The 56,746-nt window shown below is 60.3% G+C and carries 51 protein-coding genes and 1 pseudogene (2 of these 52 only partly in view); 30 read left to right on the top strand and 22 right to left on the bottom strand.

The features are described 5' to 3' along the window. Both ACCD02_RS05305 and ACCD02_RS05300 read left to right on the top strand, forming a co-directional pair. On the top strand, window positions 1–1,028 hold the 3' portion of the coding sequence (locus ACCD02_RS05305; protein WP_413299130.1) for an MFS transporter. Its footprint begins 283 nt before the window's first position; 1,028 of the gene's 1,311 nt are visible here — the last part of the coding sequence; the start codon falls outside the window, past its left edge; it ends in the stop codon at window positions 1,026–1,028. Window positions 1,029–1,106: 78 nt separating this feature from the next. After that, window positions 1,107–2,093, top strand: coding sequence for a M14 family metallopeptidase (locus ACCD02_RS05300; RefSeq protein WP_413299128.1), 987 nt, complete (start codon window positions 1,107–1,109; stop codon window positions 2,091–2,093). A 113-nt stretch (window positions 2,094–2,206) separates the two neighbouring features. On the opposite strand, the gene ACCD02_RS05295 is transcribed toward ACCD02_RS05300, so the two are convergent. Beyond that, entirely contained in the window at window positions 2,207–3,079 is an 873-nt protein-coding gene (locus ACCD02_RS05295) for a LysR substrate-binding domain-containing protein (RefSeq protein WP_413299126.1), read from the bottom strand. 244 nt (window positions 3,080–3,323) lie between these two features. On the opposite strand from ACCD02_RS05295, the gene ACCD02_RS05290 reads away from it, so the two are divergent. The 14 genes and pseudogenes from ACCD02_RS05290 (at window position 3,324) to ACCD02_RS05225 (ending at window position 17,286) form a co-directional block, all read left to right on the top strand. Beyond that, the gene (locus ACCD02_RS05290; RefSeq protein WP_413299124.1) at window positions 3,324–4,166 is read left to right on the top strand and encodes a transporter substrate-binding domain-containing protein; all 843 of its coding nucleotides are present in this window, start codon (window positions 3,324–3,326) and stop codon (window positions 4,164–4,166) included. A gap of 34 nt (window positions 4,167–4,200) precedes the next feature. Further along, window positions 4,201–5,040: a transporter substrate-binding domain-containing protein gene (locus ACCD02_RS05285; protein ID WP_413299122.1), complete on the top strand. Its 840-nt coding sequence runs from the start codon at window positions 4,201–4,203 to the stop codon at window positions 5,038–5,040. Continuing rightward, a pseudogene (locus ACCD02_RS05280) lies at window positions 5,037–6,443 on the top strand (FAD-binding oxidoreductase); the annotation flags it as partial. The gene ACCD02_RS05285 and the pseudogene ACCD02_RS05280, both read left to right, overlap by 4 nt. Window positions 6,444–6,577: 134 nt before the next feature. Beyond that, complete coding sequence (locus tag ACCD02_RS05275) at window positions 6,578–7,795, top strand: aminotransferase class I/II-fold pyridoxal phosphate-dependent enzyme (RefSeq protein ID WP_413299120.1); 1,218 nt, start codon at window positions 6,578–6,580, stop codon at window positions 7,793–7,795. Continuing rightward, a complete protein-coding gene (locus tag ACCD02_RS05270; protein ID WP_413299118.1) occupies window positions 7,792–8,526 on the top strand; it encodes an amino acid ABC transporter permease in 735 nt (244 codons plus the stop codon). The genes ACCD02_RS05275 and ACCD02_RS05270 overlap by 4 nt, the downstream gene beginning before the upstream one ends. Further along, window positions 8,516–9,304: an amino acid ABC transporter permease gene (locus ACCD02_RS05265; RefSeq protein WP_413299116.1), complete on the top strand. Its 789-nt coding sequence runs from the start codon at window positions 8,516–8,518 to the stop codon at window positions 9,302–9,304. The genes ACCD02_RS05270 and ACCD02_RS05265 overlap by 11 nt, the downstream gene beginning before the upstream one ends. Then, entirely contained in the window at window positions 9,291–10,127 is an 837-nt protein-coding gene (locus ACCD02_RS05260) for an amino acid ABC transporter ATP-binding protein (RefSeq protein ID WP_413299114.1), read from the top strand. Before ACCD02_RS05265 ends, ACCD02_RS05260 begins: the two co-directional genes overlap by 14 nt. Before the next feature lie 131 nt (window positions 10,128–10,258). Then, on the top strand, window positions 10,259–10,852 hold the full coding sequence (locus tag ACCD02_RS05255; protein ID WP_413299112.1) for a cysteine dioxygenase: 594 nt from the start codon (window positions 10,259–10,261) through the stop codon (window positions 10,850–10,852). Continuing rightward, a complete protein-coding gene (locus ACCD02_RS05250) occupies window positions 10,849–11,505 on the top strand; it encodes a glutathione binding-like protein (RefSeq protein ID WP_413299110.1) in 657 nt (218 codons plus the stop codon). The genes ACCD02_RS05255 and ACCD02_RS05250 overlap by 4 nt, the downstream gene beginning before the upstream one ends. A gap of 135 nt (window positions 11,506–11,640) precedes the next feature. Then, window positions 11,641–14,385, top strand: a complete 2,745-nt coding sequence (metC, locus tag ACCD02_RS05245; RefSeq protein WP_413299108.1) for a cystathionine beta-lyase — start codon at window positions 11,641–11,643, stop codon at window positions 14,383–14,385. A 220-nt stretch (window positions 14,386–14,605) separates the two neighbouring features. Next, window positions 14,606–14,737, top strand: coding sequence for a hypothetical protein (locus ACCD02_RS05240; protein WP_413299106.1), 132 nt, complete (start codon window positions 14,606–14,608; stop codon window positions 14,735–14,737). Further along, window positions 14,734–15,498 (top strand): zinc ABC transporter ATP-binding protein AztA, encoded by a 765-nt coding sequence (gene aztA / locus ACCD02_RS05235; RefSeq protein ID WP_413299104.1) that lies wholly within the window; start codon window positions 14,734–14,736, stop codon window positions 15,496–15,498. The genes ACCD02_RS05240 and aztA overlap by 4 nt, the downstream gene beginning before the upstream one ends. Next, window positions 15,495–16,364 (top strand): metal ABC transporter permease, encoded by an 870-nt coding sequence (locus tag ACCD02_RS05230; protein WP_413299102.1) that lies wholly within the window; start codon window positions 15,495–15,497, stop codon window positions 16,362–16,364. The genes aztA and ACCD02_RS05230 overlap by 4 nt, the downstream gene beginning before the upstream one ends. 28 nt (window positions 16,365–16,392) lie before the next feature. After that, window positions 16,393–17,286, top strand: a complete 894-nt coding sequence (locus ACCD02_RS05225) for a metal ABC transporter substrate-binding protein (RefSeq protein WP_413299100.1) — start codon at window positions 16,393–16,395, stop codon at window positions 17,284–17,286. 129 nt (window positions 17,287–17,415) lie between these two features. Here the strand turns inward: ACCD02_RS05225 and ACCD02_RS05220 are convergent, their stop codons facing one another. After that, window positions 17,416–18,564, bottom strand: a complete 1,149-nt coding sequence (locus tag ACCD02_RS05220; protein WP_413299098.1) for an aldose epimerase family protein — start codon at window positions 18,562–18,564, stop codon at window positions 17,416–17,418. Window positions 18,565–18,857: 293 nt separating this feature from the next. Between ACCD02_RS05220 and ACCD02_RS05215 the strand changes: the two genes are divergently transcribed. From ACCD02_RS05215 to araH, 4 genes are all read left to right on the top strand, one after another. Beyond that, window positions 18,858–19,598, top strand: a complete 741-nt coding sequence (locus tag ACCD02_RS05215) for a FadR/GntR family transcriptional regulator (protein WP_413299096.1) — start codon at window positions 18,858–18,860, stop codon at window positions 19,596–19,598. 122 nt (window positions 19,599–19,720) lie between these two features. Further along, on the top strand, window positions 19,721–20,725 hold the full coding sequence (locus ACCD02_RS05210; RefSeq protein ID WP_413299094.1) for a substrate-binding domain-containing protein: 1,005 nt from the start codon (window positions 19,721–19,723) through the stop codon (window positions 20,723–20,725). A gap of 112 nt (window positions 20,726–20,837) precedes the next feature. Further along, window positions 20,838–22,367: an L-arabinose ABC transporter ATP-binding protein AraG gene (araG, locus tag ACCD02_RS05205; protein WP_413299092.1), complete on the top strand. Its 1,530-nt coding sequence runs from the start codon at window positions 20,838–20,840 to the stop codon at window positions 22,365–22,367. A 56-nt stretch (window positions 22,368–22,423) separates the two neighbouring features. Further along, on the top strand, window positions 22,424–23,389 hold the full coding sequence (gene araH / locus ACCD02_RS05200; protein WP_413299090.1) for an L-arabinose ABC transporter permease AraH: 966 nt from the start codon (window positions 22,424–22,426) through the stop codon (window positions 23,387–23,389). Between the two features lie 43 nt (window positions 23,390–23,432). Here the strand turns inward: araH and ACCD02_RS05195 are convergent, their stop codons facing one another. The 5 genes from ACCD02_RS05195 to ACCD02_RS05175 form a co-directional block, all read right to left on the bottom strand. After that, entirely contained in the window at window positions 23,433–23,918 is a 486-nt protein-coding gene (locus ACCD02_RS05195) for a helix-turn-helix domain-containing protein (protein WP_413299088.1), read from the bottom strand. A 437-nt stretch (window positions 23,919–24,355) separates the two neighbouring features. Beyond that, a complete protein-coding gene (locus tag ACCD02_RS05190) occupies window positions 24,356–24,964 on the bottom strand; it encodes a membrane integrity-associated transporter subunit PqiC (RefSeq protein ID WP_413299086.1) in 609 nt (202 codons plus the stop codon). Further along, window positions 24,961–26,634, bottom strand: coding sequence for an intermembrane transport protein PqiB (locus ACCD02_RS05185; protein ID WP_413299084.1), 1,674 nt, complete (start codon window positions 26,632–26,634; stop codon window positions 24,961–24,963). The genes ACCD02_RS05190 and ACCD02_RS05185 overlap by 4 nt, the downstream gene beginning before the upstream one ends. Further along, window positions 26,627–27,241 carry a paraquat-inducible protein A gene (locus tag ACCD02_RS05180; protein ID WP_413299082.1) on the bottom strand — a complete coding sequence of 205 codons (615 nt, stop codon included), beginning with the start codon at window positions 27,239–27,241 and terminating at the stop codon, window positions 26,627–26,629. The genes ACCD02_RS05185 and ACCD02_RS05180 overlap by 8 nt, the downstream gene beginning before the upstream one ends. Continuing rightward, window positions 27,238–27,849: a paraquat-inducible protein A gene (locus ACCD02_RS05175; protein ID WP_413299080.1), complete on the bottom strand. Its 612-nt coding sequence runs from the start codon at window positions 27,847–27,849 to the stop codon at window positions 27,238–27,240. Before ACCD02_RS05175 ends, ACCD02_RS05180 begins: the two co-directional genes overlap by 4 nt. Before the next feature lie 275 nt (window positions 27,850–28,124). Between ACCD02_RS05175 and ACCD02_RS05170 the strand changes: the two genes are divergently transcribed. Further along, window positions 28,125–28,448, top strand: coding sequence for an SPOR domain-containing protein (locus tag ACCD02_RS05170; protein ID WP_413299605.1), 324 nt, complete (start codon window positions 28,125–28,127; stop codon window positions 28,446–28,448). A 106-nt stretch (window positions 28,449–28,554) separates the two neighbouring features. Continuing rightward, window positions 28,555–30,666, top strand: coding sequence for a DUF4214 domain-containing protein (locus ACCD02_RS05165; protein WP_413299078.1), 2,112 nt, complete (start codon window positions 28,555–28,557; stop codon window positions 30,664–30,666). A gap of 94 nt (window positions 30,667–30,760) precedes the next feature. On the opposite strand, the gene ACCD02_RS05160 is transcribed toward ACCD02_RS05165, so the two are convergent. Continuing rightward, window positions 30,761–31,078: a DUF883 family protein gene (locus tag ACCD02_RS05160; RefSeq protein ID WP_413299076.1), complete on the bottom strand. Its 318-nt coding sequence runs from the start codon at window positions 31,076–31,078 to the stop codon at window positions 30,761–30,763. A gap of 165 nt (window positions 31,079–31,243) precedes the next feature. Between ACCD02_RS05160 and ACCD02_RS05155 the strand changes: the two genes are divergently transcribed. Together ACCD02_RS05155 and ACCD02_RS05150 are read left to right on the top strand one after the other, a co-directional pair. Beyond that, complete coding sequence (locus ACCD02_RS05155) at window positions 31,244–31,498, top strand: hypothetical protein (protein WP_413299074.1); 255 nt, start codon at window positions 31,244–31,246, stop codon at window positions 31,496–31,498. A gap of 112 nt (window positions 31,499–31,610) precedes the next feature. Then, on the top strand, window positions 31,611–32,537 hold the full coding sequence (locus tag ACCD02_RS05150; RefSeq protein WP_413299072.1) for a carbon-nitrogen hydrolase family protein: 927 nt from the start codon (window positions 31,611–31,613) through the stop codon (window positions 32,535–32,537). 3 nt (window positions 32,538–32,540) lie between these two features. On the opposite strand, the gene ACCD02_RS05145 is transcribed toward ACCD02_RS05150, so the two are convergent. Then, complete coding sequence (locus ACCD02_RS05145) at window positions 32,541–33,020, bottom strand: LEA type 2 family protein (protein ID WP_413299070.1); 480 nt, start codon at window positions 33,018–33,020, stop codon at window positions 32,541–32,543. A 168-nt stretch (window positions 33,021–33,188) separates the two neighbouring features. On the opposite strand from ACCD02_RS05145, the gene ACCD02_RS05140 reads away from it, so the two are divergent. The 3 genes from ACCD02_RS05140 to ACCD02_RS05130 all read left to right on the top strand — a co-directional run bounded on the left by ACCD02_RS05140 (window position 33,189) and on the right by ACCD02_RS05130 (window position 36,170). Further along, window positions 33,189–33,956: a 3-hydroxyacyl-CoA dehydrogenase gene (locus ACCD02_RS05140; RefSeq protein ID WP_413299068.1), complete on the top strand. Its 768-nt coding sequence runs from the start codon at window positions 33,189–33,191 to the stop codon at window positions 33,954–33,956. A gap of 15 nt (window positions 33,957–33,971) precedes the next feature. Next, window positions 33,972–35,171 (top strand): acetyl-CoA C-acyltransferase, encoded by a 1,200-nt coding sequence (locus ACCD02_RS05135; RefSeq protein ID WP_413299066.1) that lies wholly within the window; start codon window positions 33,972–33,974, stop codon window positions 35,169–35,171. Between the two features lie 225 nt (window positions 35,172–35,396). Next, on the top strand, window positions 35,397–36,170 hold the full coding sequence (locus tag ACCD02_RS05130) for an enoyl-CoA hydratase (RefSeq protein WP_413299064.1): 774 nt from the start codon (window positions 35,397–35,399) through the stop codon (window positions 36,168–36,170). On the opposite strand, the gene ACCD02_RS05125 is transcribed toward ACCD02_RS05130, so the two are convergent. Beyond that, entirely contained in the window at window positions 36,157–38,049 is a 1,893-nt protein-coding gene (locus ACCD02_RS05125) for a type VI secretion system Vgr family protein (protein WP_413299062.1), read from the bottom strand. The genes ACCD02_RS05130 and ACCD02_RS05125 overlap by 14 nt on opposite strands. 283 nt (window positions 38,050–38,332) lie before the next feature. Between ACCD02_RS05125 and ACCD02_RS05120 the strand changes: the two genes are divergently transcribed. Continuing rightward, window positions 38,333–39,037 (top strand): YebC/PmpR family DNA-binding transcriptional regulator, encoded by a 705-nt coding sequence (locus tag ACCD02_RS05120; RefSeq protein ID WP_413299060.1) that lies wholly within the window; start codon window positions 38,333–38,335, stop codon window positions 39,035–39,037. A gap of 100 nt (window positions 39,038–39,137) precedes the next feature. Here ACCD02_RS05120 and ACCD02_RS05115 read toward each other — a convergent pair whose 3' ends face one another. Both ACCD02_RS05115 and ACCD02_RS05110 read right to left on the bottom strand, forming a co-directional pair. Next, window positions 39,138–40,439 (bottom strand): leucine-rich repeat-containing protein kinase family protein, encoded by a 1,302-nt coding sequence (locus ACCD02_RS05115; protein WP_413299058.1) that lies wholly within the window; start codon window positions 40,437–40,439, stop codon window positions 39,138–39,140. A 48-nt stretch (window positions 40,440–40,487) separates the two neighbouring features. Further along, a complete protein-coding gene (locus ACCD02_RS05110) occupies window positions 40,488–41,042 on the bottom strand; it encodes a TetR/AcrR family transcriptional regulator (RefSeq protein ID WP_413299056.1) in 555 nt (184 codons plus the stop codon). 105 nt (window positions 41,043–41,147) lie between these two features. Here ACCD02_RS05110 and ACCD02_RS05105 point away from each other — a divergent pair, with 105 nt between their 5' ends. Then, the gene (locus ACCD02_RS05105; protein ID WP_413299054.1) at window positions 41,148–42,356 is read left to right on the top strand and encodes an MFS transporter; all 1,209 of its coding nucleotides are present in this window, start codon (window positions 41,148–41,150) and stop codon (window positions 42,354–42,356) included. Window positions 42,357–42,528: 172 nt separating this feature from the next. On the opposite strand, the gene ACCD02_RS05100 is transcribed toward ACCD02_RS05105, so the two are convergent. The 5 genes from ACCD02_RS05100 to ACCD02_RS05080 form a co-directional block, all read right to left on the bottom strand. Continuing rightward, window positions 42,529–43,287, bottom strand: a complete 759-nt coding sequence (locus tag ACCD02_RS05100) for an anti-sigma factor family protein (RefSeq protein ID WP_413299052.1) — start codon at window positions 43,285–43,287, stop codon at window positions 42,529–42,531. Beyond that, a complete protein-coding gene (locus ACCD02_RS05095; protein WP_413299050.1) occupies window positions 43,284–43,796 on the bottom strand; it encodes a sigma-70 family RNA polymerase sigma factor in 513 nt (170 codons plus the stop codon). The genes ACCD02_RS05100 and ACCD02_RS05095 overlap by 4 nt, the downstream gene beginning before the upstream one ends. A 103-nt stretch (window positions 43,797–43,899) precedes the next feature. After that, entirely contained in the window at window positions 43,900–45,036 is a 1,137-nt protein-coding gene (locus ACCD02_RS05090; protein ID WP_413299048.1) for a M14-type cytosolic carboxypeptidase, read from the bottom strand. Between the two features lie 41 nt (window positions 45,037–45,077). Further along, entirely contained in the window at window positions 45,078–45,599 is a 522-nt protein-coding gene (locus tag ACCD02_RS05085; RefSeq protein ID WP_413299046.1) for a DUF4880 domain-containing protein, read from the bottom strand. Between the two features lie 477 nt (window positions 45,600–46,076). Further along, the gene (locus tag ACCD02_RS05080) at window positions 46,077–46,544 is read right to left on the bottom strand and encodes an Lrp/AsnC family transcriptional regulator (protein ID WP_413299044.1); all 468 of its coding nucleotides are present in this window, start codon (window positions 46,542–46,544) and stop codon (window positions 46,077–46,079) included. 171 nt (window positions 46,545–46,715) lie between these two features. Between ACCD02_RS05080 and ACCD02_RS05075 the strand changes: the two genes are divergently transcribed. Next, complete coding sequence (locus ACCD02_RS05075) at window positions 46,716–50,201, top strand: indolepyruvate ferredoxin oxidoreductase family protein (protein ID WP_413299042.1); 3,486 nt, start codon at window positions 46,716–46,718, stop codon at window positions 50,199–50,201. A 107-nt stretch (window positions 50,202–50,308) separates the two neighbouring features. On the opposite strand, the gene ACCD02_RS05070 is transcribed toward ACCD02_RS05075, so the two are convergent. The 5 genes from ACCD02_RS05070 to ACCD02_RS05050 form a co-directional block, all read right to left on the bottom strand. After that, window positions 50,309–52,261 (bottom strand): acetyl/propionyl/methylcrotonyl-CoA carboxylase subunit alpha, encoded by a 1,953-nt coding sequence (locus ACCD02_RS05070; RefSeq protein ID WP_413299040.1) that lies wholly within the window; start codon window positions 52,259–52,261, stop codon window positions 50,309–50,311. Further along, window positions 52,258–53,070: a gamma-carboxygeranoyl-CoA hydratase gene (locus tag ACCD02_RS05065; RefSeq protein WP_413299038.1), complete on the bottom strand. Its 813-nt coding sequence runs from the start codon at window positions 53,068–53,070 to the stop codon at window positions 52,258–52,260. Before ACCD02_RS05065 ends, ACCD02_RS05070 begins: the two co-directional genes overlap by 4 nt. A gap of 3 nt (window positions 53,071–53,073) precedes the next feature. Continuing rightward, complete coding sequence (locus ACCD02_RS05060) at window positions 53,074–54,681, bottom strand: carboxyl transferase domain-containing protein (protein WP_413299036.1); 1,608 nt, start codon at window positions 54,679–54,681, stop codon at window positions 53,074–53,076. A gap of 26 nt (window positions 54,682–54,707) precedes the next feature. After that, entirely contained in the window at window positions 54,708–55,871 is a 1,164-nt protein-coding gene (locus ACCD02_RS05055; protein ID WP_413299034.1) for an isovaleryl-CoA dehydrogenase, read from the bottom strand. Between the two features lie 682 nt (window positions 55,872–56,553). After that, window positions 56,554–56,746: the 3' end of a hydroxymethylglutaryl-CoA lyase gene (locus ACCD02_RS05050; RefSeq protein ID WP_413299032.1), read on the bottom strand. It continues 707 nt past the right edge of the window; the window shows 193 of its 900 coding nt (coding positions 708–900); the start codon falls outside the window, past its right edge; it ends in the stop codon at window positions 56,554–56,556.

Here is a 56,746-nt window from a genome sequence, read left to right as displayed (position 1 = left end):
TGACGATGTCGATCATGATCATGATGCTGGGCACGGCGATGATCACTTTCACGCCGTCCTACCAACAGATCGGCCTGGCAGCACCGTTGCTGATCATCGTGGCGCGGATGCTTCAGGGTTTCTCCACCGGTGGTGAGTTTGGCGCGGCTACCGCCTTTATGGTCGAGCACGCCGATGCGAAAAAACGCGGTTTCTTCGCCAGCTGGCAGTTGTCGACTCAGGGCCTGGCGACTGTGCTGGCCGCCGGGGTCAGCGCCTTGCTCAGCTATGTACTCAGTGATGTGCAGCTCAACGATTGGGGCTGGCGCGTGGCCTTCGGTGTCGGTCTGCTGATCGGCCCGGTGGGTTTCTATATCCGCAGCCAGATCGACGAGACCCCGGATTTCCAGAAGATCCAGGCCGACGCACCGAAGAAAACCCCGCTGCGTGATGTACTGATCAAGGGCCATGTCAGCCTGCTGCTGGCCATTGGCGTGGTCGCCGGTGCCACCGCGTTCAACTACGTGCACAAGCTGTACATGCCGACCTACGCTCTCAAGCAGCTGAATATCGCCGCCACTTCGTCCTATCTGGGCGCTTTGGTTACGGGCCTGACGTTGATGGTCATGGCCCCTGTATTCGGCACGCTGTCCGACCGCTACGGGCGTTTCCGGGTACTGACCATTGCACTGCTGATCACCGGCTTGTCGTCGTATCCGATGTTCGTGCTGCTCAATATTTACCCGTCGGTGACCACCTTGCTGCTGGTCCAGGCCATCGTCGGCGTTCTGATCGCCGCCTGTCTGGGGCCGATCCCGGCGATGCTCGCCGATATCTTCCCGACCAGCATTCGCGGCACCGGCCTGGCCCTGAGTTACAACTTCTCGGTGACCCTGTTCGGCGGTTTTGCCCCGCTGATCGTGACCTGGATGATCGAAGCCACCGGCAGCAAGCTGGCGCCGAGTTTCTACGTGATGGTGACCGCGCTGATCAGCGTGATCGCGGTGATCTGCCTGGGGCGGCGCATGCGCCACGCTCCGCAGCACTGATTTCCCTTTTCAAGTTTTGCATCTGCCGCGCCATTGGTGTGCTGGCGGCTGCCTGTTACTGCCCGTTGGAGAAGACTTATGAAAACCCTGGAACAAGTCCGCGCCACCCTCAAGCCCTATCCGGTCGAGGTGGAATTCCCCGATATCCGCCAATGGCAGGAGGGCAATGACGGCATCGAGTATGCGTACAGCTTCGATAGCGGCGTGGCCGGGCCACACGTGATGATCATGGCCCTGACCCATGGCAACGAAGTCAGCGGCGCCATCACCGTGGACGCCATGTTGCGTGCCGGCCTGCGCCCACGTCGCGGTCGCCTCAGTCTGGGTTTTGGCAACGTCGAGGCCTATCACAGCTTCGATCCGCAGAATATCGACGCCACCCGTTACCTGGACGAAGACATGAACCGGGTCTGGCTGCCGGAGAAACTGGACGGCGAGCAGACTTCGGTTGAACTGCGCCGGGCCCGGCAACTGCGTCCGTTGATCGACAGTGTCGACCTGCTGCTGGATATCCACTCGATGCACGAGGAAGCACCGCCGGTGATGATGTGCGGCGCGCGCAGCAAGGGCCGGGCCTTCGCCGCAGCCCTGGGTGTACCGGAAACCGTGATCGTCGACGCCGGCCATGCCAATGGCCGCCGTATGCGCGATTACGGCGGTTTCAACGACGCCGCCAGCGGTCGCAACGCCTTGCTGATCGAGACCGGCCAGCACTTCTCGAAAGTCAGCGTGAAAGTGGCATTGGATACAGCGGCGCGCTTTCTGGTCATGACCAAGGTGGTCGAAGAGGCTGATGTGGCGGACTTCATCAGCGGTACTCCACCCACGCGCCAACGCTTCCTGGAAGTGACCGAACCGGTGGTTGCCCGCACCATGGATTTCACCTTCGTCGATGACTATCGCGGCCTGGAATTGATCGAGCGTGCCGGAACAGTGATTGCCTATGACGGCGGCGAGCCGATCGTGACGCCCTATGACAACTGCGTGCTGGTGCAGCCGTCATTGCGGCATCTGGGGCCGGGAGTGACGGTGGTGCGGTTAGCGAAGGTGTTGAATTCCCAGTAGCTGTGACTTGCGTGGGAGCGAGGCTTGCCCGCGAAGAACGATAAAGCGGTGCGACTGATCAACCGCAGCGACTGGTTCGCGGGCAAGCCTCGCTCCTACAGGGGCGGGCGCTGTTAAAAACCATGACTGCCACGAATCAGCTCATAGGCCCGCCGGGCCAAGGGGTTGACCGTATTGGGCCGGATCCACAGGTGATAGGTCACATCCGGCAGCCGCGGCAAACCGTCGTTTTCCCCGAGTACGCGCATGTCCGGGCCGAGCATTTCCATGCTTCGTGGCGTAACGCCGAGCCCGGCGCGGGTAGCGGCCTTGATGCCGATCAGGTTCGACGCCAGATAGGCCTGGCGCCAGGGAATATTGGCCCGTTCCAGGGCTTCCAGGGCATAGCGGCGATAGATACTCGGCTCATCCACCAGAATCAGCGGCAGGGGTTCTCCCGGGACATGGATGTACTGCGCCGCGCAAATCCACCAGACCGGCGACGTGCGCAGGGCGAAGCCTTCGAGCAGCGGGTCTTCGCGGGTGGAAATCACCATATCGACCTTGCCGCGGTGTAAATCCTCCATCAGGAACGGGCTGCGGCCGACATCGATTTCCAGACGCAGGCGCGGCGCCGACAGGGCTATGCGGCTGAGGATTGGCGGCAGGATGGTGTCGGCGATGTCATGGGGCGAGCCGATGCGCAACACGCCGCTGAGGCTGCTCTCGCGCAGTGAATTGAGCGCATCGTCATTCAGCGACAGCATCTGCCGGGCGTGGCGCAGTAACTGGCGGCCCGGTTCGGTGAGCTGTTTCTGCCGGCCTTGCTTGTGAAACAGGCCGACGCCCACCTGTTGCTCCAGGCGCTGCATATGCTGGGTCACCGATGACTGGGTGCGAGCCAGATGAAGGCCCGCTTCGGCAAAACTGGGGTGGTCGGCCACTGCGACAAAGGTGCGTAGTAGCTCCAGATCCAGCGTCGAGGTGACATTCAGAGAGTCGGTCATGACAGGGCCGTCATATCAGGGCGGTAGCGCAATACATTACGATTTTTTATGTAAATGAAAAGTCTTTGTTTTCTGAGACGTAAGAATTACCCGTAAACACTGGGCTTTAGCTTTTCGAGAGAAATTACTGATCAGAAAGTTATAACCATATTTGATATTTGAATTTCCGTTCTCCCTACGCCAACCCCTAGGATGCCCAGCCATCAGGTCGGGGTACGCCGATCGCTGTTTTGGGGAATGATGAATGCCAACTGCTCACTCGCTCGCTTCACGCTGGTTGCCCGCTGTGCTGGGTAGCCTGATCTCTCTGACCGTCAGTGGGGTGGCGCAGGCCGATGCTACCCTGGACAAGATCCAGGACCGCCATCGCCTGGTCGTCGGGGTGCTGTTGTCCGGCGGGCCGTTCGGCTCCATCGATCCTGCAACGCAAAAAGCTACCGGGATGAATGTCGATATGGCCGAAGACCTCGGTCGTCGCCTGCAGGCGCAAGTCGAGCTGGTGCCGGTATTGCCCGCCAATCGTGTGCAGTTCCTGCAACAGGGCAAGGTGGATCTGCTGATCGCCAATATGGAGTGGACCCCGGAGCGTGGGCAGATTCTCGGTTCGGTGCCGACGCCGTTCTATCGCGTGGGTGGCACGGCCGCAGTGCTCAAGGACAGCTCGATTCATACCTGGCAGGACCTCAAGGGCCAGCCGGTGTGCACCTCCCAGGGCAGCAGCTATGTCAAGCCGTTGAGCGAGTTCGGTGCTGAACTCAAAGCCTTCAAAAGTTCGTCGGAATCGTTGCTGGCCTTGCGTGGCAATAACTGCGTCGCCGCCGTGCACGATGCCACGCTGATCAATCCGCTGATTGCCGCCGCCGGCGAGTGGAAGGATTACCGCGCCATTACCCCGGAGCTGAATCCGGCTCCGTCGGTAATCTGGACCCGCCTTGGCGAGAGCGACACCCAGGCGCGCCTGGACACCATCGTCAAAGACTGGCATCGCAGCGGCTGGCTGATCGAAGCGGAAAAGCGCCATCACATCACCCCGGCATCCCCGGCCCTGATCGAGTTGCAGAAGCAATTCCAGGCCACTGGCGCCTGATCCCTCGTTCGTGGTTTTTGATAAGGCAATGCGTATGAACCTTTTGTTTTCCGGCAAGACCCTGGCGGCCCTCGGCCTGCTGTTGTGCGCCAGCCTGGCCCAGGCGGATGCGACCCTGGACAAGGTCCAGCAGCGGCACAAAGTCAGTATCGGTGTAATCCTCAGTGGCCCGCCGTTCGGCACCATCGACCCGGCCACCGGCGAGCATCTGGGCTACAACGTAGAACTGGCCAAGGGCATCGCCAAACAACTGGGCGTCGAGGTCGAAACGGTGTCCGTACTGGCGCCTAATCGCGTGCAGTTCCTGCAACAGGGCAAGGTCGATCTGCTGATCGCCAATATGCAGTACACCGACGAGCGCGCCGAGATTCTCGATTACGTGCCGACGCCTTATGAAGAAGTTGGCGGCGCTGCGCTGATCCGCAAGGGGGCCGGTATCGCCAAGTGGGAAGACCTCAAGGGCAAGCCAGTCTGCGTGTCCCAGGGCAGTAATTTCATCAAGCCGCTGCAGGAAGTCTACGGCGCGCAGATCAAGGCGTTCCGCAGCCAGTCTGAATCCTTGCTGTCGCTCAAGGGTAATGGTTGCGTGGCAGCGGTTCATGTCAGCCCGACCATGCATGCGTTGCTGGATGACCCGGACTGGTCCGGCTTCGAGATTCCCCTGGCAGACGATTTGATCCCGTCGAAATCGGTGATCTGGGTGCGCAAGGGCGAGCATGATTTCCAGGCCCGTCTGGATGCGATCATTCGTGACTGGCACCGCAGCGGCTGGCTGATTCAGGTGGGTGAACGCACCGGCATGGCGCCATCGGCCGCCCTGCGTCAGTTGCATGAACAATTCAAGAATGCCGCACCCCTGGCGGTGACGCCTTGAGCCAGCCGCTATTTACTGCGTTGCAGGCATTGCTGGGTGATGTCTATGTGCAGTCCGGTTCCGATGCGCGCCAGTACCTGACCGACAAGCAGGGCAGCTATACCGGCGAGGTCGCTGCCGTGGCACGCCCGGCGGATACCGAACAGGTTGCTGCGGTTGTGCGATTATGTCGCGAGCATGCGGCGCCGATCGTGGTGCAGGGCGGCAATACCGGCCTGATGGGCGCGGCGACGCCGGATGCCAGCGGGCGCAGCGTGCTGTTGCGCCTGGATCGGTTGAACCGGGTGAGGGAAGTCGATACCGACAACGACACCCTGACGGTGGAAGCCGGCTGCATTTTGCAAAACATTCAGGACGTCGCCCGTCAGGCCGGACGCCTGTTTCCCCTGAGCCTTGGCGCCGAAGGCAGCTGCACCATTGGCGGCAACCTGGGCACCAATGCCGGTGGCACGGCAGTGCTGCGCTATGGCAATACCCGGGAGCTGACGCTGGGCCTGGAAGTGGTCACCGCCGAAGGGCAGATCTGGCATGGCCTGCGCGGTCTGCGCAAGGACAACACCGGCTACGACTTGCGCGACCTGTACATCGGCAGTGAAGGCACCCTGGGCATTATCACTGCCGCGACTCTCAAGCTGTTTCCGCTGCCCAAGGCTCAGGCCACAGCGCTGCTGGCGTTCGCTTCCCTGGCCCAGGCGGTGATTTTCCTGTCCCACGCCCGTAGTGGCTTCGGTGCCAGCCTGACTGCGTTCGAACTGCTCGGCGCCGATTGCCTGGCGTTGTTGCGTGAACAGTTTCCTGAAGGTCCGCAGCCATTTTCCAAGGCTGATCTGCCTTGGTTTGCGCTGCTGGAACTGTCCGATAACCACAGCGAAGAACATACCCGCCAGGCGTTCGAAGAGGTTTTGGGCGAGGCCTTCGAGGCCGGTCTGCTGGCCGACGCGCTGATCGCCGAAAGTCTGGCCCAGAGCGAAGCCTTGTGGCTGTTGCGCGAGAATATGAGCGATGCGCAACGCCGTGCCGGGCGCAATATGAAGCACGATATCTCGGTGCCGATCTCACGCATCGTCGAGTTCGTCGCCCATACCGACGCGCTGTTGCAGGAACACTTCCCCGGCGTGCGCAACTACACCTTCGGCCACCTGGGCGACGGCAACCTGCATTACAACGTTGCCCATCCCGTCGACTCAACCGTGGACGCGCATATGGCCAATTACGCCGCTCTGAGCGCCCTGGTCCACGACAGCGCCCATGCCCATGGCGGCTCGATCAGCGCCGAACACGGTATCGGTCAACGCAAGCTGGCCATGCTGCCGCGCTACAAGAGTGAGGTGGAGCTGGACCTGATGCGCCGGATCAAGCAGGCGCTGGATCCGCTGAATTTGCTGAACCCGGGGAAGGTGCTGGCGAGTGATCCCGTGGGAGCGAGGCTTACCCGCGAAGGCATTATTTCAGATCAGAAATTTGTATCGGATGTAACGGCCTCTTCGGGGGCAGGCCTCGCTCCAACACCATTTATTTCGACAGAAGGGACAGGTGCATGAGCGTTCAGCTTTCAAAACGCGTCCAGCGCGTCTCGCTATCAGCCAACGCAGCAGCCAAATCCCAGGCCACGGCCCTGCGTGATGCCGGGATCGATATTCTCGACCTGACCACCGGCGAGCCGGATTTCGATACCCCGGAACACATCAAGCAGGCGGCCTATGCAGCCATCGCCGCAGGCGCGACCAAGTACACGCCGACGCCGGGTGTAAAAGCTCTGCGCGAGGCCGTGCAACGCAAGCTCAAACAGGAAAACCGCCTGGACTACGAACTGCCCTCGATCGTCATCGCCAATGGCGCCAAGCAGATCATTTTCAATGCCTTTGCCGCGACCCTGGATGACGATGATGAAGTACTGGTGCCGGTGCCGTACTGGCCGTCGTTTCCCGACAGCGTACGTTTCAATGGCGGCGAGCCGGTGTTTATCCGCTGCGAGCTGGAGCAGGGCTGCAAGCTGACCGCCGAGCAATTGGATGCAGCCATTGGCGAGCGCACCCGCTGGCTGATTCTCAACGGCCCCGGCAACCCCAGCGGCGCGGTGTACAGCGAGGCCGAGCTGCAGGCCATCGCCGACGTCTTGCGTCGCCATCCCCAGGTACTGGTGCTGCTTGATGAGCTGTACGAGCACATTCGTTTCGACGGTCGACCGGCCTTGAACCTGCTTAATGTCGCCCCGGATCTGCAAGAACGTTGCCTGTTGGTCGGTGGCGTGTCCAAGACCTATGCCATGACTGGCTGGCGCATCGGTTTCGGTGCCGGACCAAAGGAACTGACCACCGCCATGACCGTGGTGCAGTCGCAATCCACTTCTGGCGCCTCCTCGGTGGGGCAGGCGGCGGCCCTGGCGGCATTTGCAGGCGGGCTGGATTTTCTTCCGGAGCAGGTCGCGGCCTATCACCAGCGGCGTGATCTGTTGGTGCAAACCCTGAGCGGCGTCGATGGCCTTGAGGTATTGAAACCCGAGGGCGGCTTCTTTGTATTTGTCCGTTGCGCCGGGCTGTTGGGTCGCTATCGCCCGGATGGCAAGCCCCTGCACAGTGATGCCGATGTCGTGGACTACCTGTTGCAGTCTGGTGTGGCCGGGGTCGCCGGGAGTGCCTATGGCCTGTCGCCGTGGTTCCGCCTGTCCATTGCCACGGCCACCAGCAGTGTGATCGAAGCGGGACAGCGGATTGCCAGGGCTTGCGCCGTTTTGCGCGCCGAGGAGGGGCAATGACTCAAGGGCTACAGGCGTTCGTCCACTGGGCTGCCGGGTTTGGCCTGAACTACAACTTCCTGCTGGATGCCTTCCAGCGCGGCTCGCTGATCGAGGGTGCCGAAACCACTTTGTGGCTGTGTCTGGCGACCATTATTGGCAGCCTGCTGGCCGGCTTTGCCCTGGCGGCGCTGCTGACGTCGGGCAAACCCTGGTTGGCGAAACCGGCGCGGCTGTTTATCGAAGTCACGCGCAATACCCCGACGCTGGTGCAGCTGTACTGCGCCTTTCTGGTCCTGAATATGTTGCTGACCCAGGCGGTAGGCGCGGCCAACCCGCTGACGCCGTTTGCCTGGGTGGTGATCGTGATCTCTTTGCACAAAGGCGCCTTTCACGCCGAGGCCCTGCGTGCTGGCATCGAGGCGGTTCCAGCGGTAACGCTTGAGGCTGCCAGTTCCCTGGCCTTCAGCAGCCGTCAGTTGCTGCTCAATGTGCAACTGCCCCTGGCCGTGCGTTTCGCCTTGCCCTCGCTGGTCAATAACCTGATTGACCTGGTGAAGATGACCGCAGTGGCCTCAGCCATTGCCGTGGGCGATATCACTTACGCCTCGATCATGATCTGGACCCAGAGCGATAATGTGCTGGAACTGATGATTCTGATCCTGACGTTTTTTGGCCTGCTGAGTTTTGTCGTCAATCTGCTGGGGCGTGCTCTCGAAGCGCGCCTGAGGATGCCCGGTTATGGCCACTGATACCCTCGCTACCTCTGGCCTGAGCTGGCCGCGTCGCCATGGTGGCAAGTTGCTGATCGCGATCATTGCCCTGGCCTGGCTGGTCTTCGTTGCCCCCGGCAGCCCGGTACTCAAGGCCCTGGTGCAATGGTCGCCGGCACTGGCGACGGGTTTTGGGCAGAACATTCTGATCAGCCTGTTGGCCATTGCCCTCGGCTCGATGCTGGGCCTGCTGGTCGGCGCCCTGGGTCTTTCGCCGCTGTGGCTGGTACGCCTGCCGTCGCGGCTGTGGGTACAGCTGTTTCGCAATGCGCCGTGGCTGGTGCTGATTTACTTCACCACGTATGTGTTCCCGTTCGAGATCGTCATCGGTCACACCTACATCCCGTTCCCCGACTGGATCAAGGTGACGCTGGGCCTGGCGCTGCCGGCCAGCGCCAACGTCGCCGAGATCTTTCGTGGTGCCGTCGCGTCGATCCCCAGTACCCAGTGGGAAGCGGCGCGCTCCCTGGCTTTCACCCGCGGGCAGATTTTCCGTTCGATCATCCTGCCCCAGTGCCTCAAGCGCATGCTGCCGCCGTGGATGAACCTGTATGCCGTGGTGACCATGGGTACGGCACTGGCCTCATTGGTGGGCGTGCACGATGTGATCGATACCGCGCAGATCGCCAGCAATACCGTGAACCAGACCGGCTTCACCGTGATCGTCTACTTCAGTCTGCTGGCTCTGTTTTTCGCCTACTGCTACCCGATTTCCCGCCTGACCCATTACCTGGAGCGCCGTTATGCCTTCTCTTGAAACCGGCGCCGCGCCCCTGATCAGCCTGCGCGATATTCACCTTTCGTTCGGCAGCAATCCGGTGCTCAAGGGCATTGATCTGGATGTGCAGCGCGGCCAGGCGGTGTCGATCATCGGCCCGTCCGGTTCGGGCAAGTCCACCATCCTGCGTTGCATCACCGGCCTGCTTGCGCCGCAGAGCGGCACGATCCGCGTCGGCGATACCCAAGTACAGCTGCTGACCCGGGAAGCCGAACGCATCGAGTTGCGCAAGCGCGTGGGTTTTGTCTTTCAGCAGTACAACCTGTTTCCCCATCTGTCGGTGCTGGAAAACCTGGTAATTGCTCCGCGCAAGGTCCTCGGCCTGGATCGCCATGCCGCCGAACAGCAGGCCCGGGCCTTGCTGGCCAAGGTGCGTATGGAGCACAAGGTCGATGCCTATCCCGGCCAATTGTCCGGTGGTCAGCAGCAAAGGGTGGCGATTGCCCGGGCTCTGGCCATGCGCCCGGAGCTGATGCTGTTTGATGAAGTGACCTCGGCGCTGGACCCGGAAACCGTCGGTGAAGTGCTGACGGTGATCCGCGAGCTGACCGAGGAGGGCATGACCTGTGTTCTGGTCACCCATGAGATGCGTTTTGCCGAGGAGGTCAGTGACGTCGTGTACTTCACCGAGAACGGCCGCATTGTCGAGCACGGCAGCGCCGAACATATTTTCCAGCGGCCTGGCAACGAGCGCACCCAGGCATTCCTGCGCCACGCCCTGGGCGAGAGCGGCCGTCGCGCGCCGCAGAACAATGATCCATGGCTGCTGGGTAACCTTGGCCGCTATAGCCTTTCCGTGTAGCGATAGAGAACTATGAAACCGTTGGAGCGAGGCTTGCCCGCGAATGGCTTGACGCGGTTTGCCTGATACACCGAGTCGTTCGGTTCGCGGGCAAGCCTCGCTCCAACACTAATAACTCAGGAGCACCCTGTATGAGCACCTTGAACCGTGGTGAAGTCGTCGAAACTTTCTTGCAGCATATTCGCGTTATCAACCAGCGTGGTGTTGACCGCGAAGCCCTGAAGGAAATCGTCGCCCTGTTGGAGCAACTGGCCGAGCGTCGTGACTTGTTCAACTTCGACACCTTCCCTGCGCCAGTACCGGGGGAGGGCGACACGGCTTTCCGCTATCGCCTGAACGACGACGGCGAGACCCCGACGCTGTACATGAACTCCCTGCTGCCGGGCAAAAGCACGCTGCCGCACAACCACGAAACCTGGGCGGTGATCGTTGCCGTACAGGGTCAGGAGATCAACTACGTGTGGACCCGCCATGACGGCGACGACCCGCAGTTCACTCGCCTGGAGCTGGAAAAGGAAGTGGTGGTGCAGCCAGGTACGCCGATCAGCTTCCTCGGTGAAGACCTGCACGGTATCAAGGTCGAAGGTGAACAGCCGACCCTGCATTTCCATCTGTACGGCCGCCCGCTGGAGTCCCTCAACGGTCGCTACGGAGTCAACGCCGAAGGCAAGATCCTTAATTACAACGCCTCGCAGATGGCGCCTTCGATTCCGGCCTACGCATGATCGACTTCTATTACTGGCCAACCGGCAACGGCCTGAAAGTCGCGATCCTGCTTGAAGAGCTCGAACAGGACTACCGCGTACTGCCGATCAATATCCGTACCGGCGATCAGCGCCAGGACAGCTTTCAGCAGATCAGTGCCAATGGCCGCATCCCGGCCATTGTCGATCATGTGCCGGACAATGGCGGTGAGCCTTTGAGCCTTTTCGAGTCCGGGGCGATTCTCAATTACCTGGCGGACAAGGCCGGGCGTTTTCTCCCGGCGCCGGGCAGCGTCGAGCGTCAGCGGGTACAGGAGTGGCTGTTCTGGCAGGTGGGGCATATCACCCCGTACCTGAGCCAGTTGCAGCTGTTCAAGGAAAAGGCTCCCGAGCCGATTCCGTTCGCCCTGGACCTGCTCAATGCCGAGGCGACCCGGCTGTATGGCGTGTTGGAAAAGCGCCTGGGCCAGCAAGACTATGTGGCAGGCGAATATTCCATTGCCGATATGGCGATCTTCCCGTGGATCCAGCCGCTGCGTCAGGGCCAGGACCTGGCGCACTACCCGCATATCCACGCCTGGCGTGAACGCATCAAGGCGCGCCCTGCGGTGCAGCGGGCGTATGCCAAGGGCCGTGAAGTGGCCGCTGCCGAGAAGTCCCTGGCGCTGCAATAAGCCGGCATAAATGGATATCTCTGTAGGAGCTGCCGAAGGCTGCGAACAGATCTTGAATCCATTCGCAGCCTTCGGCAGCTCCTACAGGGAGGGCATCCCAATGTATGTAATTGTCTCCTGTTTGATGAGAACCCCATGAACCAAACCATCACCCCCCAGCAACTTCAGCACTGGCTGTTCGATGGCCAGGAAATTGCCCTGTTCGACGTGCGTGAGCATGGCCAATACGGTGAAGCGCATCTGTTTCATGGGGTGAACCTGCCCTATAGCCGCCTGGAACTGGAAGTCCGGCGATTGGCGCCGAATCCGGCCGTGCGCCTGGTGATCTACGATGCAGACGGCGGCGATGTTGCCGCACGGTCTGCCGCGCGTCTGGCTGAACTCGGCTATTCGCAGGTACATAGCCTCGCCGGAGGCGCCGCAGGTTGGCAGGCTGCGGGCTTGCAGCTGTTCGCCGGGGTGCATGTGCCGTCCAAGGCCTTTGGCGAGCTGGTCGAAGAAGCCAGCCATACACCCCACATCAGCGCCACTGACCTGGCCGCATGGCAGGCCCGTGGCGAACCCCTGGTCTTGCTCGACGGTCGGCCGTTCGACGAATACCGCAAGATGACCATTCCCGGTTCCCTGTGTTGCCCCAATGGCGAGCTGGGATATCGCCTGCATGAACTGGTCAAGGACGACACCACGCCCATCGTGGTCAATTGCGCCGGGCGCACTCGCAGCATTATCGGTGCCCAGACCCTGATCGATCTCGGCGTGAAGAACCCGGTCTATGCCCTGGAAAACGGCACCCAGGGTTGGTTCCTTGCCGATCTGCCGCTGGAGCACGGCAGCACCCGGCATTATCCCGAAGTGGATGGTCATGCTGAATTGGAGCAGCCCCGTCAGGCTGCGAGAGCATTGGCACAACGAGCGGGCGTGCCAACCGTCAGCGCCGCGCAGGTTCAGGCCTGGGCCAGTGACGCCGGGCGTAGCCTGTTCCTTTGCGATGTCCGTACCGCCGAGGAGTTTGCCGCAGGCACTCTGCAGGGCGCACAGCACACGCCGGGCGGCCAGTTGATCCAGTCCACCGATCTGTATGTCGGTGTGCGTGGCGCGCGGTTGGTGCTGGTTGACGCCGATGGCATTCGTGCACCCATTGTCGCCAGCTGGCTGCGGCAACTGGGGCATGAGGCTTATGTCCTGGCCGAAGGTATTCACAGTGGATTGGCACTGCCGGTCGCGAATGCTCCGCAGGCGACTCTGGCGCAGATCGATGCGCAAACCCTGGCTGCCGCCTTGCGCGACGATGCCGTAGCGCTGATCGATTTGCGTGCGAGCATGGCCTTCCGCAAAGGTCATATTTGCGGGGCGAGGTGGTCGATCCGGCCGCTGCTGGCCAAGGCTGTCGCCGCTGAAACCCGGCCATTGGTGCTGGTGGCCGATGACCCGCGTATCGCGCAATTGGCTCTGACTGAGTTGCCGAGCGCGCAGCAGCAACAAGCGCGCCGGTTGGCAGGCGATATTGCGCAGTGGCAAGCGGCAGGCCTGTCGGTCCAGGAAGATCCGGCCAATCCGGCCAACGAGCAATGCATCGATTTCCTGTTCTTCACCCACGACCGCCATTCCGGTAACAAGGATGCGGCGCGACAATACCTGGCTTGGGAAATTGGCCTGTTGGCGCAAATGACTGAACAGGAGGTACGCAGCCTCAAGCCTTTGCACGGAAAAAAGTCGTCAACTGAGCAAGTAGCGACCCGCCTGGTACATGCCGCGCGAACGGAGAAAGGCGAGGGCGGTCGTCCGGTCAACGTGCCGGTCACGCGCTTGAGCACTGTGCTGTTCAACAGCCTCGGCGAGATGCGCGATGCCCGTCAGCGTCGGGATACCGAGCGGGTCCTGAGCTACGGGGCCCGGGGTAATCCCACGGCCTTCGCCCTGGAAGATCTGGTCAGCGAACTGGAGGGCGGCTACCGCACCAGGCTGTTCGGCACCGGTCTTGCCGCAGTGGCGCAGACGTTCCTGGCCTACCTGCGTCCCGGCGATCATGTGCTGATTACCGACGCGGTGTATTCGCCGGTACGCCAACTGGTGCGGGAGTTCCTGGTGCCGTTTGGCATCGAAGTGGATTATTTCGCCGCCGATGGTCAGGGCCTGGAAGCGCAGCTCAAGAGCAACACCCGTATGGTCTATGCCGAAGTACCGGGTTCGCTGCTCTATGAACTGTGTGATCTGCCAGTCATTGCTGCACTGTGCAAGCCAAGGGGAATCCTGCTGGCCGTGGACAACACCTGGGGCTCGGCGTATCTGTACCGGCCGCTGCAACTGGGTGCGGATATTTCCATCATGGCCCTGACCAAGTACCTGTGCGGCCATAGCGATGTGGTCATGGGCAGCGTCTGCACCCGTGAAGAAGTCTGGCAGCCGCTGGCGAACATGAGCGATACCTTCGGCACCACGGTCAGTCCCGATGACGCTTACCTGATCCTGCGTGGCGCCCGCACCATGGCCGCCAGACTGGACGTACATCAGCGTCAAGCGTTGCAGGTTGCCCACTGGTTGCAGGCGCAGCCGCAGGTCAGACAGGTCTTCCATCCGGCCTTGCCTGAGCACCCGAATCACGCCCTGTGGCAGCGCGACTTCAGCGGCAGCAACGGTCTGTTGTCCTTTGAGTTGCGGGACAATGATCCACTTCAGCTCGATGGCTTTATCGGCGCATTGCAGCTGTTTGGCCTGGGCGCATCGTGGGGCGGGTATGAAAGCCTGGTTACGGTGGCGGGGTTGAAGGATCGGGATAATGCGGCAGATCGCGGGTTGAATCCGGTGTTGCGTTTGCATATCGGACTGGAGGATGTGAACGATCTGATTGCAGATTTGCAGCGAGGGTTTGCTGCGATCTAAAGCGCCGCTAAAAAAGGTGGAAGCCAATTTTGTGGGAGCGAATTCATTCGCGAAGAGGCCGGTACATCCGAAGCATATTTATTGCTTGGAACACCGCTTTCGCGAATGAATTCGCTCCCACAGGTACGATTGGTGAAGATGAAAAAAAACTAATGTTATCTAGTAACATTATGGATTTTGCTATGTAATACTGTAACAAATGGTTGCAGGTTACCCTCTCGTGAAAGCTCCCCGCGTTCCTTCCATCACCGGCTCGATGCTGGCCCGATCCGCTGTGCACCGTTTGCTGCTGGCCATGGCCATGCTGGTCCTGTTGTGGCTGGCCATTGCCTGGGCGGTGGCGATTCCATGAGTGCAGCCATCGCGTTGGATAACCTCACCGTCGCCTACGAGCGGCGCCCGGCAGTGCATCACCTCAGCGGGCGCTTCGAGGCAGGCAGTCTCACGGCGATTGTCGGCCCCAATGGTGCCGGCAAATCGACCCTGATCAAGGCCATTGCCGGGACCATGAAACCGGCAGAAGGGCGCGTCGATCGTGGAGCCCTGGCGACCCATACCCTGGGCTATCTGCCTCAGGCGGCGGAGATCGACCGCAGTTTCCCGTTGAGCGTGGCCGACACCGTGGCCATGGGCGCTTGGCGCAGCATCGGCCCGTTTCGCGGCTTGAGCCGTGATCAGGGGCGCCGCACTCGCGAGTCGTTGCAGGCGGTCGGTCTGGAAGGCTTCGAGGGGCGCAGCATTGGCTCGCTGTCTTCGGGGCAGTTTCAGCGCGTATTGTTTGCCCGGCTGTTGCTGCAGGACGCGGCGGTGATTCTGCTTGATGAGCCGTTTACCGCCATCGATGCCCGTACCACCAATGACTTGCTGCAACTGGTGCGCGCCTGGCATGGCCAGGGGCGGACGGTGATTGCCGTGCTCCACGATATCGATCAGGTGCGCCAGCACTTCCCGCAAACCTTATTGATGGCCCGTGAAGCCATTGCCTGGGGCAGCACCGCCGAGGTCCTGAGCGTGGAAAACCTGCGTCGGGCGCGCAATATGGCCGAGTTCTGGAGCGCCGACGCCGAGCTTTGCGCCGCTGACGCGGACGATTCCACTGGAGGTCGCTCATGACGCTATATGACGGACTGATCCAGCCTTTCGTGGAGTTCGGCTTCATGCGCCGGGCCCTGGTGGCCTGCCTGGCCTTGGGCATCGGTTCCGGTCCTGTGGGTGTGCTGTTGATGCTGCGGCGCATGAGCCTGGTCGGCGATGCCATGAGCCATGCCGTGTTGCCGGGGGCGGCGGTGGGTTTCCTGTTTGCCGGGCTGTCGCTGCCGGCCATGGGCTTTGGCGGCATGATCGCCGGACTGTCGGTGGCGCTGCTGTCGGGCCTGGTCAGCCGCCTGACCAGCCTGCGCGAAGACGCCAGCTTTGCCAGTTTCTACCTGACGTCGCTGGCCGCTGGAGTGTTGATCGTGTCGCTGCACGGTTCCAACGTTGACCTGCTGCACGTCTTGTTCGGCACCATTCTGGCCATCGACTCCGACGCGATCTTCATGGTCGGTGCCATTGCCTCCTTTACCCTGGTGCTGCTGGCGCTGATCTACCGACCGCTGGTACTGGAGTGCTTCGACCCCGGCTTTCTGCGTGCCGTGGGCGGGCGCGGTTCGCTGTATCACGTGTTGTTCCTGCTGTTGGTGGTGCTCAATCTGGTGGCCGGGTTCCAGGCCCTCGGTACCCTGATGGCCGTGGGCATGATGATGCTGCCTGCTACGGCGGCGCGCTTCTGGGCCAGTTCACTGGGCGCACTGATGCTGATTTCGACCCTGGTAGCGACGTTGTCCGGCTTTATCGGGCTGATCGTCTCTTACCACATGGGCGTTGCTTCCGGCCCCGCCATCGTTCTGACGGCCAGTGCCTTCTACGGGTTTTCGTTGTTGTTCGGACGCACAGGGATCCTGCGTCGATTGTTCCCCAAACCTCACCTGATTAACTGAAAAAGCACCCTCACCGAGAAGGAAGATCATGAAGAAATCCATGCTATTGGGCGCAATGGCTGCCTTTGCGCTGTCTGCGTTTTCTGTACTGGCCCAGGCCAAGCCCCTGGAAGCGGTAGCAACCTTCACCGTTATCGCCGACATGGTGCACAACGTTGGCGGCGACCGCGTGCATGTCACCTCGCTGATCGGTCCCAACGGCGATCCCCATGTCTACGAGCCAACCCCGGCTGACGCCCAGGCGTTGAAGCAGGCCGACGTCACCTTCGTCAGTGGCCTGCATCTGGAAGGCTGGCTGGACCGGTTGATCAAGGCGTCGGGCTACAAGGGGCAACCAGTGGTGCTGTCCAACGGCATCAAGACCCGCAGCATGGATGAGGACGGCAAGCGCATCACCGATCCCCATGCCTGGAACAGCGCGGCCAATGGTGTGATCTACGTCGGCAATATCATCACTGCCCTTAGCAAGGCCGACCCGGACGGGGCTGCCGAGTACAAAGCCAACGGCGAGCGCTATATTGCCCAGCTGAAGGAACTGGACAGCTATGCCCGTACCCAGATCCAGGCGATTCCCAAGGCTCAGCGCAAAGTGCTGACCTCCCATGATGCGTTCGGTTACTTCGGCGATGCCTATGGCGTGACCTTCCTGTCGCCACTGGGCTTCTCCACCGAGGCTGAGCCATCGGCGGCCGACGTGTCGAAATTGATCCGTCAGATCAAGGCCGAGCACGTCAGTGCCTACTTCTTCGAGAACTCCGGTGATCCGCGTCTGGTCAAGCAGATCGCTGACGCCAGCGGCGCCCAGCCGGGTGGTGAGCTGTATGTGGAATCGCTGTCGCCCGCCGACGGCCCGGCGGCAACCTATGCACAGATGTTCCGTTACAACGTCGACAAGCTGGTTGCGGCGATGAAGGGCAAATAGCCCTCAAAGCTCAATCTGTGGTGCAGTTCAGATTGTGGGACCGGCTTTAGCCGGGAAGAAGTCAGTACATTCGATACATTTCTATCGTCTGAGCTGATGTCTTCCCGGCTAAAGCCGGTCCCACATTGTTTAGCGCACGAACTTGAAGATAGTGGTCTGGGTGTAGGTCTGCCCAGGATTCAAGCGTGTACTGGGGAAGTTCGCCTGGTTGGGGGCATCAGGATAGTGCTGGGTCTCCAGGGTAAACGCGCCCCAGTGCGGATAGACCTTGCCAGCCTTGCCCTTGATGCTGCCATCGAGGAAGTTGCCGGTGTACAGCTGCACGCCGGGCTCGGTGGTAAAAAGTTGCAGGCGGCGACCGGATGCCGGGTCGAACACTTCTGCGGCAAGTTTGCTGACCTTGCCCTGGGTATCCAGCACCCAGTTGAAGTCAAACCCGCCTTGCTTCGCTTCCGCAAACTTCAATTGCGGATGATCGTCCTTTATATGTTTGCCGAACTCGGTGGGCTTGAGAAAGTCCATCGGCGTTCCGGCCACAGGTGCCAATTCCCCGGTCGGGATCAACGTGGCATTGACCGGTGTGTAATGCGCCGCATGCAACGTAGCAACCTGCTTGAGTACATCGCCGCTGCCTGCACCCGCCAGGTTGAAATAACTGTGGTTGGTCAGGTTCAGCACCGTTGGTTTGTCGGTGACGGCCTTGTACTGGATGCGCAGTTCATTCTTCTCGTTGAGGCTGTAGGTGACTTCGGTGGTCAGATTGCCGGGAAAGCCCATTTCACCATCGGCTGACAGATAGGTCAGCTTCACCCCGACCCAGCCCGGCTCCTTGCTTGGCTCGGCCTTCCACACACGCTTGTCGAACCCCTGGGTGCCACCGTGCAGGGCGTTGGTCTTGTCGTTGAGCGGTATCTGGTAGGTGGTGCCATCGAGGCTGAATTTGCCTCCCGCCAGGCGGTTGCCGAAACGACCGATGGTCGCGCCGAAATACACCGTGCCGTTGTTCTGATAGCCCTGGACATCATCGAAGCCCAGGACCACATCATCGACCTTGCCGTCTTTACCCGGCACCAGCAGCGATTGCAGGGTGGCGCCATAGGTAATGATGTTGGCTTCGACGCCGTGGCTGTTGCGCAGGGTGTATTTCTCGACCGAAGCGCCGTCGCGGGTGGTGCCGAACGGAATCGGTTTGGCCAGCTCAAGGCCGGCGGCATTGACGCTGAGGGTGGCAATCATCAAGGACAGTCCCAGAGGAGTGGCAAAGCGGTTACGGATCATCAGAGTTTTCCTTTTTTTGTTGTTGTTTGAAAGGGTGGATTGCGTTGTGTAAGTCAGGGTTTGAAGCGACCTCGCTGGTGAATTGGTAATACTATTTGAGTGATTTACGTCGGATAGTTCGTTTTATAGTGCAAAAATCTTAGCTTGAATATTAAATTGTAATACTATTTAGTAGGTCGGTAGCTGAATGTACAGCTGGCCTGGGCAGAAGCGGTATTTTTTGCCGGTTTGACACTCAATGGTGTGATGATTAGCCTCCAGCTAAGACCAGAAGCCAGCGGAGTGCCAGGGCCATGCGCAGTAATTTTCATGATTCAACGGTAGACCGGCTAGGCACCTGGATTGCTGCAGGGCACGTTGAGCCAGGCCAGACTCTCAAGGTCGAAGCGGCGTTGTGCGAAGAACTGGGCGTCAGCCGTACGGTATTGCGTGAGGCGATCAAGACCCTGGTGGCCAAGGGCATGCTCGAAGTGGGGCCGAAGGTCGGTACGCGGGTTTTGCCGGTGCGCCAGTGGAATCTGTTCGATCCTCAGGTCGTGGGTTGGCTGGCGCGCAAGGGGCTGACGGAAGGCTTCGTCAAGGATCTGCTGGACCTGCGCCGCACCATCGAACCCATGGCGGTGCGCTGGGCTTGCGAACGGGCTACACCCGCGCAGATTGCGGCGATCCACGCAGCGTATGGGGTGCTGGAACGTTCAGTGGCGGACAAGGGTGATTACAACCTGGCGGACCGCCAGTTTCATGAACAGGTGCTGGCGGCAAGCCACAACCAGTTCATCGAGCAAATGTTGCCTGCTGTCGGAGCGTTGCTGGCGGTGTCCTTCGAAGTCTCGTCGGCGGTGCCGGGGGAGCTGGGCAGGACGCTGCCGCTGCACAAGGAGCTGGCCGATGCTATTGCCAGCCGCGATGCGGCACGCGGTGTCTGGGCCTGCATGACCCTGATCGAACAGGCGGCGGAGGTGATCTCGGGTTCGTTTGCCCGAGAGGCGATACAGGTCAGTGCAAGTGACACTCGGTTACATAGTGTCGATTGATAATATGATATGACTGGATGTGTGGTTTTCTAACGAGGTTGTCGGACCGCTGCCATGGGCCTGCAACCGAACCAAAAAAATGCTGGACGCTGTAGCTATTCAATAAAAATAAGGAGTTAGCTATGTTGAGTCGCCACGGGATTCGTTCCCTGTGCTGTGTCGCCGTCGCCACTGCCATCCTCGGCATGGGGGCCGGTGCATCCGCTGCCGATAAAGTGAAGATCGGCTTCCTCGTCAAACAAGCCGAAGAACCCTGGTTCCAGACCGAATGGCAATTTGCCGAGAAGGCCGGGCAGGATCATGGATTCGAGGTGATCAAGATCGCCGTGCCTGACGGCGAAAAAACCCTGACCGCGATCGACAACCTGGCTGCCAACGGCGCCAAGGGCTTTGTCATCTGCCCGCCTGATGTCTCTCTGGGCCCTGCCATCGTCGCCAAAGCCAAGGCCAATGGTCTGAAAGTCATGGCCGTGGATGATCGCTTCGTCGACTCCAAAGGCAAGTTTATGGAAGACGTGCCGTACCTGGGCATGGCAGCCTTCGAGGTTGGTCAGAAGCAGGGCGCGGCCATGGCCGATGAAGCCAAGAAGCGTAACTGGGACTGGAAAGAAACCTACGCGATCATCAATACCTACAACGAGCTGGACACTGGCAAGAAGCGCACCGATGGTTCGGTGGATGCGTTGAAAAAAGCTGGCCTGCCTGAAGACCACATCCTCTTTACGCCGCAGAAAACCCTCGATGTACCGGGCAGCATGGACGCCACCAACGCGGCCCTGCCGAAACTGCCTGCGGCGGCCAAGAAGCTGATTGTCGGCGGCATGAATGACAACACGGTACTTGGCGGTGTGCGCGCCACGGCAGGTGCCGGATTTACGCCGGACAATGTCATCGGCATCGGTATCAACGGCACCGATGCCATTGATGAGCTGAAGAAAGCCAAAAGCGGCTTCTATGGTTCGATGCTGCCCAGCCCGGACAAGGAAGGCTACAACACCGCCTTGCAGATGTATGAGTGGGTCACCACTGGCAAGGAGCCTGCCAAATACACCGCGATGGACGACGTAACGCTGATCACCCGGGAAAACTTCAAGGAAGTGCTGACCAAAATTGGTCTGTACAAGTAAGTACCCGTAATCAGGCAGGGGCCAGCTTGCTGGCGATCGCAGGTCAGGCAACCCTTCATTGGTTGAGCCGACGCTATCGCCAGCAAGCCGGCTCCCACAGGCAGGAGGTGATATGCATCAGCAAGCGATCAAGCAACAGGCAACAATCGGCGGCAGCCTTCGCTTCAATGGGATCGGCAAGACGTTTCCCGGCGTGAAGGCGCTGTCGGATATCAGTTTTGAAGCCCGGCCCGGCACTGTCCATGCGTTGATGGGCGAAAACGGCGCGGGTAAATCGACCCTGCTGAAGATCCTCGGTGGCTCATACCAGCCCAATAGTGGCGACCTGCAGATCGGCGAACAGACCCTGGCCTTTAAATCCACCGCCGACAGCATTGCTGCCGGAGTGGCGGTGATTCACCAGGAGTTGCACCTGGTCCCGGAAATGAGCGTGGCGGAAAATCTGCTGTTGGGTCATATGCCCAACCGCATGGGCCTGCTCAATCGCCGGGCCATGCTGCGTCAGGCTGGCGAGCTGCTCAAGGGCCTGGCTGACGAGATCGACCCGGCCATGCGCCTGGGCAATCTGTCCCTGGGGCAGCGGCAGTTGGTCGAGATTGTCAAGGCCATGTCGCGCAATGCCCATGTGATTGCCTTCGACGAACCGACCAGCAGTCTGTCGGCCCGGGAAATCGACCGCTTGATGGCAATCATCAGCCGGCTGCGGGATGAGGGGCGGGTGATTCTGTATGTCTCGCACCGCATGGAAGAAATCTTCCGCATCTGCGACGCCGTTACCGTTTTCAAGGACGGTCGTTTCGTACGTACCTTCGAGAACATGGCTGAGCTGGACCATGACCGGCTGGTGACCTGCATGGTCGGGCGCGACATCCAGGACATCTACAATTATCGGGCGCGTGAGCATCAGGGGCCGAGCCTGCGGGTGACCGGCCTGCTCGGGCCGGGCTTGCAGGAGCCGGTCAGCTTTGCAGTAGAGAAGGGCGAAGTGCTGGGCTTCTTCGGTCTGGTCGGTGCCGGGCGTACCGAGCTGTTTCGTCTGCTCTCGGGGCTCTCGCGCAGTACTGCGGGGACTCTGCAACTGGAAGGCAAGGCGCTGACCTTGCGTTCGCCACGGGATGCGATCGGTGCCGGCATCCTGCTGTGCCCGGAGGATCGCAAGAAGGAAGGCATTGTGCCTCTGTCCAGCGTGGCCGAAAACATCAATATCGGTGCGCGACCGCGGCATGTCAGTCTGGGTTGTCTGATTCAGGGCCGCTGGGAGCGTGATAACGCCCGGCAGCAGATTCAGGCAATGAACGTCAAGACGCCCTCGGCGGACCAGCAGATCATGTTCCTGTCCGGTGGCAACCAGCAGAAGGCCATTCTCGGCCGTTGGCTGTCGATGCCGATGAAGGTGCTTCTGCTCGACGAGCCGACCCGGGGCATTGATATCGGGGCCAAGTCCGAGATCTATCAGATCATTCATAACCTGGCGGCCCAAGGCATCGCGGTCATTGTCGTGTCCAGCGACCTGATGGAAGTCATGGGTATTGCCGATCGTATCCTGGTCATGAGCGAAGGTGCGATCACCGGCGAGTTGATGCGTGACGAAGCCGATGAATCACGTTTGTTGCAACTGGCCCTGCCGCGCAGCCGCGGCTGAGCCTTACCTTTAATGCCGGCGTGAATTACACCGTGAAAAATAAGAAAGAGGTGCGTATGTCTAGCGAAACCAGCCTGCGGGCTCCCCGTCAGGGCCTGAACCTGCGGCGTTTTTTTGATGAATGGGTGATGCTCCTGGCAGCCCTGGGGATCTTCGTGCTGTGCGCACTGTTGATCGATAATTTTCTCTCACCGCTGAACATGCGCGGCCTCGGCCTGGCCATTTCCACGGTCGGCATCGCCGCCTGCACCATGCTGTTCTGCCTGGCTTCCGGGCACTTTGACCTGTCGGTCGGTTCGGTGCTGGCCTGTGCCGGGGTGATTGCCGGGATTGTCATGCGCGATACCGACAGCGTATTTCTCGGTATCTCCGCCGCCCTGGCCATGGGCCTGATCGTCGGGCTGATCAACGGTATTGTCATTGCCAAACTGCGTATCAACGCGCTGATCACGACCCTGGCGACCATGCAGATCGTTCGCGGCCTGGCCTACATCTTTTCCAGCGGCAAGGCGGTCGGGGTGTCGAACGAAGACTTCTTCGTTTTCGGCAATGGCCAATTGTTCGGCGTGCCGGTGCCGATCCTGATCACCATCGTCTGCTTCATGTTCTTCGGTTGGTTGCTGAATTACACCACTTACGGGCGCAACACTCTGGCCATCGGTGGCAATCAGGAAGCTGCATTGCTGGCCGGTGTACATGTTGACCGGACCAAGATCATCATCTTTGCCGTGCATGGCCTGATCGGTGCACTGGCGGGTGTTGTGCTGGCCTCACGCATGACCTCAGGCCAGCCGATGATTGGCCAGGGCTTCGAGCTGACGGTGATATCCGCCTGCGTACTGGGCGGGGTGTCCCTGAGCGGCGGGATCGGCATGATTCGCCACGTGATTGCCGGGGTGCTGATCCTGGCAATCATCGAGAATGCGATGAACCTGAAGAATATCGATACTTTCTATCAGTACGTGATACGCGGCACGATTCTGTTGCTGGCGGTGATCATCGATCGACTGAAGCGGCGTTAAGGCGGCCCATACCTGACTGAGTGCTGCCTGGATCCGGGCAGCCTCAACTCAGACGTGAAGTGACAAAGATCAGGCGCATGATGGCCACGGCAAGGCTCTCGGCGTCATTCTGGATGCTCTCCAGCTGGCTCTGCTGTTGCGCTATCTTGTCGTCATCGACGCGCGATTGAGCCAGTTGCGTCAACTGATACAGATTGTCGGTCATATCGTGCAAATTCATATGCAGGCGCGATATCACTTTGGCAACACGCTCGGCACCGGGGTTGAGCCAGGTTTGGGAGTCCTTGGGGGAAAAGCCATCGGCGCCCAGTGAAAGGGTCCCAGCCGAAAGACTCATGCCGGTTACAACATAGGCAACGTCGACACCGACCTCAGCGACCCGGGACAAATAATCCGCCCGCGGGGAGCGCACGCCATTCTCGTAATTACCCTGTGCATTGGTTTCGACACCGCCAATGGCGCCCAATGCGCTTTGTGAAAGTTTGAGCCTTAGTCGCTCTTGTTTGAGACGTTGCCCAATCCCTGACATAGATAGTTCCTGTTAAATCACAAAGACCTTGATCGCTTTACGGTCTTCAGTATCAAAAGTTCGTACTGCCGTTTGTAGTAGAACCCTGAGTCGACAGTCCAGCAGTCACCCGTAGTTACAAAGATACGCCTTTCCCGCTGGGTACAGGAATAGTTTTTTGTACGAATTTGTACGATTCATCCTCACTTATAAACTAATTAAGTGCCTGGATTACAGTACTTTTACTTGCATGGCTAAATGCCCGCTCTAAAGGAGGCGATTTCCTCAGAACGGCGGGATTGAGAGTACACGTGCTATCTCTGGGCATTGCTGACTGGGCCGAGGACGGATGGTCACGTCGATGACTGGTCGGTCATCAACGATTCCATCATATTCGCATGTGCTTTTAAAGTCGTTGCGCGAGGCGCATTTCATCAAACGAGAGCTGGACTCGTTGACTAAGGGCATTTCGCTACACCCTGTTGTGTCCACTGTTTTGCTGTCGTGCTTATCAGGGTCGCCAGTTTGCCTACCGCGTGCTGGTGGGCGACGACCAGATTCTCCATGCTGCTGCCTGCCGTCTCACGAACCAGACTGCTGCAGGTCAGGTTCTGTCGTTTAGGCCCACTGTTACGCAGGCTCAGGCTCCATACCACGTCGATCAGGGCATATTGACCGGGGATTGATTCGAAACGACGTACATCGGTACGCACCGAAAGCACCGGTTGCTCGCTGTTTTTCGGCAGTCCCGCCAGATCACGGGTGCCCAGGCGCTGTTCCAGCTGGGCGGTCAGAGCGTCATGGAACTCGTCGGCCAGGGGCGCCCCCCAGCGCTCGCCTTCCAGAATGACCAGGCTGCCATTGCTCTGGCGCACCACCAGTGCTGGCTGATCGACCTGCACCGGCAGAATGACCGGCAGCATTTCCAGTTGCAGCGGTGTTGCTGATGGCGGGCTTTGTTGCAGCGGCAGTGGAGCAACCAGGGTGTAGTAATGGGTCGGCTGGGAGGTACAGGCGCTGATTCCCAGCGCACCGGCCAACAACATGGGTTTAAGGCGCAGGGTCATTGTTCTGGCTCCGGGGCAATTTCACGAGAGGAGGGGGCGGCTTTGTAGGAGCCTGGTGCGGCATCGCCGGTACGACCGCGAATCAGGGCCTCAGGATGGCGGCCCAGGTAGTCGGTCAGAACCCGTACAGAGCGCGCTGTGCGTTGCACTTCGTCCATGGCCTGACTCAACTGCTGACGCGGCGCGGAGTCTTCACCCAGGGAGTCGTTGGCGGTGGCGAGGGTTTTCTGTACCTGTTGCAGGGTACCGCGCATTTGCGGCAGGACGTCGCTGTTGACCGTTTTCATGGTCTTCTGCAATTCCACCAGGCTGCCATTGAGGTTGGTTGCTACCTGATCGATCGGCAACTTGCTCAACTTGTCGACGAAGGTCTGCAATTGCTCCTGCACCTTATCGAAGCTGCCCGGGATAGTGGGGATCTCCAGGGGACGCGATTTTGGATTGAAAGCAACCTTGGGCGCCTTGGGGTCGAAGTCCATGGCGATATACAACTGTCCGGTCAGCAGGTTGCCGTTGCGGATCTGCGCGCGCAGGCCATGTTCGACGAAGCCGCCAAGAATGCGCGCGCTGATTTCATCCGGGTCGCCCGTGCCACCGATTTTCTCAAGCTTGGCGTTGGCCGCGCCCAGACGTTTGGGATAGATCACTGCACCGATGATGCCGGGGAAGGTCTGGGTCTTGGTGTCGTAGTCCAGGTCCACCGAGACCACTTTGCCGATATTCACCCCGAGGAAGTCCACCGGAGCGCCAACCACCAGCCCGCGCAGGGACTGATCAAAGCGCATGCGGATATAGCGGGCATCGCCGTCGGGCGGGGCCAGGGCCGTGGCCTGGTCATCGAAAATGGTGAACTCGGCATTGGCTTCGGCCGGTTTCGAGTCGGGGCTGTAATTGGGTTCGCGGAAAGCGATACCGCCGGAAATGATCGAAGTCAGGGACTGGGTGTCAATCTTCAGGCCGGCTGCGCCAATGCTCACGTCTACGCCGCTGGCATTCCAGAAGCGGGTATCGGTAGTGATGTACTGATCGTTGGGCGAGTTGATGAAGATCTCTACATCGACGCCTTTGCCTTCCTTGGCCAGGTGATAGGACACCACCTGACCAACCTGAATACGCCGGTAATAGATGGGCGAGCCAATATCCAGAGAGCCAAGGTCGTCTGTGTGCAGGATGAAGCGTTTGCCTTTCTCGCCGAAGCTGACCGGCGGCGGCGTTTCAAGACCGGCGAAACGGTCGGTGGTTTCTTCGTTACTGCCTGCATCGGCGGCAATGAAGGCACCGGACAACAGGGTGTCGATGCCGGTGATGCCATGGGCGCCGATTCGCGGACGTACCACCCAGTAGTGGCTGTCCTTGCGGGTGAACGGCGCGGCGCTGTTATTCAGCTCGATGGTGGTCAGCACGTGGGTGCGGTCGTCGCTCAGGGTGATGGCTGTCACCGTACCTATCACCACGTTCTTGTACTTGACCTGGGTCTTGTTGGCCTCGAGACCTTCGGCAGTGCGGAAGGTGACTGTGATCTTCGGCCCGACATTCATCCAGTCATGCACGGCCATGGACAGGCCGATCAGCCCGGCGACGATGGGCACCAGCCAGATCAGGGATATGCGTGCGCCACGGCGTTTCACCGCAGGACGGGCAGGCGAAGGGGGTAGGGCATTGTCAGACATCTTCAACCTCTGCATCCCAGATAAGCCGGGGATCGAAACTCATGGCGGCGAACATGGTCATCACCACCACCAGACCAAAAAAAAGAATACCGATGCGCGGCTCTATGGTGCTCAACTCGCGAAATTGCACCAGTGCGGCGACCAACGCCACCACCAGTACATCGAGCATGGACCAGTAACCGATCAGCTCTATGAAACGATACAGCCGCGCGCGTTCACGCATGGCCCAGGTACTGCGGCGCTGGACCGTTACCAGCAGGGTGCCGAGCACGACGAACTTCAGGCAGGGCACCACCACGCTGGCGATGAAAATCAGCAGGGCGATGTCCCAGGAGCCGCCCTCGATGAATTCAAGCACGCCACTCATGATGGTGTTCTGGCTGCTGCTGCCGAACAGTGTCGTGAACATCACCGGCATCAGGTTGGCCGGAATATAGAAAATCAGGCCGGCGATCAGGAACGCCCAGGTCCGGGCGATGCTGTTGGGCTTGCGTGCATGCACCGAAGCTTCGCAGCGCGGACAGGTGGTAGTCTCGGCCGGGCACACATAGCCGCAGGTGTGGCACAGGCAGACATCGTGTTCGCGGGCGAAGGGGATGCCATTCATGTCGGTCGCACCCCGGGTTCATCCCACAGTCGGCGGATATCCTTGCCTGCGATCAGAATGATCAACACCATCAGCATGGCCATGGCCCACAGGCCCAGGCCGGGGTGCACATCGAGCATGCCACCCAGCTTGACGATTGCCACCAGAATGCCCAGCAGGCAGACCTCCAGCATGCTCCACGGGCGCAGATGTTCCAGAGTGCGCATGCATAACTTGAAGCCCGGCGCGGCAATGCCGCGATGGGCATACAGCAAGAGCCAGAACAACAGGGCGATCTGCAGCAGAGGGGCAAGGATAATCGCCAGCCCCGCTACCAGGGCAATCAATGTGATACGGCCTTGGGCCAGGGCTTCGACGGACTGCCACAGGGTCACTTGATTGCCCAGCCCCTTGAGGCTGATGCTGATCACGGGGAAAAAGTTGGCAAATACGAACAGCAGTGCGGCGGCGATGGTCAGGGCCAGCAATTGTTCGATGCTCAGGCGATGCCCACGCCCGAGGATGGCGTCACAGCGAACGCAGTAGGCCGCTTCGCCTTTTTGCAGTGACGGCGCTTCGTAAAGAGAGTCGCAGTGCTCGCAAATGATCAAGTCCGAACGATCTTTCATGGGGTGCAAAGTGGTCGATGCCGTCATGAGGAAGTGCTGAATAAGCTCAAGCGCGCAAAGATACCGGTTTCGTCGCGTTCAGGCTCGTTTTTGTCGCGACTGTTTGTCGCAGGCGAGCGTGCTGCGCGCTACTCAGATTGACCGCAGGGTACCGTCGCCGTTCACCATTCGTCGGCCGCCTGGGTAAATAAATCCGCTGTTGTGGGGCAACGGAAAAAAACCGGGGTGATAGACTCGCGCCACTTCATAAAGAGGAGCATGTCGACGTGCGCAAGATGGTATTGATATTGGCGGTACTGGCCGTGGCCGGATGTGATTCGGGCAAGCCGGACAAAACCCCTGCTGCTGCACCAGCCCCTGTCGCGGCTGTGGCGACAGGGCCGCAGTGGGACGTGGAGGTCGTGGCGACCGAAGCCCTCACCGATATTACGGCCTGGCTGCTGGAACACGGCTATCCGTTCCAGATCGACGCCAAGCGCCGCATCCTGATCGGCCCATTCAGCAGCAAGGCTGATGCCGAGGCGAAGAATCAGGAACTGGCAGCCAAGTTGATTAATGCCCATCGTGCGGCAGGTGCGCAGGTTGTAGAGCACCAATAACGAGTAGCCGAGGCTTCAGCGGCACTGCAATGGTGCTGCTGCGTCCTGTCATGTGAGGGTAAGTGCTGTCACTATGCAGCCCAATTATCTGTCTCAGGGACGTGTCATGGCCACTATCGTTTTAACCAACAATGTGGATAACCTCACCGGCACCGGTGGCGACGATACCTTCCAAACCGATCCGGGTTCTCTGAACGCTTCAGATGTGCTCAACGGCGGCGGTGGTATTGACACTCTGGAGCTGACCACTGCCGGTAATTACATCTTTGCCTCAGACATCGTGATCAGCGGCATACAAAGCCTTACTGGCAGCAGTGGCGATGACACTGTCTTTTTCGACTCGTCACAGCTATTGGCGACGTTTACCAGTATCGACCTCAAAGGCGGCAGTAACACCCTGCAGAGAATCGGTACACTGGACGTCAGCAAGATAGCACTGAGCAATGTGCAAACCCTGCAAAGCACTGGTGCCGGCGCGACCTTCCTCGTCAAGGGCAGTCAGCTGGGAGCCGGATTGGTCACCAATGTGACCGGCACATCGGTCTCCGCTAATACGTTGCGCGTTTCGGATAACACGCTGGACCTGACCGGCGTCACGCTGACCAATATTCAGCGCTTGAGCAGCAGCACCGGCGTCAACACCACTTTTAAATCATTCACCAGCACCCAGGTCGGCAGCACACCGGGCGTTATCAATATCGCAGCGGGCAGTGGCAACGACACTGTCAATATCACCACCGCAGAGTTGTTGCTGCTCAAATCCATCGACGGCGGCACCGGCACCAACACCCTGGTCCTGGAGGTCGCCGGCAGTTACGACCTGACGACCCTCAGCGGTGGCTTCAGCAATATTCAGAACTTCACCGGCAGTGCGGGCGACGACACGCTGATCGTCACCAACAGCATGATTGCCAGCTCCGGGACCCTCAATCTGGGCTCAGGCAATAACACCCTGCGGACCGCCAGTACAGCGTTCGATATCAGCGCCAAGACCCTGGCCAACGTCCAGTCGCTAAGCGACAGCACCGCAGGCGCTACCTTTACCCTCAACGCAACACAGACCAAGGCCGGTGGCGGTTCGATCGCCAGCATCGCCGGTACAGGCATTGGCAACAGCGTCACTACCGCAGGCACGAGCCTCGATCTATCGGCGACCACGCTGACCAATATCCAGACCATCACCACCAGCAACACCACGGGCACGACACTGATCGATGGCAGTGGTGTACACACGCTCGTCGGCAGCCTTGGCAAGGACACCCTGACCGGTGGCGGCGGCGCCGATACCCTGACCGGCGGCGGCGGGGCCGATACCTTCAAGGACAGTGCCGCCAATCTGAATGGTGTGACCATTACTGACTTCAGCATGGACGATACTATTGACGTGACCGGCTTGGCGCTGGCGGGCGCGACAGTCAGCCTGAGCGGCAGCACATTGAAGATCAGTTCCGGCGGTACTCAGGTCGCGCAATTGACGGTCAACGGCACTTTCGACAGCAACCTGGTGCTGACCAGTGACGGTGCGGGCGGCACTCTGATCAAGTCGGTCACGCCGGCGCCGGTAGTCGACGTCCCGGCCCAGACCACCGTTGTTGCCGATGGCAGCGGCCGTTCATTGACCGGTACCTCGGGGAACGACAGGTTTGTCGGCCAGACCTCCAGCTTTGCTGTGGATACTGTGTTGGAAACCGGCAGTAAATGGTCGCAGAGCACCGTCACGAGCAATAGCGACGGGACATACACCGTTGCCGGTGCCAACGGCACGGACCAGCTGAGCAATATCGAGCGGGTGCGTTTCGATGATGGCGTGCTGCTGTTCAATCTGCCAGCAACGGCCAAGGTATTGGAGGGGATGTACAAAACCATTTTCAACCGTCTGGGCGACGAGAATGGCCTGAATTTCCATATCAAGGCGTTGGGCGGGGCGGACTCCAGTGCCGCGTTGAAAACCATTGCTGCGGCATTCCTGCAGTCCAGAGAAGCGGCGCCACTGGCCAATCTGACCGATACGCAGTTCATCACGACGATGTATCAGAATGCCCTGGGCCGGGCGCCGGATGCCGTAGGCTTCCAGTATTTCCTCAACAATATCGCCAATGGTGACAGTCGCGCTGACGTGCTGCTGGGTTTCGCCTCGTCCAATGAGGAGTTGACGCTGTTGGGGCAATACACCAAGACCGGGATCTTCTCGCCGTTTCCGGACGTTTCACTGGGTTAGGCTTGTTGGAGCGAGGCTTGCCCGCGAACCGGGACAAGGGGATTACCAGGCAGTCCGCGTCGCAACTGTCGCGGGCAAGCCTCACTTCCACGGCTTAGCGACGGCCGAGCAGCAAACCAACAACCAGACCGAACCCGGCAGAGACCGCCACGGTCTGCCACGGATGACCGCCGATATAGCTCTCGGTGGCTTCCACAGCTGGTTTGGTGCGATTACGCACGCTGACGACGGACTCCATGGCCTGCTTGAGTTTGAGGCTCAATTGCGCGCGCAGGGTTTCCGCTTCTTCGCCGACCAGTGAAGCACTGTCTTTGAGCAGCTTGTCCGACTCTTCGATCAGCGCCTGCAGTTCGCTGAACGCCTGGTCTTTGATCTGTTCGGCGGCATTCTGGGCAGATGTTTTACGAGCCATGGTGGTTTCCTTTCAGTTGTGGATGGCAGTAAGCAATGGAGTCATTGGCGTGGGAAAAAGTTGCAGACCATTGTGAGACTTGAACTTATTCGCTCGTCACTTCGCGTCGGAGTGTGCGCCGCAAGGGTGTAAGATGCAGCGGTTTTTATGTCGCAGGTAACCGCTATGAGCTTCAATCTGGCAAATCGCCCCCTTCATGAGCGCGCGGCGCTCGAAGATGAAAAATCCCGTCTGTTCGAGCTGTGGCAAAGCAACCTGGGCAAGGCCAAGGGCGATGCTGCGCGCCTGATCGGGGAAAAGGCCAAGCGCAAGGGCAAGTGGTCTGAATGGGTCCGGGCCGAGCTGGACGCCATGAGTCCGCCGGAGTACGCCAATATGGTGCGCAGCGAAGTCAATCGCCTGATGGCGGCTGCCAAGTAAATGGGTTGTCAGATATTCATCTGATTCATATCATTTAGCACTGAGTCGGTATTTATTCATGTGAGGCTGCGTTGGAGAATCGCTACATTCTCAGCCAACGGAGCTTCCCCGCATGTCTAAATCCATCGTTGCCGCCCTGCAGATCGGCGCCTTGCCCGGCGGTAAAGCCGAGACCCTGGAGCAGATTCTTTCCTACGAGGCCGCCATCATCGAGGCTGGTGCGCGCCTGGTCGTCATGCCCGAGGCATTGCTCGGCGGTTATCCGAAGGGTGAAACCTTCGGTACGCAACTGGGTTATCGCCTGCCCGAAGGGCGCGAGGCCTACGCCCGCTATTACGCCAACGCCATCGATCTGCCAGGGGCGGAAACCGATGCCCTGGCCGCCCTGTCGGTGCGCACGGGGGCCAGTCTGGTACTGGGGGTGATCGAGCGGGCGGGTAACACCTTGTACTGCACCGTGATCTTCATCGAGCCGGAAGGGGGGCTGGTGGCCAAACACCGCAAGCTGATGCCGACGGGCACCGAGCGGCTGATCTGGGGCAAGGGCGATGGCTCGACGCTGCCGGTGATCGACAGCCAGGTCGGGCGTGTTGCCTCTGCAGTGTGCTGGGAAAATCAGATGCCGTTGCTGCGCACCGCCATGTACGCCAAGGGTGTCGATGTCTGGTGCGCGCCAACGGTGGATGAGCGGGATATCTGGCAATGCACCATGCGCCACGTCGCCCATGAAGGGCGCCTGTTTGTCATCAGCGCCTGTCAGGTGCAGCCGTCTCCCGAGGCATTGGGTGTTGAAGTGGCCAACTGGCCGGCACAGCGCCCGCTGATCAACGGCGGAAGCCTGATCGTCGGGCCTTTGGGTGATGTGCTGGCCGGGCCGTTGCTGGGCGAAACTGGCCTGCTGTGTGCCGAGATCGATACCGATGAATTGATCAAGGCACGGTATGACCTGGATGTGGTCGGCCATTACGCACGGCCGGATATCTTCGAGCTGATGGTGGATGAACGGGCCAAACCCGGCGTGCGCTTCATTCAGGACTGACCGCTACCATTGATTATTCAGCGGCTGTGGCAGGCTCAGCACGCCACTGTCGCTGAAGCGCATCGTGCCGAACAGGCCGCCAGCGAGCTTGCCGTGCAGGGTGTACGGCAGGTTATCCAGGCTCTGGCGCTCGCTGACCCCCACCACTTGGCGCAACGCGGCAAAGGCCGAAACACTCACCGGTACCACCAGCACCGCTTCGGAGAAACGGCCGATGGTGCCTTGCTGGTCGCTTACCCCCGAAGCAAGCAACCTACCATTTACGTCCAGATCCAGAGCGACGCCGCTGTAGTCGATGGCGGTTTCATTGGGGTTCTGCAAGCGCAACTTTACCGCCAGACGTACCTCCAGACCCTGACCGGGCAGGGGCTCTATGCCCACCACATTGATATTCAGCGGATCGTTATGGGGGAACAGCGCGCAGGCGCTCAGGGTCAGCAATAACAGACTGGTGGACAGGATGCGGATGAACTGTGCGTGCATGCGCCGGGCTCCGGGCTAAGGGCTACCTGATCTCAGACCTCCCCGGCGGACATAGATTCGTTATTGGCCAAATCGCTCATCGATTGCGCCTGCTTTGACCATTGCCTCGATCGGGCTGTGGCGCGACTATCTTTTCCATTCCAACAAAAACAAAGATGGAGAATCGCTATGCAGCTCAAGGACAAGGTGTTTGTCGTCAGTGGCGGTGCTTCGGGGCTGGGGGCGGCCACGGCGCGCATGCTGGTGGGAGCGGGCGCCAGGGTCATGCTGGTTGATCTGAATGTGCAAACGGTTGCCGCCCAGGCTGAGCAATTGGGCGGACAGGCGGCTTTCCATGCCGGGGACATCACCCAGGAAACGGTGGCCCAGGCCGCTGTGGACGCAGCAGTAAAGGCATTCGGCCATTTACATGGTTTGGTCAATTGCGCAGGCATTGGCGGCGCGGAAAAGATCCTCGGCAAGGAGCAGCCCCATCGCCTGGAAAGCTTCAGCCGCATTATCAATGTCAATCTGATCGGCAGCTTCAACCTGCTGCGCCTGGCCGCCGAGGCCATGGCCCGTAATGAGCCGAACGGCGAGGGCGAGCGCGGCGTGATCATCAATACCGCCTCCATTGCCGCCTACGACGGCCAGATTGGCCAGGCCGCCTATGCCGCTTCCAAGGGCGCGATTGTCAGCCTGACCCTGCCGGCGGCACGGGAGCTGGCACGCTTTGGCATACGGGTCATGACCATTGCCCCCGGCATCTTCGAAACGCCGATGATGGCCGGAGTCGCCGAACCGGTGCGTGAAGCCCTGGCGGTGGGTGTGCCGTTTCCACCACGGCTGGGTAAGCCAGACGAATATGCGGCGCTGGTTCGGCATATCGTCGAGAACAGCATGCTCAATGGCGAGGTGATCCGTCTCGACGGCGCCCTGCGCATGGCCCCCAAATAAGCTCAGGAGAACCTCATGCCCAAGACCTTTCAGGATGATCCGGTAGTGATTGTCAGCGCCGTGCGCACGCCCATGGGCGGTTTTCAGGGCGACCTGCACAGTCTGACCGCGCCGCAATTGGGTGCGGCTGCGATCAGGGCCGCAGTGGAGCGCGGCGCGGTCAAGGCTGATACGGTTGATGAAGTGTTGTTCGGCTGTGTATTGCCTGCCGGGCTTGGTCAGGCCCCGGCACGGCAAGCGGCGCTGGGGGCGGGCCTGAGCAAGTCGACCCCCTGCACGACCCTTAACAAAATGTGCGGCTCGGGCATGCAGGCGGCTATTCTCGGTCACGACCTGCTGCTGGCGGGCAGTGCCAGGATCGTGGTGGTCGGTGGCATGGAAAGCATGTCCAATGCCCCGTACCTGCTGGACCGGGCGCGCAGTGGCTACCGCATGGGCCATGGCCGGGTTATCGATCATATGTTTCTCGATGGCCTGGAAGATGCCTATGAGCCAGGGCGCTTGATGGGCACCTATGCCGAGGATTGCGCGCAGGAGCATGGGTTCAGCCGGGAAACCCAGGATGCCTACGCCGTGGCCTCCCTGACTCGGGCTCAGGCCGCCATCAATGACGGTCTGTTCACCGCGGAGATCGTTGCGGTCGAGGCGCAGATCGGCAGGGAGCGCAAGCTGATCAGCACTGATGAGCAGCCGCCCAAGGCGCGGCTGGACAAGATTGCCAACCTCAAGCCGGCCTTCAGAGCCGATGGCAGCGTCACAGCGGCCAACTCCAGTTCAATTTCCGATGGCGCGGCGGCGTTGCTGCTGATGCGTCGCTCCGAGGCTCTAAGTCGTGGGCTCAAGCCCTTGGCGATCATCCATGGTCATGCGGCGTTTGCCGATGAGCCTGGACTGTTTCCTACGGCACCTGTTGGCGCGATCAAAAAGCTGATGCAGCGCACTGGCTGGAGCCTGGAGCAGGTGGACCTGTTCGAGATCAACGAAGCCTTTGCCGTGGTTGCTTTGGTGACCATGCAGCAACTGGGATTGGTCCACGAAAAGGTCAACGTACACGGCGGTGCTTGCGCCCTGGGGCATCCGATTGGCGCGTCGGGGGCGCGCATCCTGGTCAGCCTGATCTGGGCACTGCGCCAGCGGCAACTGCGTCGTGGCGTAGCGGCGATCTGTATCGGTGGCGGGGAGGCGACGGCGGTGGCGATTGAGTGTGTTTATTGAGTGTTGGATGCCTGGCGGTGTCTCACCCGACAACGCTGCCACATGGCAAACGGTGATTCGTTTGAGCGAGGCCTGTCCGCGAACGATCAGATCCTGTGCGGCCTGCCAAAGCTCGAGTCATTCTATGACAGGAAGCTAATATTATTGTTATAAAACAATATCTTATGGATATTATCTAATGTTGATTAGAAGTTTGTCTTTTGAGCTGAATAAGGATAAATATCAATGACTTATGAAACATTGTTGCTAGAGATTCAAGATAAGGTGGCCCTTATCACCCTGAACCGCCCCCAGGCCCTGAACGCCCTGAATGCCCTGCTGATCCGCGAACTCAACCAGGTGCTCGATCAACTGGAAGCTGACCGCACTATCGGCTGCATCGTCCTGACCGGCTCAGCCAAGGCCTTTGCCGCCGGGGCCGATATCAAGGAAATGGCGCAACTGACTTATCCGCAGATCTACCTTGACGACCTGTTTTGCGACAGTGACCGCATCGCTGCCCGGCGTAAACCGATGATTGCCGCAGTGGCAGGCTTTGCCCTGGGCGGCGGCTGTGAGTTGGCGTTGATGTGCGACTTTATCCTGGCTGCCGACACTGCCCGTTTCGGTCAGCCGGAAATTAAACTCGGCGTGCTGCCAGGTATGGGCGGCACCCAGCGCCTGACCCGGGCCGTTGGCAAGGCCAAGGCCATGGAGTTGTGTCTGACCGGCCGCTTGATGGACGCGGTGGAGGCTGAGCGGGCCGGGGTGGTGGCGCGTATCGTGCCTGCGGCCGACCTGCTGGAAGAGGCGCTGAAAGTCGCTGCTGATATCGCCGCCAAATCCTTGCCTGTGGCGATGATGGTCAAGGAAAGCGTCAACCGTGCCTTTGAGGTCAGCCTCGCCGAAGGTGTCCGCTTCGAGCGCCGCGTGTTCCATTCGTTGTTTGCCAGCCATGATCAAAAGGAAGGCATGGCGGCGTTCATCGAAAAGCGCGAGGCTGTGTTCAAGGGCTGTTGAACAGCATGAGCTGATGCCGGCTCCAGTTCTGCTGGAAATACACTTCCAATGGCACGCAGTGGCCGGGGTGAATCAGGCATAGCTGCTGCGGAGTCTTGCGGTACTCCTCGGCCAATTGCCGTTGCTGTTGGGGGCTCAGACCCAGATAACCCTGATCGTCGGTCTTGCCCTCGAACAGCAGATGGCGTGGATCCAGCCGTGCCAGATGGCCCAGATCAGGTTGGGGCATGCGCACGATATACCAGCTGCGTCGGGCCAGGGGGCGACCGCTCAGGCCGGGTTTTTCAGTCAGGCGCAGATCGTGGCGGGCAGCTTTGCGCGGGTTTGCGAAGGCTGCGGTGCGCCGCGCAGTCAAGGTGATGCCATCAGCGCTCAGCTCGAGGCGGGCGCCTTTGCCGCTGAGTTGCAGGCGTGGAGCTTCGATCAGCAGGCGCTGGCCGTGTTTAAGGTGCAGCGCGGTTAATTGCGGCGCCAGCTCGATCTCATCGACCTGAGCCCGCATCCCCTGTTCTGCCTGGCGCAGGCCGCAGATCACCGGGCGCTCCGGGTCGTTGTCAAAATGGCCGACCCAGACCGCCGTCCCGGCACCCTCGCACAACAGCTCGCTGTCAGCGATGTGCGCCGCAATTCCCGTGCTGTCGGTAGCGTCGGATGCTTGCCAGTCATAACGGATAGGCAGGCGCCCCTGGGTATCGGTCACCAACAGGCCGTCGGGGCTGGTCAGCAGTGTGGCAGGCAGAACGCCATGTACCTGAGGTTTGGGATGATCAAGGGGCGGACGAAAAGGCATGGCCCAGGGAATGGCGGCAAAGGTGTTGGCATAGCCCGGTTGCGCCGTCGCGGGCGTTGTCGAGTCAAGGATCCTCGTCTTGTCGTAACCATCGCCGCCGTCGAGTACCCATGGCTGCCAGGCGCTATGGCGGACTTCAGTCAGTAACCATTGATCGTTGTATTGCGCAATCGGGTGGCCGAGTACCTGAATGACATGTCCGCTGCCCGGGCTGGGCCGGTCGCTGCGGCCCTCAACCCGATAGCGTTCACAACGCATGCGCTCCAGCGCCCGGCGACTGGCCTGGCGCTGGCGCAGTTGCCGGGGATCGTTGCGATTGTCGTAGGCCGGGTGCAGGTAGGGCTGATTGGCGACGCCCAGGATCGGTGGCCCGGTCGGTTCAGGCGCATCACTTTCTTCTTGCAGCACCGGGGGGCGACCCTGGCCGGGCAAGGCCCAGAACGTTTCGCGCAAGTGACTGAGCCCGCCAGGAGCTGAGGAAACACTTTGTGGGCGCTGGAAACGCAGGGGCTGCAGCAAGGGCGGGAAACTGCCGGGATCGTCGGAGAAAATCAGCAAATGCTGGCTGCGACTGTGCTCGAAACGAAAATGAATGCCTTCCTCTTCGCATAAGCGCTGCAGCAAGTGCAGGTCGCTTTCGTCGTGCTGCACGCATAGGGGGCGGGGCGGATAGAGGCCGGTGGCGGGCTCGAAACGGTAGGTGTCTTCCTCCAGGCCATGCTCCGCCAGCAGTTGCACAATCAGCTGCGGCACGCTGAGATCGCGCAAGACCCGTCGCTGGCGGCGCTGGTCCAGCCGTTGCAGGTCGGGCATCAGGCTGATGCGGTAGTGGCTCAGGTCGGTGCCTGCATAGCCCTGGCCGACAGCGCAAATGTGCCCGTGCACACCTTCTTCGCCGTCGCCCAGGCTGAGGAAGGCACGGCGTTGCAGCAATTGATTGAAGTCCAGCAACGGATTGTCGCTGAGCACATCAACGTCGAAACGGTAGGGTTGATTCAGTGCATCGTGGCCGTTGAAGCCAATGACCGGCAGGGTCATCGGCGTGTCATCAATGGTCAGGGTGATCGGCACGTGCGTGTTTCGGCACATTCGCATTCGCTCCCAGCTAGAAAATTCCAAGGGGCGCAGGGTACGAAATGCGCGTCGTTCTTGGCATGGCTGCGAGGTTTTTCAGAAAAGGACTACAAGGCTTTAGGGGATATCGGTCATGGCTTCACGGGGTCCCAGTGTGAAGTCAATGACCTGAAAGGGGTTTCATCCGTCGCCATCGCGTATAAAATGCGCCGGTTACCATTTTTCAACGTGTTGCCGCACCGCCTGTTCTGATGAACGGGCGAGGGTGGCAAGGCGCAATCGAATCAAGAGAGCAAGCATGGGCGCACAGTGGAAGGTCAAGCATAAAGAAGCAGCAGCCAACGCCAAGGGGCGTATTTTTGGCAAGCTGTCCAAGGAAATCATGATCGCCGCGCGCTCCGGCGCTGACCCGGACATGAACTCCCGGCTGCGTCTGGTGGTCGAGCAGGCCAAGAAGGCCTCGATGCCCCGCGAGACCCTTGAGCGGGCAATCAAGAAGGGTGCGGGCCTGCTGGGCGAGCACGTCAACTTCGAGCGCCTGACCTACGAAGGTTTTGCACCGCACAAGGTGCCGGTGATCATCGAGTGCCTGACTGACAACATCAATCGCACTGTTTCGGAAATCCGTGTGCTGTTTCGCAAGGGGCAACTCGGTGCAGCCGGTTCTGTATCCTGGGACTTCCTCTATCAGGGCATGATCGAAGCCACGCCCGACAACGCCGACGCCGATCCTGAACTGGCTGCCATTGAGGCCGGTGCCCAGGATTTCGAGCCGGGTGAAGACGGCGCCACGCTGTTCCTCACCGAGTCCACCGACCTGGATGCCGTCTGCAAGGCACTGCCCGAGTTCGGCTTCACCGTGACCTCGGCGCAGCTGGGCTACCGCCCGAAAAGCACCGTGGATGGCCTCAGCGATGAGCAGATGGCGGAAGTCGAAGCGTTCCTCGAAGCCATCGATGCTCATGATGATGTGCAGAATGTGTATGTAGGTCTGGCGGGATAAAAGCCTAGCTACGAGTTACGAGCTGCAGGAAAGATTGGCGGGTGTGGGACCGGCTTTAGCCGGGAAGGCATATTCCCGGCTAAAGCCGGTCCCACAGTGTTTACGCTTGCAGCTCGAGGCTCGCAGCTAGCACCTGCTTCACCTCGATCATCGCCGGACGCCTCATGACGTCAGGCTGCACACACCGCTCCTGCAATGCCCGCACGGGATCACCCGGTGGCAGTTCGCAGTGTTCCAGCAACTCCCCCAACAATATGCCAAAGGCCCGCGTCTCGATGCGCTCCAGCATCGCGGCTTGTTCAGTGCGCGGATGAAACGCTGCCGCACCGAAATCCCCCAACAACCCGTCACCCTGCGGGCTCCATAAGACGTTATGGGCATACAGATCGCCATGGATCATGCCGTGGCTATGCAGATGGGCGGTGGCCGAGGCGATGCCGGTGGCGATGCGCAGGGCCACCTGGGGCTCAAGGCGCAGGTCGGCGGGATAGATATCGCGGGTGCAGGACTCCAGGCTGGGTGGTCCGGCCAGGTTGGTGAAGGCCGGGTCGATCAGATCCAACACCAGCCCGGCGCGTCCCTCTGGGTGATCATTGATGCGGCCTTCGACCCGGATCAACTGCTCATGTATGCCGGCGACCAGGCAGGCCGCCATCTCATCCAGCGGCGAACCGTCACTGGTGACATGGCCTTTGTAGACCTTGACCGCGACGGCGAGCGGATCCTGTTCAGGTCTTTGCCACAGGGCCCGTTGAATGACCCCCGAAGCCCCTTCACCGAGCTTCTCCCCAAGTTGCAACTGCTGCCACGGGATCTGCGGTACATCGACGACCGGTACCGGCGGCGACAATGGATTGCCACCATGGGCGAGCCAGGCGAGGGCGGGCATCTGCAGCAGCCAGGCAGGCAGCTCGGTCAACTGGTTGACGGCGATGCGCAGCAGTTCCAGGCGCTGGCAGCGCACCAGGCTTTCGGGCAGGTGTTGCAGGCGGTTGCCGGCCATCATCAGCTTTTGCAGGTGCGTACAGTCGCCAAGTGCCTCAGGCAGGCAGTCGATCTGGTTATCGGTGAGGATCAGCGAGCGCAGCAGTGGCGGCAGTGCTTCACCGCAGACGTGACGAATACGGTTGGCCTTGAAGCCAATCACTTGCAGCTGTTCACAGCGGCCGATGCAGGGGGGCAGTTCGGTGAAGGCGTTGTCGGAGACGAACAGAATGCGCAGGTGCCTGAGCCGGTATAGATCATCGGGCAAACTGCTCAGGGCGTTGCCGCTGAGGTTAAGCACTTCCAGGGAGTCGGCCAGCTCGAAGATCGCCCGAGGGAATTCAGTGAGTCCGCAGGACAGGTCCAGGCGGCGGATGCCGTGGAGCTTGCCGGTGTTCAGGTCTTCGAGGCTGTGCATGGAGGTGTGAGGTCAATGGCCGTTGGAGGCGGCCATTCTAACAGGCTGTCAGGCCAGCTTCAGGCACCGATCAACCAACTGCAGGGTACGTTCCAGGTTTGGCGGCGCATCGGCATAGAGCAGGCGGTAGATGATTGGCGCGACCACGGTGTCGATCAGTTCGGCGCTGCAGGGCACGCGCTCGCCCCGAGCCAGCGCGCGATCGATGATGATTTGCAGCTGCTCCTGAACGATGGCGACACATTTGCCCGAGCAGGTGGTGGCGCCGGTGGCGACCACATCCCGCATCAATTCCCGGCCCGGAGCGGAACTCATCTCCTCGAGATATGCCTCGGTCCAGGTGCGCAAATCTTCGCGCAAATTACCGCAGTTGATCGGCTCGTCCGGGCGCAGGCGCTCAACCGCAGCGTCAGCCAGCAGGGTGGTCAGGTCGCCCCAGCGACGATAGATGGTCGAGGGCGTGACCCCCGCCCGAGCGGCGATCAACGGCACGCTCAAGGCACTGCGCTCGTGTTCGAGCAACAGGTCGCGAACGGCCGTATGGATCGATTCCTGCACGCGGGCGCTGCGGCCTCCGGTGCGTATGCCTTCTTTAATAGCCATGGGGCAGACCTTAACACAAAATATTTGCTTTAATTCAAACCAGCTCGCACACTTGGTAACGCTAAAGATTAGCTTTTATTATGTGTGCGATTGGAGAGTGTACCCATGTCTATACCTTTGCAGAACCCGGGCAGCGCCGATCGGCCACACAAACATCTGGGTTTTCTGGCATTTACCACGTTGTGCTTCTTCGCCGCGTCCAGTGCGCCCACGCCGCTCTACCATTTATACCAGCAGAGTTGGGGCTTTTCCGCAGCGACATTGACGTTGATTTTTGCGGTTTATGCCATGAGTCTCCTGGTCGCATTGTTGGTGGTGGGATCGCTTTCCGACTATCTGGGCCGACGGCCGGTCATCTTTGTTTCGCTGTTGCTGGAGATCACGGCCATGCTGCTGTTTATCTTCGCCAGCGATGTCGGGTGGCTGATCGCTGCGCGGATCATGCAGGGTTTCGCCACGGGCATGGCCACCAGCGCCCTGGGGGCGGCGCTGCTGGACAGTGATCAGAAACAGGGGCCGTTGATCAATAGCATCGCACCGATGTTTGGCATGGCCCTGGGTGCATTGGGCACCGCAGCACTGGTGGAATTTGCACCATTGCCGCTGTTGCTGGCCTATTGCTTCTTGCTGGCGGCTTTCGTCTTCCAGGCGCTGTATCTGTGGCGCATGGCCGAGACGGTCAGTCCTCAGCCTGGTGTCTGGCAATCGTTGCGCCCTTCGCTGCATGTGCCGGTTCAAGCGCGGGGCACGCTGTGGGCGGTGTTGCCGGCAGATATTGCCGCATGGGCCCTGGGTGGCTTCTTCCTGTCCCTGACGCCGTCGCTGCTGGCCGCTGCCACCGGTTCGACTTCGGTGCTCAATGGCGGCCTGGCCGTGGCCGCGCTGACCCTCAGTGGTGCGGTGGCGATCGTCAATCTGCGCCTGCGTGATGCGCGTCTGGCCCTGTGGGTTGGCGTTTGCTTCCTGCCGGCGGGTGTAGCGGTGATTCTGGCGGCCGTCAACAGTGGCTGGCTGTGGCTGTTCTTTATTGGCACGGTGGTGGCCGGGGTGGGCTTCGGTTCCAGCTTTCTCGGCGCGCTACGTATGCTGCTGCCGTTGGCCCATGCCCACGAGCGTGCAGGGTTATTGTCGGCGTTCTACGTGCTCAGCTACCTGGCGTTCTGTGTGCCAGCGTTGATGGCCGGATTATCCGCCAGGAGCCTGGGGCTGATCACCACCACCAATATCTATGGTTCGGTGGTGATTGTGCTGGCCCTGCTGGCGTTGGCCGGGTTGCTGGTCAAGCGGGCTGCGCGGCGACGGCTGGTCGCATAGCGTCTATAGGCGTGAGCCTGCCACGTTGGAGCAAGGCTTGCCCGCGAAAGAGGAAACGCGGTCTGTCAGGCAAACCGCGTCAAGGTCTTCGCGGGCAAGCCTCGCTCCAGCGGGTCTGCGTTTGCTGCGCGAAAGCACCTTGTCAGCGACATCGAGGCCATCACTCAGCCAATCAGATTGCGTTATGCAGCGCCTGACGTGCCTGTTGCGCAGCAGGGTCATCGGCCGGGCCGACCATGGCGTAGTTGTAGCCGCCACCGGACCAGTAATCCGCCTGCAACTCACCATCCCGGCGACTGCCCTGGGGCAACAGGTGGTTGCGCTCTCCCGGTGGACGGATATAGAAGCTGAGCTTGCGCCCGGCCGCGTCGGCATAAACCACCATGGCTGCTGCGCCTTGCTCGGTACTGGTCATGCGTCCGCCCACCGGTTTGAAGCCTGCGGCTGCAAGATCCGGCAGGCGATTGGCCTGGGCAAAGTTCTTGTCCAGCCAGCCTTGGGCATCGTTCACCTTGGTCGGGTTCCAGTCGGTGGCCATGTCGTCCTTTACTGCGAACATGCGATAGGCCTGTACGGCATCGGCCATGGGTGGGGTGGCCGTGCTCAGGGTCATTTCACGGGCCTGCCAGCCACTGAGGCCGCCGATGCTGACGGCGATCAGCAGCACCGCTGCCGTGGCGTAGTGCCGGTAGGATTTGTGCCGCATGTTCTGGCGAATAAAGGCCGGGTCCAGCTCCGGATTGGCGCTACGCTGCAATTCGCCGCTCAAGGCGGCACGCAGGTGCTGGGCATCCAGTTGCCAATCCTGTACCTGGCGGGCCACCTCGGGATGGGCCGCCAGCCAGGTTTCCAGGGTTTGCCGGTCGGCATCGCTCAATTGGCGGTCGACATAGGCGTGCAGGTCGCGTTCGCTGGGGGGCAGGCTGATCATTTCAGTATCCGCAGGGCAGGGGGCGTGATTTCACCGTCGCTGAGTTGCCGCAAGGCCTGGCGGGCCCTGGACAAGCGGGACATGACGGTACCGATCGGAACATCAAGAATTTCGGCGACCTCCTTGTAACTCAAGCCTTCCACTGAAATCCACAGCAGCAGTGCGCGCTGTTCGGTATTGAGGCGTTCGAACGCCTGTAATGTGGATTGGGCGACCACCGTGCGTTCCACCGACGGCTGGTAATCGTCCTCGCTGGCACCGGTGAAGAAATCCAGCATGCGTTTGTAACGCCGCGAGCGGCGGTGGGCGTCGAGGAACTGGCGGTAGAGAATGGCAAACAGCCAGGCGCGCAGATCGCCTTCCGGACGTTTGTCGGCCCAGGCTGTAAGCGCTTTCTCCAGGCTCGACTGGACCAGGTCGTCTGCGGTGGTCGGGTTACGGGTCAGCGATACCGCGAAGCGGCGCATTCGCGGGATCAGCTCACGTAATTGGTCGTCGATGTCATGCATGGCTTCCGGCATCCGGGGCAAGGTAATGGATCGTTATGATCAGCAAGACGTCGCTACCCGGAGTCTATTCCATGAAGTCCCAATTATTTTGTCGAAATATTTCTCAGCGCAACACCGGGACCATTTCCGACAGGGTGGTCAGCACATCCTTGGCCAACTGTGCCGAGCGCCTACCTGACCATCCGGTGCGGATATCCGGCGCGTTGTCGTTGTCCTTGAACGGCATTTCCAGGGTCATGGCCAGGCATTTGAAGCGCTCGCCGACGCTATTGCAGGCCAGGTTCATATTGGCCTTGCCGGGTGCCGAGCGCGTGTAGCCATGGACGCTCTGGAAGTCGACGGTGATTTCTCCCAGGCGCTTGCGGAAATGCGCTTCCAGCTCGGCCTGTTGCGGCGTATAGCCGGGGTTGCCTTCGCAGGCGGCGGTGAAGACATAAGGAATGGCTTCGTCGCCGTGAACATCGAGGAACATATCAACGCCGTACTTTTCCATCTCCTGCTTGATGAAAAACACCTCGGGGCTCAGTTCAGGAGTGGAGTCCTGCCAGGCGCGATTGAGGTCCTTGCCGCAGGCATTGGTGCGCAGATGGCCGTGGAAGGCGCCGTCCGGGTTCATGTTCGGCACCAGATACAGGTCGGCGGCGGCGAGCAGGCTGTCGAGTACCGGGTCGTTGCGCTGTTGCAGGCGCTCAATGATGCCTTCCATGAACCACTCGGCCATATGCTCGCCGGGGTGCTGCTGGGCAATGATCCAGATCGCCCGCTTGCCCGCGCTGCCATCGCCTTTGCGCAGCAGGGGGATATCGCGGCCCTCGACGCTCTTGCCCGTGGCCAGCAGTTGTGTACCGGCCCCCTCCAGAGCCTGACGGATCAGCCAGTCATGGCGCGCGCGGCTATAGGGTTCGAAATAGGCAAACCAGATCTGCGGCTGTTCGGGGGCGATGCTGAAGTTCAGGGCACGGCCATCGAACTGACTCGGTACACGGAACCAGCTGACCTGATCGTAAGAGGCAACGGCGTTATAGCCGGTCCAGGCGTGGCTATAGCTGGACTCATGGGCATTGCCCAGGCTGAAGGCGTGGCTCTGACCGACTTGCATGCCGTCGACCTTGAAGTGAAACCACTGGAAGTGCTCGCTGCGTGTGTCGGGGCGGATGGCCAGCTTGATGTCGGTGGGATTGCTGGCGTCGACAACGTCGATATTGCCGCTATCAAAATCGGTACTGATGGTAAGTGGCACGGAGTGATCCTTGTTGCGTGAATCGCGCCACTTTACACGGATTAGAAACTCAAGGAGAACGCTTCAGCGGTTACCAGCAGGCTGCAGACGAATGCGGTCAGCAGATACCAGCCTATATAGGCCCGGCGTTTGCGCTGATACCAGCGGCTGCTGGCCAGATGTTCGGCGGCAGGTAAAAGCTTGCGCCAGAGCTGTTCCGTGGCTTCGAATGCGCGCAGATTTTCCGGCGCGGCGTCGAGCCAGTGACGGAATTCGATACGCTGGCTGGGGGTAGCCTGAGGGCTTTGCAAATGCACATACCAGCCCACGGCGGCCTGGGTGTCGGCAGTCTTGTCGCCGCACTGCAAGAGGGCCTTGACCATGGCGTGTTCCACCTGGCGCAGATCGATCTCAAGGAAACTGGCGATATCGGCATACGCCATGCCATCGGCGCGGCTGAGCAGGAAAATCTGCCGGGTACGCCGGGACAGCCGGCTGAGGCCGCGACACAGTTCGAGGGTGCGCGAATCGGCAGGGGCGATTTCGGGATTGGGCAAGCGGTACCAAGAAAGCTGGCTACTCATAATGAATGGCTCGCAGATCTTCGGAGGGGGTTCGTTCCATCGAAGGGGGCATCATCCTTGACGCTGTAACAGGATAGACAAATGCGAATAATTATCAAGTGATAATTTTCATCAAATGCCATTTTAATGCTACCAACCGGACTTTTGAGTGCCTTCATGGGGTTCGGGTTCAATGATCTTTGCTATGATCCGCGCCATCGTAAAACGACACGTCTTCATTAGCCTGAAGCAACGAGAAAGACCTAAAAAAAAAGACCCGGCAAAAAGCCGGGTCAAAAACCGTGATTAGCCTGATGAGGAGATAATCCAGGAGCCGACCTAAGACTCCCGGGTTACCCAACTGACCTTGCGGCCAGTTGCTTGCAATAATAATCATTATCATTTGCAAGTCAAAGATTATTTTCACTCCTATTGAAAATAATTATCATCTTCCTGCGGCGCTGGCTTGAAACGCCGTCTGCTGCTCGCGCGCAAAGCTCAGTCCAACGGCAGTTCCGTGGTGCGCTTGACCTCGCTCATGGCGATGTTCGAGTGAGCCTCCTGCACATGCGGGCTCTGTAGCAGGTGATCGCGCAGAAAGCGCTCATAGCTGGCGATATCCTGCACCACCACCTTGAGCATGAAATCCATATTCCCGGCCATCGTGTAGCACTCCAGCACCTCCGGGAAGCCGATGATGGCCTCCTCGAATTCAGCGAGAAAGCGCCGTCCATGTCCGGATAGTTTCACATCGACGAACACCGTCATGGTCAGCCCAAGCTTGCGCGGGTTGAGCAGGGCGACCTTGCGTTCGATCACGCCTTCTTCCTGCAAGCGATTGATGCGCCGCCAGCACGGTGATTGCGACAGCTCGACCCGTTCGGCGATTTGCGCAGCGGAGAGATCAGCATCGTGCTGCAGCAGGCGCAGGATCTTGCGGTCGATGGGGCTGAGTTTTACCTGCATGAATTGACCCTTTATCTTGTTTTTATAGAAACGATCATGCGCAGTATCAGCGAATTCGCTGGCATTTAGAAAGAAAAAGCCCGCCGGCAACAGGCAGTATTTTGCTTGTGACCGCCGGGTCGACCGTCCCGGCTACTCGACATCTCGATAATAAAAACAAGGGAGTCTCGAATGTCTTTGGCTGATATTCGTCTGGATGATAAGTACCGCCTCGCTACCGGCAATCTGTACCTGACTGGTACCCAGGCCCTGACCCGCCTGCCGATGCTGCAAAAACAGCGCGATGAAGCCCGTGGCCTGAACACTGCCGGGTTTATCTCCGGCTACCGCGGCTCGCCATTGGGGAACCTCGACAAGAGCCTGTGGGACGCCAAGGATTACCTGCAACAGAACGCCATTCACTTCCAGCCCGGCATCAATGAAGAGTTGGCGGCGACGGCAGTATGGGGCAGTCAGCAGGTCAATCTGTTTCCCGAAGGCAAGTACGCCGGGGTGTTTGCCCTGTGGTACGGGAAGGGGCCTGGCGTCGATCGCAGTGGCGATGTGTTCAAGCACGCCAACTCCGCCGGCACCTCCGAGCATGGCGGCGTGCTGGTGCTGGCCGGTGACGATCATGGCTGCAAGTCGTCGACCATCGCGCATCAGAGCGAGCATGCCTTTATCGCCTCAATGATTCCGGTGCTCAATCCCAGTAACGTCCAGGAAATCCTCGATTACGGCATTATCGGCTGGGAATTGTCGCGCTACAGCGGTTGCTGGGTGGCGATGAAGACCATTGCCGAAAACGTCGATTCCTCGGCTGTGGTGGAAGTCGATCCACTGCGGGTACAGACCTGTATTCCCGAAGATTTCGTGCTCCCCGAAGGCGGCCTGCATATTCGCTGGCCCGATCCGCCCCTGGCCCAGGAGGCGCGGCTCAACACCTACAAGATTTACGCCGCCCGGGCCTTTGCCCGCGCCAATCAGTTGAACAAGGTGGTGATTGACTCGCAGCAACCACGCCTGGGCATCATCACCACTGGCAAGTCCTATCTGGATGTACGTCAGGCCCTGGAAGAGCTGGGTATCGATCTGGAACTGTGCGACAAGGTCGGTATCCGCGTACTCAAGGTCGGCATGAGCTGGCCCCTGGAACCGGTGTCGGTGCACGACTTTGCCGAAGGCCTCAGCGAGATTCTGGTGGTCGAGGAAAAACGCAGCGTCATCGAAGACCAGCTTACTGGCCAGCTCTACAACTGGCCGGTGGAGCGCCGCCCGGTGGTAGTCGGCGAGTTCGATGAGCAGGGTCGTTCGCTGTTGCCCAACCTCAGCGAGCTGACACCGGCCATGATCGCCCGGGTCATCGCCAAGCGCCTCGCGCCGTTCTACAGCAGCCCGCAGATCGAGTCACGCCTGCAATTCCTCAGCGAAAAGGAAAAGGCTCTGCAGGCGCCGCTGTTCACGACCCAGCGCACGCCGCATTTCTGTTCAGGCTGCCCGCACAATACCTCGACCCGGGTACCGGAAGGCAGCCGCGCCCTGGCCGGGATCGGTTGCCATTACATGACCATCTGGATGGATCGGGAAACCGAAACCTTCACCCAGATGGGGGGCGAGGGCGTGACCTGGATCGGCCAGGCACCCTTTACCGAAACGCCCCACGTGTTCCAGAACCTCGGTGACGGTACTTACTTCCACTCCGGGCACCTGGCGCTACGGGCGGCGGTGGCTTCCGGGGTCAATATCACCTACAAGATTCTGTATAACGACGCCGTGGCCATGACCGGTGGTCAGCCTATCGACGGCGTGCTACGGGTCGATCAGCTCAGTCGCCAGGTGTTCAACGAAGGCGTCAAGCGTATTGCCCTGGTCTCTGATGATCCGGATAAATACCCGAGCCGCGAGGCTTTCGCGCCGATCACCAGTTTCCACCACCGCCGTGACCTGGACGCCGTGCAGAAAGAGCTGCGTGAATTCAAGGGCGTCTCGGTGATCATTTACGACCAGACCTGTGCCACGGAGAAGCGTCGGCGGCGCAAGCGCGGCACCATGCCTGACCTGGAAAAGCGCGCCCTCATCAACCCTGCCGTGTGCGAAGGCTGCGGCGATTGCGGCGCCAAGTCCGGTTGCCTGTCGGTATTGCCGAAGGAAACCGCCCAGGGACGCAAGCGGGAGATCGACCAGAGCGCCTGCAACAAGGATTTCAGCTGCGTCGAAGGGTTCTGCCCAAGCTTCGTCACCGTGCATGGCGGTCGCCTGCGCAAGCCCGAATTGCCGGTGCAGGTTGCTGCCTTTGCGCAATTGCCGGAGCCTCGGCTGCCAAGCCTGGACAAGCCCTTCAATATCCTTCTGCCGGGTGTGGGTGGCACCGGCGTGACCACGGTGGGTGCAATGCTCGGCTTTGCCGCCAATCTGGAAGGCAAGGGCTGCAGCGTGCTGGATCAGGCCGGTCTGGCGCAGAAGTTCGGCCCCGTGGTCAGCCATATCCGCATCGCTGCCCATCAGGCCGATCTGTTTGCCGTGCGTATTCCGGCGGGCGAAGCCCATCTGCTCTTGGGCTGCGACCTATTGGTTGCAGCAGGGCCGGATGCCTTGGCCAAGCTGAACGTGGCCAGTTCCCATGCCGTGGTCAATAGCCAGCAGACCCCGACCGCCGAGTTCACCCGTAATCCGGACGCCGAATTTCCGGCCGAAGCCATGAAGCAGAGCATTCGCGATGCGGTGGGCGCGCAAAAGACCCACTTCGTCGAAGCCACCGACCTGGCTACCAAACTGATGGGCGACAGCATCGCCAGCAACCTGTTCATGCTCGGTTATGCCTATCAATTGGGATTGATTCCGTTGACTTCGGCGGCCATTGAAAAGGCCATCGAGCTTAACGGTGTGGCGGTCAAACTCAATCAGCAGGCGTTTCTCTGGGGCCGTCGTGCCGTCCATGATCTGCCAGCGGTCGTGGCCGCGGCCAATCCTGGCGCAGTCAGCGAGCCAGCGCTTGAGGATCTGACCCTTGATCAGCGCATCGAAGCCAATGTGCGCATTCTCACCGACTACCAGAACAGCGCTTATGCCGAGGATTACCGGACTCTGGTGGAGCGGGTGCGTCAGGTCGAAGCTGCACGCTTCCCCGGTCAACAGGCCGTGCTTGGCGAAGCGGTGGCGTTCAACTACTTCAAGTTGCTGGCTTACAAGGACGAATACGAGGTTGCGCGGCTGTACAGCAATGGCGAGTTCACTCGTCAACTTGAGGCGCAGTTCGAAGGGGATTACCGCCTGGAGTTTCATCTGGCGCCGTCCTGGCTGGCCAAGCGCGATCCGAACAACGGGCTGCCACGTAAACGCAGCTTCGGGCCATGGATGCTGAAAGCCTTCGATGTGCTGGCCCGTTTCAAATTCCTCCGTGGTACCGCCTTCGATCCGTTCGGGCGCAGCCTGGAACGGCGCCAGGAGCGGGAATTGATTGCCAGCTATGTCGGCGATATTCAGCTGATCATGCAGCATCTGTCCGAAAAGAACCGCCACACGGCGCTGAGCCTGGCACGTCTGCCGGAGCGCATTCGTGGTTATGGTCACGTCAAGGAAAGTGCGATGAAGGCTGCGGCATTGCAGGCGGCGCGGATGCGCCAGAGCCTGGTCAGCGGCGAGGTTGAGTTGCCGAAGTTATATGAGGTAGCGGCGTAAAAGGGAGCCGTTGGAGAGAGGCTTGCCCGCGAACGCATCGGCCCCGTCGACGCAAATGTCGACCAAAGATGCGATTCGCGGGCAAGCCTCGCTCCAACGGCATTGCGTCAGTCTTCTTGACTCAGTTCCACCAACACTGTGCCTTCGCTCACCATCTCCCCCTCACTGCAATACAGCGCCTTGACCGTGCCGGCCTGCCTGGCGCGGATGCTGTGTTCCATTTTCATGGCTTCCAACACCACCAGTTGCGTGCCGGCCTCGACCGGCTGGCCGACCTCGACCAATACCCGCACGATGCTGCCGTTCATGGGCGCGCTGAGGCCGCCTTCCGGTGCATGCCGGGCGTCGACGGCGGCTATCGGGTCGTAACGGCGGATGGCATGCAGTTCACCTTGCCATTGCAGGTACAGGGTCGCACCACGGCGCAGGGCCAGGTGCTGGCGGCGGATGCCGTTCTGCTCGATCGACAGGTGCTCGCCTTGCAGTTGCATGCTGCCGCTGGCAGGGCGGACGCATTGTTGCTGATCGTTACAGCTCAGGTGCAGATCGATCTCCGCAGGCAGTCCGACGCGCAGGCCATCGCTCGCCGTCCAGGGGGAATGGGCATCGTCCTGACGGATGCGCCCGGGTTCGCTTTGCAGATAAGCCGCAGCGGCTGCCTGCCAGAACCTGTCGTCCAGTGGCGAGGGCGGTGGCAGCAGGTCGGCCTGATAGTGCGGAATGAAACCGGTGTCCAGTTCGGCCGCAGCAAAGGCCGGGTGGCTGATGATTTTGCGCAGGAAGCGCAGGTTGGTCCTGACCCCGGCCACCAGGAATTCGTCGAGCATGGCCAGTAGACGCAGGCGCGCCTGTTCGCGGTTTTCGCCCCAGGCTATCAGTTTGCCGAGCATTGGGTCGTAGAAGGGAGAGATGCTGTCGCCTTCGGCAACACCGCTGTCGATGCGCCGACCGATGCCAGGCTGCGACTCGCGATAGACTTCAAGATGGCCGGTGGCGGGGAGGAAGTCATGGTCAGGGTCCTCGGCATACAGGCGCACTTCGATGGCATGGCCGATCAAGGGCACCTGTTCCTGAGTCAAAGGCAGTGGCTGGCCCTGGGCTACACGAAGCTGCCATTCCACCAGATCCAGGCCGGTAATGAACTCGGTCACCGGGTGCTCGACCTGCAGCCGCGTGTTCATTTCCATAAAGAAGAATTCGCCCCGCGAGTCGAGCAGGAATTCCACGGTTCCGGCGCCGACATAGCCGATGGCTTGTGCCGCCCGCACGGCGGCTTCGCCCATGGCCTCGCGCAGTTGCTGATTGAGGCCGGGAGCCGGGGCTTCTTCGACGACTTTCTGATGACGGCGCTGAATCGAGCAGTCGCGCTCGTTGAGGTACAGGCAATGGCCCTGTTGATCGGCAAAGACCTGGATCTCGATATGCCGGGGCTTGAGCAGGTATTTCTCCACCAGCATGCGCGAGTCGCCAAACGAAGACAGCGCCTCACGCTGACCTGAAGCCAGGGCTTCGGCCAACTCGTCGGGATGTTCCACTACCTTCATGCCTTTGCCGCCGCCACCGGCGGTAGCCTTGAGCAACACCGGATAGCCTATGCGTTCGGCGGCGGCACGGAAGGTGTCGATATCCTGGGCTTCGCCATGATAGCCCGGCACCAGTGGTACACCGGCTTCTTCCATCAGGCGCTTGGCTGCGGATTTGCTACCCATGGCGTCGATGGCCGAGGAGGGCGGGCCAAGGAAGATCAGCCCGGCCTGCTCCACGGCCCGGGCGAATCCGGCGTTTTCCGAAAGAAAGCCGTAACCGGGGTGAATCGCCTGGGCGCCGCTGGCCTGGGCGGCGGCGATCAGTTTGTCGATCATCAGGTAGCTGTCGGTGGCCTTGCTGCCGCCCAGGTCAACGCGGATATCGGCTTCGCGGCTATGGCGGGCTTCGCGGTCAATGTCGCTGTGTACGGCGACGGTGGTCAGGCCAAGCTGTTTGGCGGTGCGCATGATGCGGCAGGCGATTTCGCCACGGTTGGCTACCAGCAGGGTGGTGAGTGTGGTCGGGGCGCTCATGGGCGCGACTCCTTTTTCCGGGGCTGCCAGTTGGGTGGACGCTTCTCGAGGAAGGCACGCAGACCTTCCTGGCCTTCGCCGCTGATACGGATGCGGGCTATGGTGTTTTCGCAGTAGCGACGGCGCGCCGCAGTCAGCTCGCCATCGCCCATTTCCCGTAGCAAAGCTTTGCTCGTGCGCATAGCCTGGGGGCTGTTGAGCAGCAGGTTGTCGATCCATTGCTCGACCTGTTGCTCCAGCTCCACTGCCGGGTAACATTCGGCAATCAAACCCAGTTGCTGCGCCCGCGCACCGTCAAAGCGCTCGGCGGTCAGGGCATAACGCCGCGCCGCTCGTTTCCCCATGGCTTGCACGACAAACGGACTGATCACTGCCGGGGCCAGGCCAAAGCGCACTTCCGACAGGCAGAACTGCGCGTCGTCGGCGGCAATGGCCATGTCGCAGCAACTGATCAGGCCCAGGGCCCCGCCAAAAGCCGCGCCCTGGACCACCGCCAGGGAAGGCATCTTCAGGCGTTCGAGGTTGTACATCAGCTCGGCCAGTTCCCGGGCGTCATCCAGATTGGTGTTGTAGTCGAGGTTGGCTGACTGCTGCATCCAGGCCAGATCGGCGCCGGCGCTGAAGTGTTTGCCACGGCCGCGAATCAGCAGGAAGCGCAGGCTCGGGTCAGCCTGCAACTGGTCCAGGGCGACAATCAGCTCGCGGATCATCTGGGCATTGAAGGCGTTGTTTTTTTCCGGGCGGTTCAACCACAGAGTCGCGAAGCCGCGCGGATCGCCAATCAGTTCGAGGGTATGGAAGTCGCTCATGGGTCACATCCGGAAAAGGCCGAAAGTGGTCGGCTCGATAGGGGCGTTGAGGGCGGCGGACAGGGCCAGGGCCAGAATGTCGCGGGTCTGTGCCGGGTCGATGACACCGTCGTCCCACAGCCGGGCGCTGGAGTAGTAGGGATGGCCCTGATGTTCGTATTGATCGAGTATCGGTTGCTTGATCTCGGCTTCCTGCGCGGCGCTGAAGGGCAAGCCGTTGCGTTCGGCCTGTTCACGCTTGACCTGCACCAGCACCCCGGCGGCCTGCTCGCCGCCCATCACGCCAATCCGCGCGTTGGGCCACATCCACAGCATGCGCGGGTCATAGGCGCGGCCGCACATGCCGTAGTTACCGGCGCCGAAGCTGCCGCCGATGATTACGGTGAATTTCGGCACCTTGGCGCAGGCGACGGCGGTGACCAGCTTGGCGCCATGCTTGGCGATGCCGCCGGCCTCGTATTTCTGCCCGACCATGAAGCCGGTGATGTTCTGCAGGAACAGCAGGGGAATGCCGCGCTGGCAGGCCAGTTCGATAAAATGCGCGCCTTTCTGGGCCGCTTCTGCGAACAGAATGCCGTTATTGGCCAGGATGGCGATGGGGTAGCCGTGCAAATGGGCAAAACCGCAGACCAGGGTGGTACCGAACAGCGCCTTGAACTCATCGAAGACCGAGCCATCGACCAGTCGCGCAATGACTTCACGCACGTCGAAGGGGTGCTTGGCGTCGGCGGGTATCACGCCATACAGCTCGTCGCCGGGATACAGCGGCGCGATGGGCGCCAGGCTGTTGAGGCGGCCCTGCTTGTGCCAATTGAGGTTGGCGATGCAGCGCCTCGCGAGTTCCAGGGCGTGCTCGTCGTTATCGGCGTAGTGGTCGGCAACCCCTGAAGTGCGGCAATGCAGATCGGCACCGCCCAGTTCCTCGGCGCTGACCACTTCGCCAGTGGCGGCCTTGACCAGTGGCGGCCCGGCGAGAAAGATCGTTGCCTGCTGGCGGACCATGATGGTTTCGTCGGCCATGGCCGGGACATAGGCACCACCAGCCGTGCAGGAACCCATGACCACGGCGATCTGGGCGATGCCCTGGGCGCTCATGTTGGCCTGATTGAAGAAAATCCGCCCGAAGTGCTCGCGATCCGGAAACACTTCGTCCTGACGTGGCAGGTTGGCGCCGCCCGAATCCACTAGATAGATGCATGGCAAACGGTTTTGCTGGGCAATGGTCTGGGCGCGAAGGTGCTTTTTAACCGTCAGGGGATAGTAGGAGCCGCCTTTTACCGTGGCGTCATTGGCGACGATCATGCACTCGACGCCTTCGACCCGACCGATGCCGACGATCAGTCCGGCAGCCGGCACCTCTTCGCCATAGACCTCATGGGCGGCCAGTTGCGCGACTTCCAGGAAAGGCGAGCCGACATCGAGCAGGCGGTTGATGCGCTGCCGTGGCAGCAGCTTGCCGCGAGACGTATGACGCTCCTGGGCGACCTGGCCACCGCCCTGATGGATTTTGCCCAGCTTCTGTTGCAGGTCCTTGACCAGCTCCAGCAGGCTGGCGCTGTTCTGAATGAATTCCGGCGAACGCGCATTGATATGAGTCGGCAGGATAGCCATGGGTTACTCCAGTCAGTCCGGTGGCTTCAGCGGGTTTCGTTGAACAGTTCGCGGCCGATCAACATGCGCCGAATCTCGCTGGTGCCCGCTCCGATCTCATAAAGCTTGGCGTCGCGCAGAAGGCGTCCGGCGGGGAATTCGTTGATATAGCCGTTGCCACCCAGAATCTGGATGGCATCCAGGGCCATTTGCGTGGCGCGCTCGGCGGTGTAGAGAATCACCCCGGCGGCGTCCTTGCGCGTGGTTTCGCCGCGCTCACAGGCCTGGGCCACGGCATACAGGTAGGCGCGGCTGGCGTTGAGCTGGGTGTACATGTCGGCAACCTTGCCCTGGATCAACTGGAATTCGCCGATGCTCTGGCCGAACTGTTTGCGATCGTGGATATAGGGCAGCACGACGTCCAGGCAGGCCTGCATGATTCCGGTGGGGCCGCCGGAGAGCACCACGCGCTCATAGTCCAGGCCGCTCATCAACACCTTGACCCCGCCATTGAGGGCGCCGAGCAGATTTTCCTCGGGTACTTCGACGTCATCGAAGAATAGCTCGCAGGTATTGGAGCCGCGCATGCCCAGCTTGTCGAATTTGTTGCCACGGCTGAAGCCTTTCCAGTCGCGCTCGACGATAAAAGCGCTGATGCCGTGGGCGGCCTTTTCCGGCTCGGTCTTGGCATAGATTACGTAGGTATTGGCGTCAGGGCCGTTGGTGATCCAGGTCTTGCTGCCGTTGAGCACGAAGCGATCGCCACGCTTGTCGGCGCGCAGGCGCATCGACACGACGTCGGAGCCGGCATTGGGTTCGCTCATGGCCAACGCGCCGACATGTTCGCCGCTGATCAACTTGGGCAGATACCTGGCTTTCTGCCCGGCATTGCCGTTGCGCTTGATCTGGTTCACGCACAGATTGGAGTGAGCGCCGTAGGACAGCGCCACCGAGGCAGAGCCGCGGCTGATTTCTTCCATGGCCACTACGTGGGCCAGGTAACTCAAGCCGGTGCCACCGTATTCTTCCTCCACGGTAATGCCCAGCAGGCCCATATCACCGAGTTTGCGCCAGAGGTCGGCAGGGAACAGGTTGTCCCGGTCAATCTGGGCAGCGCGAGGAGTGATTTCAGCGGCGACGAAGGCTTTTACCTGGTCACGCAGCATGTCGATGGTTTCGCCCAGGGCGAAATTCAGGCTGGGGTAATTCATAAAGGGGCAGTCCTGTTGTTATTGGCTGGATGGCTATGACCTTTACGTTAACGTAAACCTGTTGCGGGTTGAGGTCAATTGATGAGTGCATGGCGGATAGGGGGGGCGAGGAGATTGTAGGAAGGATGTTGGAAAGCACGAAGGGGAGCCTAAGCTCCCCTTCAAGTTTGTTTGCATGCTCTTTTTGTTTTGGGTGGCCTATTGTTGTTTTTGGCGACCTGCCCTCTGGCTGCTTTGTAAGCGACCCCCATTCGGGGTCAAGAGCAAACGTATTTTTTTGAGCGCTGATGCTGCTTTCATCTGCTTCTGGCGAAGCCCGATCCAACCTGTCTGTCGCTACCTTGGGGTAGTTTTATTGTTCTGTGCCAGGTCGCGAACCCAATGGGTTCCGTAAAGCCATCCACTCCAAAAAAATCTGTTAGCTGCGTCTCTGTCCGTGTTGTTCTTGTTGTGTCAGAGCCGATACGTATTGTTTTTATTGGGGTACTGCATGCTTTTTTATTTTTGTTGTACCGAAGATATAGCAGAAGCCGTGCCAGTTTTTATAAGTCCTTTAAAAACAATGAGTTGCCGGTTTCTCTGTTTTTCTCGGCCCGTTTTCCAGGGCTGAATCTGTTTCCGTGTTACCCGTTACAGGGTGGCGATGGCCTCAGGGTAACACTCTGTGACAACTTGTCGCACTTCAGGCCGACAAACGAGCTCGCGCCACTCTGGAGCCATTGGTCCGGCCCAAAGCTTTCGAAATGCCCTGGCCGGCGGCTATCAGGCGATCCAGGTCAACACCGGATTCGATGCCCAGGCCATTGAGCATGTACAGCACGTCTTCGCTGGCGACGTTGCCGCTGGCACCTTTTGCGTAAGGGCAGCCACCCAGT

It is taken from the genome of Pseudomonas sp. Pseusp88 (assembly GCF_047303955.1).
GTDB lineage: Bacteria > Pseudomonadota > Gammaproteobacteria > Pseudomonadales > Pseudomonadaceae > Aquipseudomonas.
Note: the sequence above shows the minus strand (reverse complement) of the source record. Positions and strands in the feature narration are given on the sequence as shown.

Bases quoted from the DNA above. Each gene is read 5' to 3' on its own strand.
- ACCD02_RS05300 (WP_413299128.1), top strand. From the start codon at position 1,107: ATGAAAACCCTGGAACAAGTCCGCGCCACCCTCAAGCCCTATCCGGTC.
- ACCD02_RS05295 (WP_413299126.1), bottom strand. From the start codon at position 3,079: ATGACCGACTCTCTGAATGTCACCTCGACGCTGGATCTGGAGCTACTA.
- ACCD02_RS05290 (WP_413299124.1), top strand. From the start codon at position 3,324: ATGCCAACTGCTCACTCGCTCGCTTCACGCTGGTTGCCCGCTGTGCTG.
- ACCD02_RS05285 (WP_413299122.1), top strand. From the start codon at position 4,201: ATGAACCTTTTGTTTTCCGGCAAGACCCTGGCGGCCCTCGGCCTGCTG.
- ACCD02_RS05275 (WP_413299120.1), top strand. From the start codon at position 6,578: ATGAGCGTTCAGCTTTCAAAACGCGTCCAGCGCGTCTCGCTATCAGCC.
- ACCD02_RS05270 (WP_413299118.1), top strand. From the start codon at position 7,792: ATGACTCAAGGGCTACAGGCGTTCGTCCACTGGGCTGCCGGGTTTGGC.
- ACCD02_RS05265 (WP_413299116.1), top strand. From the start codon at position 8,516: ATGGCCACTGATACCCTCGCTACCTCTGGCCTGAGCTGGCCGCGTCGC.
- ACCD02_RS05260 (WP_413299114.1), top strand. From the start codon at position 9,291: ATGCCTTCTCTTGAAACCGGCGCCGCGCCCCTGATCAGCCTGCGCGAT.
- ACCD02_RS05255 (WP_413299112.1), top strand. From the start codon at position 10,259: ATGAGCACCTTGAACCGTGGTGAAGTCGTCGAAACTTTCTTGCAGCAT.
- ACCD02_RS05250 (WP_413299110.1), top strand. From the start codon at position 10,849: ATGATCGACTTCTATTACTGGCCAACCGGCAACGGCCTGAAAGTCGCG.
- metC (WP_413299108.1), top strand. From the start codon at position 11,641: ATGAACCAAACCATCACCCCCCAGCAACTTCAGCACTGGCTGTTCGAT.
- aztA (WP_413299104.1), top strand. From the start codon at position 14,734: ATGAGTGCAGCCATCGCGTTGGATAACCTCACCGTCGCCTACGAGCGG.
- ACCD02_RS05230 (WP_413299102.1), top strand. From the start codon at position 15,495: ATGACGCTATATGACGGACTGATCCAGCCTTTCGTGGAGTTCGGCTTC.
- ACCD02_RS05225 (WP_413299100.1), top strand. From the start codon at position 16,393: ATGAAGAAATCCATGCTATTGGGCGCAATGGCTGCCTTTGCGCTGTCT.
- ACCD02_RS05220 (WP_413299098.1), bottom strand. From the start codon at position 18,564: ATGATCCGTAACCGCTTTGCCACTCCTCTGGGACTGTCCTTGATGATT.
- ACCD02_RS05215 (WP_413299096.1), top strand. From the start codon at position 18,858: ATGCGCAGTAATTTTCATGATTCAACGGTAGACCGGCTAGGCACCTGG.
- ACCD02_RS05210 (WP_413299094.1), top strand. From the start codon at position 19,721: ATGTTGAGTCGCCACGGGATTCGTTCCCTGTGCTGTGTCGCCGTCGCC.
- araG (WP_413299092.1), top strand. From the start codon at position 20,838: ATGCATCAGCAAGCGATCAAGCAACAGGCAACAATCGGCGGCAGCCTT.
- araH (WP_413299090.1), top strand. From the start codon at position 22,424: ATGTCTAGCGAAACCAGCCTGCGGGCTCCCCGTCAGGGCCTGAACCTG.
- ACCD02_RS05195 (WP_413299088.1), bottom strand. From the start codon at position 23,918: ATGTCAGGGATTGGGCAACGTCTCAAACAAGAGCGACTAAGGCTCAAA.
- ACCD02_RS05190 (WP_413299086.1), bottom strand. From the start codon at position 24,964: ATGACCCTGCGCCTTAAACCCATGTTGTTGGCCGGTGCGCTGGGAATC.
- ACCD02_RS05185 (WP_413299084.1), bottom strand. From the start codon at position 26,634: ATGTCTGACAATGCCCTACCCCCTTCGCCTGCCCGTCCTGCGGTGAAA.
- ACCD02_RS05180 (WP_413299082.1), bottom strand. From the start codon at position 27,241: ATGAATGGCATCCCCTTCGCCCGCGAACACGATGTCTGCCTGTGCCAC.
- ACCD02_RS05175 (WP_413299080.1), bottom strand. From the start codon at position 27,849: ATGAAAGATCGTTCGGACTTGATCATTTGCGAGCACTGCGACTCTCTT.
- ACCD02_RS05170 (WP_413299605.1), top strand. From the start codon at position 28,125: ATGGTATTGATATTGGCGGTACTGGCCGTGGCCGGATGTGATTCGGGC.
- ACCD02_RS05165 (WP_413299078.1), top strand. From the start codon at position 28,555: ATGGCCACTATCGTTTTAACCAACAATGTGGATAACCTCACCGGCACC.
- ACCD02_RS05160 (WP_413299076.1), bottom strand. From the start codon at position 31,078: ATGGCTCGTAAAACATCTGCCCAGAATGCCGCCGAACAGATCAAAGAC.
- ACCD02_RS05155 (WP_413299074.1), top strand. From the start codon at position 31,244: ATGAGCTTCAATCTGGCAAATCGCCCCCTTCATGAGCGCGCGGCGCTC.
- ACCD02_RS05150 (WP_413299072.1), top strand. From the start codon at position 31,611: ATGTCTAAATCCATCGTTGCCGCCCTGCAGATCGGCGCCTTGCCCGGC.
- ACCD02_RS05145 (WP_413299070.1), bottom strand. From the start codon at position 33,020: ATGCACGCACAGTTCATCCGCATCCTGTCCACCAGTCTGTTATTGCTG.
- ACCD02_RS05140 (WP_413299068.1), top strand. From the start codon at position 33,189: ATGCAGCTCAAGGACAAGGTGTTTGTCGTCAGTGGCGGTGCTTCGGGG.
- ACCD02_RS05135 (WP_413299066.1), top strand. From the start codon at position 33,972: ATGCCCAAGACCTTTCAGGATGATCCGGTAGTGATTGTCAGCGCCGTG.
- ACCD02_RS05130 (WP_413299064.1), top strand. From the start codon at position 35,397: ATGACTTATGAAACATTGTTGCTAGAGATTCAAGATAAGGTGGCCCTT.
- ACCD02_RS05125 (WP_413299062.1), bottom strand. From the start codon at position 38,049: ATGTGCCGAAACACGCACGTGCCGATCACCCTGACCATTGATGACACG.
- ACCD02_RS05120 (WP_413299060.1), top strand. From the start codon at position 38,333: ATGGGCGCACAGTGGAAGGTCAAGCATAAAGAAGCAGCAGCCAACGCC.
- ACCD02_RS05115 (WP_413299058.1), bottom strand. From the start codon at position 40,439: ATGCACAGCCTCGAAGACCTGAACACCGGCAAGCTCCACGGCATCCGC.
- ACCD02_RS05110 (WP_413299056.1), bottom strand. From the start codon at position 41,042: ATGGCTATTAAAGAAGGCATACGCACCGGAGGCCGCAGCGCCCGCGTG.
- ACCD02_RS05105 (WP_413299054.1), top strand. From the start codon at position 41,148: ATGTCTATACCTTTGCAGAACCCGGGCAGCGCCGATCGGCCACACAAA.
- ACCD02_RS05100 (WP_413299052.1), bottom strand. From the start codon at position 43,287: ATGATCAGCCTGCCCCCCAGCGAACGCGACCTGCACGCCTATGTCGAC.
- ACCD02_RS05095 (WP_413299050.1), bottom strand. From the start codon at position 43,796: ATGCATGACATCGACGACCAATTACGTGAGCTGATCCCGCGAATGCGC.
- ACCD02_RS05085 (WP_413299046.1), bottom strand. From the start codon at position 45,599: ATGAGTAGCCAGCTTTCTTGGTACCGCTTGCCCAATCCCGAAATCGCC.
- ACCD02_RS05080 (WP_413299044.1), bottom strand. From the start codon at position 46,544: ATGCAGGTAAAACTCAGCCCCATCGACCGCAAGATCCTGCGCCTGCTG.
- ACCD02_RS05075 (WP_413299042.1), top strand. From the start codon at position 46,716: ATGTCTTTGGCTGATATTCGTCTGGATGATAAGTACCGCCTCGCTACC.
- ACCD02_RS05070 (WP_413299040.1), bottom strand. From the start codon at position 52,261: ATGAGCGCCCCGACCACACTCACCACCCTGCTGGTAGCCAACCGTGGC.
- ACCD02_RS05065 (WP_413299038.1), bottom strand. From the start codon at position 53,070: ATGAGCGACTTCCATACCCTCGAACTGATTGGCGATCCGCGCGGCTTC.
- ACCD02_RS05060 (WP_413299036.1), bottom strand. From the start codon at position 54,681: ATGGCTATCCTGCCGACTCATATCAATGCGCGTTCGCCGGAATTCATT.
- ACCD02_RS05055 (WP_413299034.1), bottom strand. From the start codon at position 55,871: ATGAATTACCCCAGCCTGAATTTCGCCCTGGGCGAAACCATCGACATG.